Raw genomic sequence first — 52,103 nt, 5'->3', positions numbered from 1 at the left:
GTGACGCCGAACCGGCCGGAGGCGACCTGCTTAATCGCCGAGCGACGTGGGTTGTCGGTGCCGAGCTTGAGCGGCTTGGCGTCGAGGCGGTTGAAGCGGTCGGGGTCTTCGCCGCCCTCGCCGGAGTTGGACTTCCCGCCGAGGTGGTTCATCGCCTTGGCGAGCGTTTCGTGGGCCTCGGTCGAGATGGAGCCGAGGCTCATCGCGCCGGTAACGAACCGCTTGACGATCTCCTTGGCCGGCTCAACTTCGTCGATGTCGATCAGCCCGTTGGCCGGCGTGAACTCCATCAGGCCGCGAAGGGTCGCCCGGCGTTTGGATTCGTCGTTGATGATCTTGGAGAACTTGCCGAACGCCTTCTGACTTTCGAGCCGAACGGCCTTTTGAAGGGTCGACACGGACGATGGGTTCCATGCGTGGTACTCACCGTCACGCCGCCACTGGTAGAAGCCGCCGGCGTCGAGGACTTCGGCTTTCTCCACTTCGATCGGCGGGAACGCGCGGCGATGTCGGGCGAGGGATTCGTCGGCGATCGTCGCGAGGTCGACGCCGCCGATGCGGCTGGCGGTGCCGGTGAAGTACTTGCTGATCACGTCCGGCCCGATGCCGATGGCTTCGAAGATCTGCGCGCCGCGGTAGGACTGGACGGTGCTAATGCCCATTTTGGACGCGACCTTGAGGATCGCCTTGCCGGCGGCCTTGACGTAGTTCTTCTCGGCACGGTTCACCGACATCTCGGCCGGCAGAAGGTTCTCGGCGTGCAGGTCACGGATGGTGGCCAGCGCGAGGTATGGGTTGATCGCGCCCGCCCCGTAGCCGAGCAGGCAGCAGAAATGGTGCCCCTCACGTGCCTCGCCGGTCTCGATGATCAGGCCGGCCTGGGTGCGCGTGCCGCACCGGATGAGGTGGTGATGTACGGCGGCCGTCGCGAGCATCGATGGGATCGCGGCGTGCTGCGGACCGACGCCGCGATCCGAGAGAATCAGAATCGTCGTGCCGTCCTCGACCGCATCGGCGGCCTGGCGGCAGAGGTCATCAACGGCCTGCTCCAGCGACTTCTCGTGGAAGTCGTAGAGCATCGAAATCGTCGTCGCCTTGAAGCCGGGCTGATCGAGGGCGGCGAGCTTGGCAAGTTCCTCGTCCCGCAAGATCGGCGTCGGTAGCTTCACCAATCGGGCGTGTTTCGGCGTCTCGTCGAGGAGGTTTCGCTCCCGGCCGATCCAGGTGAACAACGACGTCACCAGCTCCTCGCGGATCGCGTCCAGCGGCGGGTTGGTCACCTGCGCGAACAGCTGCTTGAAGTAGTTGAACAGCAACTGCGGCTTGTCCGACAGACATGCCAACGGCGTATCCGCGCCCATCGAGCCGACGGCTTCCGCCCCGGTCGCGGCCATCGGATACATGAGCATCCGCAGGTCTTCGTTGGTGTAGCCGAAGGCGTGTTGCTGGTGCAGCAACGACCGTTCCTCGACCGGCTCGCGCTGAGCCTCGCCAAGGCTGTCGAGTTCGAGCATGTGCTCGTCGACCCAGTTGCGCCACGGGCGCTTCTCGACAAGTTGGTGCTTGACCTCCTCGTCGTCGATGATGCGTTTCTCTTCGGTGAAGTCGCACAACAGCATGCGGCCTGGCTGGAGGCGCCACTTGCGCCGCACGTTCTCCGGCTCGACGGAAATCGCCCCGGCCTCAGAGCCCATGATCAGCACGTCGTCATGCGTGATGTAGTAACGCGCCGGTCTGAGGCCGTTGCGGTCGAGGACGGCACCGATCTGTTCGCCGTTGCAGAACGCGATGCCGGCCGGGCCGTCCCACGGCTCCATCTGCATCGCGTGGTACTCGTAAAACGCCTTGAGGTCGGCGTCCATGTGCTGGTGGTTCTGCCACGCCTCGGGCACCATCATCAGCACGCACTGGGCGAGGCTTCGACCGCCGTTGACGCTGAGGAATTGCAGCGCGTTGTCGAGGGTCGCCGAGTCGGAGACGGTCTCGGAGACGATCGGGAAGAGCTTGTCGAGCTCGTCGCCGAACTTGTCGGACTGGAGGGTGCCGTAGCGTGAGGCCATCCAGTTCTTGTTGCCGCGGATCGTGTTGATCTCGCCGTTGTGGGCCACATAACGGAACGGCTGGGCCAGCCGCCACGACGGGAACGTGTTCGTCGAGAAACGCGAGTGGACCACGGCAAACGGGCTGACGAACTCCGGGTCGTTGAGGTCCGGGTAGTAGGCCCGCAGCTGGTTGGCCGTGAGCATGCCCTTGTAGACCATGCGGTTGGAGCTGAGCAGGCAGATGTAGAACGCCTTCTTGGTCGTCTCCGGCCACTCGCTGCCGAACTCGACCTTGTTCTCGACCTGCTGGCGGACCAGGTAGAGCCGGCGGTTGAAGTCCTTCTTGTTGTAGAAGCGATCGTTGGCCGCGACGAATGCCTGGCGAATGCGTGGCTCGGCGGCCTTGGCGCTGGGGCCGATGTGGACGTTGTTGGTCGGCACGTCACGCCAGCCGATGACCGACATGTCGTACTGCCGGCAGATGTCGGTGAAGAGCTTTTCGATGTTTCGCCGCTGCACCATGTCGAGCGGGAGGAACATCATCGAGACGGCGTACTGCCCCGGCTGCGGAAGTTTGAAGCCGAGCTCGCCGGCCTTGCGGCGGAAAAACTTGTCCGGCGTCGCCACCATGATCCCGGCCCCGTCGCCGGTGTTCGGCTCACATCCGCACGCCCCGCGGTGCTCCATGTTTTCGAGCATGTCCAAGCCGCGCAGCACGATGGCGTTACTCGCCTCGCCCTTCATGTGACAGAGAAAGCCAAAGCCACAATTGTCCCGCTCGCACTGCGGGAGATACAAACCTTCGGGGCGTGGATAGTCGAGCATGGGCGGTTCTTGAATGGCTCCTTAGGAATATGGAGGCGGGCCCACATCATAGCGGACGCCGACAGGAAAGTCGGTCATGCGGTGTTTTCACTTTGTTGAGCCATCGGACAAGGCTTCAGATGAAATGACCGACGATCGCCGCAACGGACTTGGCCGCGTCGGTGCCCCGCAGGTTGTCGACGATTCGGGCGAACCCGGCTCGTTGATGTTCACGTGCCGCCTCGTCGTCCAGCAAGCTTCGAAGTGCGGACGTCGTCGGGGCGGTGTCGCCGTACCACGGGATGAACTCCGGGATCAGATGTTCGTCGCCGTTGTGGAGCAAGTTGACCAGCGTGAAGGTCCGGGTCTTGATCAACCGCTTGCCGATTGTGTGCCAAAGGAGCGGGTTGCCGACGTACACGGCGATCATCGGCACACCCAACGCGGCGGTGTGAAGCGTCGCGGTGCCGGAGACGGTCAATGCGGCGGTGCAGCCGGTGACGGTCGCCTCGAAGTCCGTACCCAGTTCCGGCGTGTTGAGCGCGTCACGGAACGTCTTGCCTGGTAACGTGTTCGACCGCTTGTCGAGGGCCGATTCGATCATCGGCCGGGTGGCATCGGTCGCCGGGAAGACGAAACGCCGGCCGGCCTGATTCGAGGTGATCGCCGTTGCGACCTCGAGGATTCGCGGGAGGTTTCTTCGCACGGTCGACGGCCGGCTTCCGGGTAGCAAGGCGACAGCACCGTCCCCGGTCGCTGGGAGTTCGGCGGGCAGACCATGGCGTTCGTCAAACAGCGGATGCCCGACGAACGTGGCATCCACCCCGCGTTCCCTGAACCATTCCTGCTCGAACGGAAGGATACACGCGACCTTGTCGGCGACTCGCGCGAGACGCTTGACCCGCCCTTCCCGACTCGCCCAAGCCTGGGGGGCAACGTAATAAACCACCGGAATACCGCGCTCCTTTGCCGCGGCGGCGAAGTGCTTGTTCATCATCCACGAGTCGCAGCAAACATGGCACGCCGGCTTCTGGTCGTCCCAGCGATGCTTTTGCTCCGCGAGATACTTGCCGACTTCACGCGTCCGCAGGAACGCCGAGAAACCCATCTGGGCGTTGGTGACCGAATCGCTCCAGACGTCGGCCGCAGCAGCGAGTGCCGGGCCGCCGATCCCCGACGCGGTCACGCCCTGCGCACCCAACACCGACGCCAGATCGGCAAGGTACCGATCGGCCGACGGTTCGGCACAGCTCATTGTGACATGCGACATCCGTGTCCACGTTAGGACACACGTTCAGGCGACCTGCCGGAAGCGCCCAAGTGGAATGGGAGTCAACTCGTTCGTGCACCCCACCGCCGTAACCAAAACCGACCAGATTCGACCGATTGTCCCAGCCTTTCGACGCCTTGCACCTTGGCGATTGGCCACGGCGAAAGTAGATTCAGGCGTCTTCTAATCCAGAGGGGTCGCATGCCGAAGTTTGCTCACTTGCCACTGATAGTTTGTCTGGTCTTCGGATTCGTGTCGGATGCGCGGGCACAGGTCGTCGTCGGCGAGCCGGCACCGCCGCTGCAGTTCGAGGCGTTTCGCACCAAGCAGCAGGTCGACCTTCGGCGGCTGCACGGCAATGTCGTGATCGTTCATTTCTTCCACGGCCTCGACGCGTCCACCCGACGCGAAATGCCGAGACTCCTCGAAGTTCGCAACCGATACGCCCGTCATGGCGTGGTGATGCTCGGCGTGAGCCTCGACAACAACCAGGCGGCGGTCGTCGGATTTGCCGACACGTTCGACGCGAACTGGTCGATCTTTTACGCGATGCGTGGCCGGCTCGACGACTACCGGGTTGCGTGGGATGTCCATTTCGGACCGCGTGTCGTCGTCGTGGGCGCCGATGGCCTGGTCACGTTCAACGGGGATATCGCTCGGCTGGAAGACGCCGTGGTGAAGGCGCTGGGCGAAGCGGGCGTGCAGGGTTTCGAGACGATGACGGCGGAAGGACTTGCCGCCGAGCTCGCGGTCATCACCAAGCTGTTCGACGATCGGAAGTTCGGCGATGCGTTACGTCGGCTTACAGCGATCCCCGCGTCGGCGGTCGATGACGGTTCGCCGAGCGCACCGGTCTATGCGGAACTGGTCGAGCGAGCTCGGCAGTTCGGAAGCACGGCGTTCGCCGAGGCGGATGCGTTGCTGGAAGCCGGTGACGCACTGGCCGCACTCGGCCACCTCCAACGCATCGCCAACGAGTTGGCCGACACCGGTTTCGACCAGCAGGCCCGTGACCGCATCGAAGAACTCCGACGAGACCCCGCCGTGCGCAAGGCACTGGCCGCCGCCGAGCGGCGTGACGGCGCGACCAAGGCTTTGGAGATGGCGCGCATGCTGGAGGATCGGGGCAACGTTGACGCGGCGATCGCGCGGTACCGATCCATCGTCCGGCTCTTTGCCGACCTGCCCGAAGCCGAAACGGCCAAACAAGCCCTCGAACGCCTTGGCGCCAAGACCGACCGTGGCCCGGCCGACCCGTCGCTCAAGAAAGCCGAGAGGCTCTACCGGCTCGCCGAGAGCTACCGCGCCGCTGGCAAAGCCGAAACCGCGCGGGCCAAGTACGAAGAGGTCATCGAGAACTACCCGGACACGTTCTGGGCAAAGCAAGCGCGAAAGGCGCTCCAGGAACTCGAGTAAATCAGCCGGCGCTCGTCGGTGGATTCTTCGGCCAATCAGCGGCGTCACGGATGCGTTCGATCTGTCGGCGGGTGTAGCGTTTGCCGCTGTTCATGCCGGGGCAAGTTTTGTGGCTGAGCCGGTCCCACGCCTTCTCGCTGTCGATGTTCTCGGGCCAGAACGGCCAGGTCCGGCACTGCAGCGGGCGCGCTTCGTAGATGCCGCATCCCCGCTTACCGCCCGGCTCGCCGGTGAGGAAGATGCAGTCGTACTTGCCGAAGCCGACCTTGCGTTCCTTGAGCGAGAGCTTCCCGTTGATCGTGCGGCAGTACTTGCGCACCGTCACCTCTCGGCTGAGCCCGAGATGCTCGGCCAGACGCGTCACTTCCTCGTCACTGATCCACACGAATCCCGAAGGCCCCGTGCAGCAGTTGCCGCACTGGGTGCAGGTGAAGGACAGACCTTTTTCGTACCAGACGGGCAGTTCCACGAACGACGGTAGGCGAGTTAGAAGAACTCGCCGCCGCAGCTGAACGTGCCTTGGTCGTTCTCCCGGCAGCTGGCGACGCGGAGTCGGCAGGACAGGCGGAGGCTGCCGCCGGCGACGACGATCCAGTGGACGCTGCCGCGTTTGAAGCAGTGGTCGGCGGTGAAGCCGACGCCGTGGAGGCTGATGTCCTGCACGCGGACTTGGACGCCGTTATGCCGCCGGGCGAGCCGTAGCCGGTGGCGGGGCTGAGCCAGGCGGGGACGTTCTGCTGGCCGCGCGGACTGCGTCGGCGGTCCTCGGTGAGCGTCTCGGCGTTTTGAACGGTGGGCATCGTCTCCGGCATAGCCTCGTCATCGGCCCCACGCGGGGCGGACTTAACCCGGAACGATCCATGAAATCCCCCTCACCGTCACAACGCGAAACGCCCGGCCCCGGGCAGGAATCCGTCTGGGACTACCCACGCCCACCCCGCCTCGAACCGGTCGGCAAACCGGTCCGCGTGGAGCTCAACGGCGTCGAGATCGCGCGGACCGACGCGGGGCTTCGGATCCTCGAAACCAGCCACCCGCCGACGGTGTACATCCCCCCGACCGACATCGCGGACGACGTGACCTCCGTGAACGATCACGGCTCGTTCTGCGAATGGAAAGGCCGGGCCGGTTACGTCGACGTTCATGCCGACGGACAGATCGTGGAAAACGCCGGCTGGTTCTACCCGGCCCCGGTCAAGGCCTACGCCGACCTGCGCGACTTCATCGCGTTCTATCCCAGCAAGGTCAAGTGCTACATCGGCGACGAACCGGTCAAGGCCCAGGAAGGCGACTTCTACGGCGGCTGGATCACCGACAACCTCGTCGGCCCGTTCAAAGGCGGGCCGGGCACTTGGGGTTGGTAACCCCCGCCCCCTACCATCTGGCATGGCACTTACCTGGCAACAGCCGCTGCCGGCCGTGTATCGGGAGCTTTCCGATCCGGAACTTCGCGTCCGCATTCAGATGGCCAAGGACGAGCTTGGTTCTCGCCTCGCGATCCTCGGCCACCACTACCAGCAGGACAGCGTCATCGAGTTCGCCGACCATCGTGGCGACTCGTTCGAGCTTTCCCGCTACGCCGCCGACCTCGAAGGCGTGGAGCACGTGATCTTCTGCGGCGTGCATTTCATGGCCGAGACGGCCGACATCCTCACCGACGAGAGCGTCACGGTACACCTGCCCGACCTGGGTGCCGGCTGCTCGATGGCCGACATGGCCGACATCGACCAGACCGAGGAGGCGTGGGAACAACTCGAAGAAGTCTGCGGCGATTCGTTGATCGTGCCGGTGACGTACATGAACAGCTCCGCCGCAATCAAGAGCTTCGTCGGCGAACATGGCGGCGCGGTCTGCACTTCGTCCAACGCCCGCGAAGTGCTCGAATGGGCCTTGGCCCAAGGCGACGGCGAACAGGACGTGAAAGTGTTGTTCTTCCCCGACCAACACCTCGGCCGCAACACGGCCTATGCGATGGGTCACGCCCTGGACGAGATGGTGCTCTGGGACCCGCGCAAGCCGCTGGGCGGCAACGAGTCCGACACGCTCTGCAAGGCGCGGTTCATCCTGTGGAAAGGCCACTGCTCGGTGCACGCGCTCTTCCGTCCCGAGCATGTCGATCAGGCCCGCGAGCAGCACCCGGACATCAACGTCATCGTTCACCCCGAGTGCAAGTGGGAGGTCGTGCAGAAGGCCGACATGGCCGGCAGCACGGCGTACATCGTCAAGATCATCGAAGAAGCGGAGCCGGGCACGGCCTGGTCCATCGGCACGGAAGTCCACCTCGTCAACCGGCTCAAACACGAGCACCCGGACAAGGAGATTTACGTCCTCTCCGACTGCCAGTGCCTTTGCACGACGATGTACCGCGTGGACCTGCCGCACCTTTGCTGGTGCTTGGAACAGATCGCTGCCGGCGACCCGGTCAACGAAATCCGCGTCGACGCCAAGACCCGCAAGTGGTCCACCGTTGCCCTGGAGCGCATGCTCGCTATCCGTGGCACCGGCAACCCCGTCGGCAAGGACCAGCCGCGTGCGGAGACGGTGGACTAAGTGCCTCAACGCAGTCTTCAAGAAGGCCGGGACTACGAAATCGACGAGCGCGGCTACCTCGTGTTCACCGCGCTCTACCTCCTCGAGCGCGGCGAGTGCTGCGGCAGTGGGTGCAAAAACTGCCCGTTCAACTACCGCAACGTGTCCGAGCCACAGAAAACGAAGCTACAGGCAACTCGAAAACTCGGCGAACGCGCGACGGGCAAATGACCCGTTACACTGCTTGCCATGAAGCTTGCCTTCCTCGGTGCCGGCAACATGGCCGAAGCGATCTTTCGCGGCTTGCCCGACGGCCACGAGATCGTCGCGGCCGATCTTTCGGCCGAGCGGCGCGAGGTGTTCGAGTTGCTCGGTGCGACGGTGTGCGATGACCTCGCGTCGCATCTGGAGGACGTCGATGTCTTGGTCCTGTCGCTCAAGCCACAGGTCGCGCCGGAGGTGATCCCGAAGCTCGCGGGGATCGGGCACGCGTTGGTGGTGTCGATCATGGCCGGCGTGACCAGCGCGACGATCGAGGGCTGGCTCGGCAAGGATCGGCGCGTGGTGCGGGTCATGCCCAACACGCCGATGCTCGTGGGCCATGGCGCGTGCGGGATCGCACCGGGAACATGCGCGACCGCCGATGATCTCGCCACCACGCGCGGCCTGTTCGAGTCGTCGTGCAAGGTCGTGGAAGTCCGCGCCGACCAGATGGATGCGGTCACGGCGGTGAGCGGCTCGGGACCGGCGTATGTGTTTTTCCTCGCCGAGCAGATGATCGCCGCGGGCAAGGCCGTCGGACTCAGCCGCGAGGACGCCGACGTGCTCGTCCGACAGACGATCGCCGGAGCCGCTGCCATGCTCGACGAGGGGAACGACCCGGAAGAGTTGCGTCGGCAGGTCACCAGCCCCAACGGCACGACCGCCGCCGCGATCGCCGTCTTCGACGACGCGGACCTGCCGGGCATCGTCCGCCAAGCGGTCACCGCCGCCCACGACCGTGGCCGTGAGCTTTCGGGCTGACGATCGAATCCTGCCAATATTCGGCCCGGCTTGAACTTCCCCAGCGGACAAGGGATACCGTACGCCCATGTCCGACACAGGCGACGCCGTCCCAATGCAGGAGCAACGACAGGGTCCGATCAGCATCGTGGAGATCCAGGCCGGTTCGCTCATGGACCCGCCCGTTCTCGAGGCGATCAAGGATCGGCTCCTGCACCTGATCGACGATCAGGATCGCCGGAAGATGGTGCTCAACTTCGAGCGAGTGGAGTACATCTCCTCGCAGATGATCGGCGTGCTGCTGGCCGTTCGGCAACGGTGCGAGTCTTTGCCCGGCGGCCAGTTGGTTCTCTGCGGCGTCGGCAAGAATCTCCTCGAGCTGCTCAAGCTCATGAAGCTGCACAAGCTGCTGACGATCAAAAAGTCCCAGCGCGAAGCGGTCGCGTTCCTCGGCGGCTGACCGGATGCCGGGCAAATCGCCGATCAACAACGAAGATGCCCAAGATCACCGCCAAAGTCGCCGAGTCCAAAGCCGGGCCGGCGTGTGTCGTCACGTTCGGCAACCCCAAGCTCGTCGATGCCGACGTCATCGCCGAGGTTGGCAAACGCCTGACCAGCCTGCTCGACGAGAAAATGCAGCGACGGATCGTGCTCGACTTCGAAGGCGTCACCTCCGTCAGCAGCGCGATGATGGGCGAACTCATCCGCCTGCACGCCAAGCTCAAAACCGTACCCGGCGGCAAGATCGTCCTGTGCAACTTCGACGACCGCATGGCCAAGCTGCTGAAAATGACCAAGCTCGACAAGGTTCTCACCATTGCCGATGACACCGACGCGGCGTTGGCCAAGTTCAAATGAGCAGCGCCGCCCCCAACGATGAGCCGAACGGGTTCGGCCCGCACTTGCGCCGAACCTTTCTCGCCGGCCTGTTCGCGGTCGCGCCGATCGCGGTGACCGTGTACCTGATCTACCTCGGCGAGACGCAGACCCGAATCATCACCGAAAAGCTCTTTGGCCGGTACATCCCGGTCCTGGGCGCGGTGCTCATCATCATCGGCGTTTACCTCGCGGGCCTGTTCGTGACCAACGTCATCGGCAAGTGGTTCGTCGGCCTACTCGACAAGTGCCTCGACCGCGTGCCGCTGCTCCGCGAGGCGTACCGCGCGTGGAAGCAGGTCAGTTTCGCCACCGGCGGCGGTGAAGGCATGTACGCCAAGGTCGTGCTCGCCCCGGCGCAGGACGGCAAACAGCGCGTGATGGCTTTCACCGACGGCGTGCCACTCCCGGCCGACGATGGCGAGGATTACATCTGTGTCTTCGTGCCCAACACGCCCAACCCGGTCGTCGGACAGCTCCGTTTCGTGCCGGCGGCCCAGATCATTCACGTCGACATCAGTGTGGAGGATGCGTTCAAGACGCTTATCAGCACGGGCAACTTCCTCCCGCCGCTCACGAGTGGATCGGCTGATCGTTGATGAGGCGAACCTGCGAGCCAGGTTCACTCGTAGTTGATCGGGCCACTCCCCGCGGACCGTCCCAGCAGGACCGCGGCGACTCCGAGCAACACCGCCGCAATGGCTACGACGACAAGCACCCGGGCCTTGTCGATGAGCGTGAGTTCCTCGGGCAACAGCAACCACGCATACCCACCGAACAGCGTCGCCACCGCAGCGGCAAAGCAAACCAGGAAGAGATTCGCCACGACCGACGGACGATCCCCGTCCGGTAATTCCGGCCGACTTGGCTCGCCACCTTCGGAAAGTCGCCGCAACACGGATCGATGGTAGGTCGGACGAAAGTTTTTCGTGATTCGATTGCAGATCGCCGGCGTAAGTGCCGATGACCCGAAGTGCGCCCGAGATGTTTCGCCAAGCCGCCGAATCGGCGGCGGGTGGCTTTCGTCGCGCGACCTCGTGGAAGGACCCCGCCACTTTCGTCCCGTACGGAGACCCGCATGAGCCTCGCACAGTCCGTCGAAACCCCTCACACCTCACCGGCCGAACCCCCACACGTTGTCGCCGCCTGGGAGCGCTACCGCTCGCACCGGGATACCGCGGCGCTCGAAATTCTCGTCGCCCACTACGAGCCGTTGGTTCGCAAATGTGCGCGGCGTTTGGCGAAGCGGCTTCCCGACACGGTCGACATCGGCGACCTGATCGGTGCCGGCCATCTCGGACTGCTCATCGCCATCGAGCGGTACCGCAGTGATCGGTCAACTTCGTTCGCGACCTTTAGCGGCAGTCACATTCACGGCGCGATGATCGACGAAACCCGCCGGCAGGATCACCTGCCGCGCAGCCGACGCAACCGGCTCAAGCGCTTCGAGGACGTCGTCGAACGGTTCAAGCAAACGCACCACAGACCGCCCACGCAAAAGGAAGCGGCACAGATGTTCGACGGCCCGCCCCCCGTCGCCCCGCGGATGGTCCATTTCGACGCCGGCACCGAGGACCAACCCACGGGGCCTCTCGAGCCGACCGACGACCGCGAACCGTCGCCGCTACGCGCGGCCTACCGAAATCTCATCATCGAGTCGCTCAACACCGGCTTGTCCAAACGCGAACGGCTCATCCTTCTGTTACACACCCACGAGGGGATGAGCATGGCTGAAATCGGTTTGGCGATCGGCATCAGCGAGTCGCGCGTCAGCCAGCTCCGCAAGTCGGTGATGGCCCGCTTGCAGGACCGCTTCGGCAAAGACGGACATCGACTCGTCGCTTGAACAAACTTACGCCAGCAACGTTGCGAGCACGCCCTTCTGGGCGTGCAGCCGATTGTGGGCCTGGGCGAACGCCAGGCAACGTTCGGACTCCATCACGTCGTCGCTTATCTCCAATCCGCGGTATGCCGGCAGACAGTGCAGAACGATCGCCGCAGCGGGCGCTTTGTCGAGCAACGCGGCATCGACGCAGAAGTCGCCGAACTCCGAAACACGCTGAGCCTTCTCAGCTTCCTGACCCATGCTCACCCAGGTGTCGGTGTAGATCACGTCGGCTTCGCGCACCGCTTCGACCGGGTCGTGTGTCGACATGAACCCGACCGCCTCGGTGGCCAGTTCGTACCCCGGCGGCGTCGCGCAAATGAACCGCATGCCGAACGCGTGGCACGCGTTGGCCAGGGACCGCGCGACGTTGTTGCCGTCGCCGATGTAAGCCAGCGTCAGCCCGTCAAGCTTGCCGAAGTGCTCGCGCACGGTGAGCAAGTCGGCCAGCGCTTGGCACGGGTGGTTGTAGTCGGTCAGACCGTTGATGACCGGCACGGTTGAGTACTGGGCGAGTTCCTTGAGGGTGTCGTGTGCGAAGAGCCGAGCCATGATGCCGTCGACCATCCCCGTGAGGACGCGGGCAACATCCCTGGCCGGTTCACGCTTGCCCAGGCCGATCTCGTCGGGGCGGATGTTGAGCGCGTGCCCGCCGAGCTGAAGCATGCCCGTCTCGAAGCTCACCCGTGTGCGTAGCGACGGCTTCTCGAACACCATGGCCAACGTCTTGCCATGCAGCAGATCGGGTTCGTTGCGTGCCTTGAGCGCGACCGCCCGATCGAGAACGGCGTGCAGCCAATCCGGCTCGTGGTGGTTGATGTCGAGGAAGTGGGTCATGGGTGTGGGTTCCTACAACGTGATCTGCGTACCGATGCCTGCTTCGGTGTAGATCTCCAACAACAGTGCGTGCGGGATGCGGCCGTCGATGATGTGGGCTTTCTTCACCCCGCCACGCAACGCCGCCTCGCAGGCCTCGACCTTGGGCAGCATGCCGCGGCTGATCGTGCCGTCCTGTTTCAATTTCTCGATCTCTGTGAGCGTCAGGCTGCTGATGACCGAGGAGGGATCGTCGGGGTCGGTGCGAATGCCGTGGGTGTCGGATACGCAAACGAACTTCTCGGCATTCATGGTTGCGGCGACCGCGCCGGCAGCCGTGTCGGCATTGACGTTGAGCGAACCACCGCCCGGATCACGGGCCACGCTCGCCACCACGGGAATCGAGTCGGCCCTCACGAGCAGTTCCAGCAGTCGGCTGTTGACCTGCGTGACTTCCCCGACGAAGCCGATGTCGATCCGCCGGCCGCCCTCTCCGGGGAGAAAAATCTTCTCCGCCTGCAGCACCGGCGACGAGAGCGAGTGCAGCCCCATCGCTTCGACGCCTTGGGCGTTCATGAACTTCACGAGCTGGGCATTCACCACGTTGCACAGGACATGTTCGACGATGGCGAGCGTTCGGTCGTCGGTGTACCGCCTGCCCTGCACCATCTGCGGCTCGAGTCCGGCTTCGGCCATCGCGGCGTTGATCGCCTTGCCCCCGCCATGCACCACGATCGGTCGTAGGCCGACGTAGTTCATGAACACCACGTCGGTGAGGATCGCCGCGAGTTGTGCATCATCGTCGAGCACGCTGCCGCCGACCTTCACGACGATGGTCTTTTCGTGAAAACGCTGGATGTACCCGAGCGCCTCGACAAGGGCCTTGGCTTTCTGCTGGGCGTTGTTGATCGCGTCGTCCAAGCGAAAGCGTAGGCCCGCTCGAGACAGCCGGGCGTGATCGGACCCGCACGTTTGGTATGCTCTCGCCATGCTCAGCCTTAGCGGATTCACCGATGAGATCGATCCGGACCTAGACCAGCAGATTCGCGTCGCCCAGCAGTGCGGTCTGTCTGCCATCGAGTTTCGAAGCGTCGACAATACCAATATCCTCGCCCTGTCCCATGCGCAACAAGCCGAGGCGAAACAGAAACTCGACGACGCCGGTCTCGCGGTCGTGAGTATCGGCAGCCCCTGCGGCAAACGTCCGATCGACACCGCCGAGCACGAATTGCTCGATCAGTTCCAAAAGGCGATCGACCGGGCCGTGTTCTTCGAAGCGCCGCTCATCCGCGTGTTCAGCTTTTACCCGGTCGGCGGCGAAAGAGCCGGCCCGATCGAGCCGGTGCGGGACCGTGCGATCGAGCTATTGGCCAAACAAGCTGAGATGCTCGAAGCGACCGACATCACGATGGTTCACGAGAACGAGAAAGGCATTTACGGTGACATCGGCCGGCGGTGTCTCGAGTTGATGGAAGGCGTGGATTCACCAAAGCTGCAAAGCGCGTTCGACTTCGCGAACTTCGTTCAGTGCGGCGAGAAGCCGCGCGAGAACTGGATCGGACTTGAACCCTACACCATACACATCCACGTCAAAGACGCGAAGATGGGCAGCGGAGAAGTCGTCGCCGCCGGTGAGGGTGACGGCGACATCGCGGCCATCCTCAAAGACGCGTACGACACCGGTTACCGCGGCTATGTTTCGATGGAGCCGCACTTGAAAGTTGCCGGCCATTCGCACGGCGAAAGCGGCCCCGACAAGTTCATCTACGCTGTCGAGAAGCTGCGTGAGTTGTGCGCGTCGATCGACGTCCCGCTTGAGGGGGCGTGACCAATGGCCGTGACGCTGGGCAGACCTTCGGTCGCGTTCGCGCTGCTACCGGGTGACCGGAGTCCGGTGGTCGAGCCGCTTCCGCCGATTGATCCGCTCGATCCTGCGGCGATCGACCAACTCCTCGACCGTGGCATCGTCGGTGACCGCGTGGGCTGCCCAAAGCTCGTCGAACAACTCACCGCGCTGAAAACCACCACGGTCGATCGCGTCATCGTCAATCTCATCCCGGCCTTCCCCGTGCAGACGCCCGCGCTGTCGTTGGCATGGTGCGCGGACAACGTCGCGCTCATGGCGACGGGGCTGAAGTTCCTGCGGAAGCTATGCAAAGTCTCGAAATGCACGATCGCGACGGACAACCCGGCCGGTGGCGCGCTCGCCGGGCCGGTGCGCCGGGCCGGAAGGGTCCGCCCCCTGCGACCGAGCTTCCCGCAGGGTGACCCGCACGTGCTGATCTATACCCTGACCGGGCGCAAGCTGCCTGTCGGGGCGTTGCCCATCAAACGATCGGTGATGATCGTCGATGCAGCCGCAGTCATCGCCATCGCCGACGCGGCCGAGGGACGCCGACAGACGCACGTTCCGATCCAGATCGACGGCCGGCTCATCCGTGTGCCGGTAGGCACGCCGCTCGGAGCGTTGTCCGACACCCCGATGCTTGCTGGCGATCTGCCACGCAACCTCGTCGCTGACTTGGATCATCCGATCGGCAGAGGCGAGTTGGTTTTTCGATCGCCACCGACACCGCCTCGGCCGGCCGATGTTTGCATCCGGTGTGGATGGTGCCTCGACGCATGCCCGGCGCATATTCACCCCGTCGGCCTCGGCGAAGCGGCTCAACTCGAAGACAAGGCGCTTGCCACCAAGTTCGGCATCGAGCACTGCATCGAATGTGGCAACTGCGAGGCCGTATGTCCTTCACGCCTGCCCCTGCTCGAAGCGATCCGCTCCTTGCGGTAGCGTGAATCCATCGTGTCGTATCGCTTGCCGCACATCCTCGCCGTTTCCCTCCCGCTGATCGGCGGCGTAGTGATGTTTGGTTGGCGGGGCGCGGGCGTGATCGCGCTCGTCCTCGGTGCGGGCCTGGTGACGTCGGTACTGCTGTGTAAGGTCGGCCGACGCGGGCGACACTTGCAGACGACCGATGTGGTCTGGGCGTTGCTCGCCGTCTGCCTGCTGTTACCGGCGGCGCTTGCCAGTGCTGCCGGGCTGCCGTGGGCGATCGGCATCGGCGCGCTCGTCACACTGGCGGTGTGGGGCTTTGGTGGGCCGGCGACATCGAGGGTGCCGATCCCCGCGGTGGCCGTGCTGCTCGTCGGGATCGTCCAGCCGAGCCGGCTTGAGCAGCCGGCCGTACTCGGGGCCGAACGCCCGATGGTCGGTGACGTGCTTGTATTCGAGACGACGACCCCGCCAGAACGGCCGTGGTACCGCCGGGAGATGGGCACCATCGCTTTCGAGCCGCCGGCCGTTGCCCTCCAAAAACACACGATGGGCATCGTCGACCCGGACCTGCTGCTGCGCGACGCGCTTCCGCCGTTCGCGGACGTGGTGCTCGGAGCGACGCCCACCGCGCTAGGAGGAAGCGCGCTCCTCACGCTCGCGGCGTTATTGTTGCTGGCCAAGACCAATCGCTTCGACGCGTTGCTGCCGATGCTGGCGCTGTGCGTTGCGTATGTCATGCTGATGGCGTTGCCGCATGCGGGCAACGGCTGGGGCTTGTTCGCGTCCTTTGGCGACGGCTGGCTGGCCGGACTGACGTTCGTGCATTACCAACTGCTCAGCGGACCGTTTCTGGTCACCGTGGCATTGCTGGCGGCGATGCCGGGTATCCGGCCGATGTCGCTACAGGGACGCATCGTCTTCGCCACGATCCTCGGCACGCTGTCGGCGGTCTTGCAGGTGTACCTGAGCACGTCGCTCGGGCCGCTGATCGCGCTGTGCGGCGTGGCGTTGCTCACGCCGGTTCTCGACCGCCACGCACTACCGCGACCGCTACTGTGAACACCCATGTCTGTACCAACGCGTAGGCAACGGCTGGCCATCCTCGGTGTCACCGGATCGATCGGTCAATCCACGCTCGATGTCGTCCGCGCGTTGCCCGACCGCCTCGAAGTCGCCGCCGTCACGGCTCACACGGACGCGGAGGGACTCTCGGCGGTTCGCGCGGAGTTCTCGCCCCGCGTCGCGGCATTGACCAGCGATTCACCCGACGCACTTGTCGAGATCGCCGGCCGTGACGATATCGACACGGTCGTTCATGCCGTTGTTGGCGCGGCGGGCGTCCATGCGGCCCACGCGGCCGTCGCATCCGGCAAGCGGCTTGCACTGGCGAACAAGGAATCGCTCGTTGTTGCCGGCTCGGTACTTATGCCGCTGGCCGAGAAGACCGGCGCGCGGATCGTGCCGATCGACTCCGAGCACTCGGCCATCTGGCAGGCCATGCTTGCCGGGAAAAGCGCCGACGTCGATCGCGTGATCCTCACCGCATCGGGCGGACCGTTCCGGACGTGGCCGGCCGATCGCATTCGCGAAGCAACGCTGGATGACGCACTCAACCATCCCACTTGGGACATGGGTGCCAAGGTCACGATCGACTCGGCGACGTTGTTCAACAAGGCGTTGGAGTTCATCGAAGCCGTCGTCCTCTTCGGCCTGCGGCCCGACCAAGTTCAGGTCGTCGTGCATCCGCAGAGCATCATCCACAGCATGGTCGAGTTCGCCGACGGCAACGTGCTGGCCCAGCTCTCACCGCCGGACATGCGGACGCCGATCCAATACGCCCTGCTTCATCCGGACCGCCCCGCGGGTCCGGCGCGGCGGTTCGATTGGACGCAGCCGATGAATCTCACGTTCGAGCCACCGGACGAAGAGCGCTTTCCGGCCTTGCGGCTGGCGCGTGAAGCGGCGACGGCTGGTGGGGCTATGCCGGCGGTGCTGAATGCCGCGAACGAGGAGGCGGTGTCGGCTTTCCGGACTGGCCGGCTTGGGTTCGTGGAAATTGCCCAGGTCGTGGGCCGTACGATGTTGGATTGGCAGACGCCGGTTCAGGACGAGCCGAGTCTGGACGAATTGCTCAATGCAGACGGCCATGCACGGGTTCTTGCCCGCAACCACATTGCCAGCGGCGCATTCGGATAAAGCCACCCCATGGATATCATCAACCTCCTCAATCTGTTGCTGCTGGGCTTCGGCTTCGGCTTTGTTATCTTTTGGCACGAGCTGGGGCACTTTCTGGCGGCCAAGCTCACGGGAGTCAAGGTCGAGCAGTTCGCCGTCGGGTTTGGACAGGCGTTGGTCTGCTACCGCAAGGGGCTCGGCCTGCGGGTCGGCGGCACGCACAAAGAATATCTCGAACGCGCCAAGGCGGCCATCGCCGATGACGGCGGCAACCCCGCCACGGCCGGCACCGCCGAACTCGACGCCGCCGCGGCGAAGATCGGCCTCTCCGAAACTGAGTACCGGCTCAACTGGCTGCCCCTGGGCGGCTACGTCAAGATGCTCGGCCAAGAGGACCTGGACCCCAACGCCACCAGCACCGACCCGCGCTCCTACAACAAAGCCACCGTCCCCCGCCGGATGTTCATCATCTCCGCGGGCGTGATCATGAACATCATCCTCGCGGGGATTCTGTTCGGCGTGCTGTTCACGATCGGCTTCAACTCGCCGCCGCCAGTGGTCGGTTCCGTGCAGCCGGGCTCGGGTGCCCAGAAGGCCGGCATCGAAGTCGGCGATCGCATGATCAGCTTCGACGGCTCGATTCTGCACGACTTCACCAAAGTCTCGCTCACCGTCCCGCTGGCCGACGTCGGCGAGGAAGTGCCGCTGGTGATCGAGCGGGATGGTGAGCGGATGACGTTGATGGTCGAGCCGCTGCCGGCCGCGGAACTCAACGACGCGTTGCAGCTTGGCGTCGGTCCCCCGCCGGCGCTGCGTGGACCCAAGCCGGTCGCCGGCATGGACGAAGTGCCGTCGATCTTCCGGCCGCTCAAGCCGTTGGAGTCGATCACCGCGATCGAGGGCACACCGGTCGAGGCCGACGATTTCGCCGTGCTCGACGCGGCCATCCAGAACGCCAAGGGCAAGCCGGTCACGGTCACGGTGGTGAGCCCCGAAGGTGAACAGCGCACGGCCCAGATCGCCTCGACGTTCACGACGCCGTTCGGTGCGGACTTCATGCCGAACTTCGCGGGGATGCAGCCCCGGGTGGGCGTCCGCGCCCAGGCCGGCGATCCGGAAGACCTGCCGATCGTGCTCGAGCCGAACGACACGATCGTCAGCCTGACCCGCACCGGCGGCACCGACCGACTCGAGCATCCCGACTTCGAACAGTTCCGCGAGTTCCTCAACATCATCGGCGACGCCGGTGCGACCCTCGACGTCGTCGTCTCGCGCGGTGGTGAGCTGATAACGATCGCCGACGTCTCGCCGGTCAAGGTCGGCAGCGGGCAGTACGGGTTGAACTTCAACCCGATGGTCGACGCCACCGCCGCGGTGGTGGCCGGCGTTGAGGAAGACTCGCTCGCCGCGACGGCGGGGATTTCCGCCGGGGCTGAGATCGTCGCGGTCAACGGCACGGCGGTCGCCAACTGGTTCGACGTCGACGCCGCGATCAAGGGCGCCGAAGCCGACGCGGAAATGGTCTTCATCACCGCCGAGGGCGAAACCTTCACCGTCACGCCGACCGCCGATCAACTCGCCGCCGCCCAGATCAATCGCTACGCCCCGCTCGCGGCGTTCGATGAGCTCAAACAACCACGCAAAGCCGACAACGTCGGACAGGCCATGTGGTGGGGTGTGACCGAGACCAAGGACATGGTCACGAAGTTCTACCTGACCCTCCGCCAGATCTTCCGCGGCGGACTCTCGCCCAAGAACCTCCAAGGCCCGGTCGGCATCCTTCACACCGGCACGATTCTCTCCGGCAAAGGCACGGACTGGATGATCTGGTTCCTCGCGGTCATCAGCGCCAACCTCGCGGTGGTGAACTTTCTCCCGCTGCCCATCCTCGACGGCGGGCACATGGTCTTCCTCGCCTACGAAGGCGCGACCGGCAAACGGCCGAGCGAAAAGTTCCACATCGCCACGCAGTTCGCCGGGCTCGCGCTCATCGCGGCATTGTTCCTGTTCGTCACCTTCAATGACATCGTCCGGCTCGTGACCTGGTGATGCCGTTCACGCTCGCGCAGTTCGTGAAGCTCCGGCCGTTTGCGTGGCATCTGACAGCGCGTTCGAACCTTCCGCTGATCCAACGGTCGCGTACGTTGGTCTCCGCCGAGCGACTCGCGGGACCCTCGACGATGCTGCGCGAACCGCGTCGCGACGTCATGCCAGTTAAGCATGACGGGCAGACCGTCTTGCTTCGCGACCAGAAACCGCTTCGAGCGGAGCAGACGATCTTCGAGGGTGGCTGGGGTATCGATGATCTGCTCGCGGCCGTGAATGGCCACGTATTCTTTTGGCCAGGCAACGCGGACGCTCCGATTGCCATGGGACGTAACCACTTCCGTTGCTACGCCGGCGACGTGGCGTTGCGTGTGCCGATGCCGGCCCTGCTCGCGGCCAACGGCGAGCCGAAGTTCTGCGCCTTCAACAGCGGCGCCCCGTCCGCACGCGCCCGCAGCCGCCGAGGACCGACGACCTTCGCCACGGCTCATGCATTCGAGAGAACCGCCGGCGCGGTGAAGGAGCTCGTGTTCGAGCACACGGCAACACTGCCCACCTTCGAAATCATCGACTCGACCCCGGCCTGAAAATCGAACGCCCACGCCTTCAGGCGTGGGTCGGCGGCGATGTCGACATCGCAAGATCGACACCAAGCGCACCATGCAACGCCGCAACCAATGCGTCCATGCCCGCTCCCGTCGTTGCCGAGACCGCGAGCTCCCCGCCATCGACAGCGACAAGATCAGCTTTGTTCATCACACGCACATCGCAGTCGGGCCACGACTCGGTCGTTGTCGGATCATGAACGGCAACGACAAGGTCCGCCAACTCGACGGTGGTTCGACTCCACTCGATCGCCTCGGCCTCGATCGCGTCGTCGGTGGTTCGCCGCCCAGGCGTGTCGGTGAGGATCATCGGCACGCCACCTACGTCGGCGAGTTCCTCGACCCAGTCGCGCGTCGTGCCCGGCATGTCGGCGGTGATGAACCGGTCGCGGCCGAGCAGGCGGTTGGCAAGCGTGCTCTTGCCGACGTTCGGCGGCCCGATCAGGGCAACCCGCGCGGGAAATGCCATGCGTTGCAGCGTGTTCTCGAGCGGCAGGCCGCGTTCGAGTAGAAGCCGAACGCCGCGCTCCGTCTTCATCATCGGCAGCCAATCTTCGACGGTCGTTCGTTCGATCTCAGCTCGCTCAAACTCCATCGCCTCGGCAAGTTCCACGGCCCGTCGCACGATCCACGGCCCGCCGTGAACGTGCAGTTCGAGCGTCGACTCATCCCGTAGCAAGACGAGTGGATCGTCAACCACATCCTCGCCATCCACAAGCAACCGATGCGCGGGAAACCGAGGCATGAGCCCAGCGAATGCCCGGACCCGACCCGAGAATTCGCTCCGCTCATCCTTCGGCTTCAGGTGCTTCTCAACGAAACGATTCACGTCACCGCGTAACTCGACCACCGCAATCCCCGCTGCTCCCGGCGGGGTCAGCACTCGCACTGAACCACTGTCGCTGTGCGACTCACGTCCCATGCTTGATGTGGTGCTCGGTGTAGCAGTGGGCGATGCCGTAATGGAGCAAATCCGGCGAGACGGCGTGGATCATCTCCCATCCGTCGAAGAGCAACTTCGCATCCCCGCCGGTGGCGACGATGTCCGGCCAGTTGCCCAGGTGGTGGGCGTAGTTCTCCGCACAATGCTGCACGAGTCCGCGGATGCCGTGGAAGACGCCGTGGCGGATGGCCTCCTCGGTGTCGGTGCCGACCGGGCCGTCGGGGACTTTGAACTCGACGTCGGGCAGTTGCGCCGCCGCCTGTTCCATCGCGACCAGTTGCATCGCGATCCCCGGCGCGATCGCGCCGCCGAGGAAGTTGCCCTCGTCGTCGCACACGTCGACGGTGACCGCCGTGCCCGCATCGACAACGCAGCAAGCCTTGCCCATTTGCTCGTACGCGGCGGCCATCGCGAGGATGCGATCGACGCCGGTCTTGCCCGGCTCGGCCATCTTCACATTGGCGGGCAAGTCCAGGTCCTGCCCGCACCACTGGACACGCTTGCCCGTCGCCTTCTTGGTCGCGTACTCCACGCCTTCCAGCAGCATCGGATCGACGCAGCACCCGGCGATCTCTGCCTCGGCCTGCTGCGACGCGTCGAAGTGCCGCCACGCCTCGCCGATCATCCCCGCCCAATCGTCACGCTGAAGATGAGGCACACGCCGCGAGTAAACGAGTTCGCCACCCCGGAACACACCGATGCCGAGCCGCGTGTTGCCGATGTCGAGCGTGAGGAGGTGGATGTCCATGGAACAAGCGTCAGTAGCTCCCAAGGGACTCGAACCCTTACTCCTTTCGGAACTCGATTTTGAATCGAGCGCGTCTGCCAATTCCGCCAGGGAGCCGGTCGAGAGACAGGTTAGGCGAGTTGACCGGGCATGGTCCACGGGCTAGGTTCGTCGCGTGCAACAAATGAGCGGCCTGCTTCTGATCGACCTTCTCCTCGGCCTTACCGCCGCGGGACGTGGTGTCGATCGGGCTTGAGCAGCCGACCGATTCAGACCAACGCCCCGCGAACGCCGATGAGCTTCGCGGGGCTTTTCTTTTGCCTTCACCCGACACGCCATGAGCACCGAACCCGACCACGTCAGAATCTTCGACACGACCCTGCGCGACGGCGAGCAGTCGCCGGGCGCGACGCTCACGTTCGACGAAAAGCTCCAAATCGCGCGGACGCTGGAAAACATGGGCGTCGACGTGATCGAGGCGGGCTTTCCGATCAGCTCGGACGGCGACTTCGCCAGCGTCAAGGCGATCGCCGAGGCCTCTTCGACCACAACCATCTGCGGTTTGGCCCGAAGCGTCCCCGGCGACATCGACCGTGCCGGCGAAGCCATCAAGCCCGCCCCACACGGCCGCATCCATGTCTTCTGCGCCACGAGCAAAATCCACCGCGAGCACAAGCTCCGCAAGGGCACCGACGACATCCTCGCGCTCGTCGAGAAGAGCGTGAAGCAGGCGCTCAACCACACCGACGACGTCGAGTTCAGCCCCGAGGACACGACGCGGACGGAGTTCGATTTTCTGCGTGACGTGGTGAAGGTCGCGATCGACGCTGGCGCGACGACGATCAACCTGCCGGACACGACCGGCTACAGCTACCCGGACGAGTACGCCGCGATCTTCGCGAACATTCGCAAGGCTCTGTCGGTCATCGACGAGCGCGGGATCATCCTCTCGACGCACTGCCACAACGATCTGGGCATGGCCGTGGCCAACTCGCTCGCTGCCGTCGAGGCCGGTGCGCGGCAGGTCGAGTGCACGCTCAACGGCATCGGCGAACGGGCCGGCAACGCCGCGCTTGAGGAGATCGTCATGGCACTGCGAACCCGAGCCGACCACTTCGGCATCGACACGAAGATCAACGCGAAAAAGATTTACCAAGCCAGCCGGCAGGTCAGCATGTACACCGGTCTCGACGTCCAACGCAACAAGGCCATCGTCGGCCAGAACGCCTTCGCCCACGAGTCCGGCATCCACCAGGACGGCGTGCTCAAGCACCGCGAGACGTATGAGATCATGAACCCGACCGACGTCGGCGTGCCGACCAGCGCGCTGGTCCTCGGCAAGCACAGCGGCCGCGCCGCGTTTCGTGATCGACTGCACGAGTTTGGCATGGTGCTCAGCGACGATCAGGTCGAGGCGGCGTTCACCGCGTTCAAGAAGCTCGCCGACAAGAAAAAGGAGGTCTACGACGAGGACATCGAGGCCATCGTCGATGACGTGCTCGAGAACGACGCGTCGGCCGGTCGATGGAAGATCACGCGCATGCAGGTCACCGCCGGCAGCGACACGGTCACGCCCACCGCGACCGTCGAGATGCAGAACCCCGACGGCGAGACAATCCAGGACGCCGCCATCGGCGACGGCCCGGTCGACGCGATCTACTCCGCCGTCATGCGGATCGTCGGACGCCAGTTCATGCTCCGGGATTACCGCATCCGCGCCGTTACCGGCGGCAAAGACGCGCAGGGTGAGGTCCACGTCGAACTCCGCGACACCGAGGGCCACTCCGCCGGTGGACGCGGCCTCAGCACGGACATCCTCGAAGCTTCCGCGTTCGCCTACGTCGCCGCGGTCAACCGCCTGAGCAATCCCACGCACAAGCAAGTCACGCAGATGAGCGGGGTGTGAGCAGCGTGTCGGCGTGGTAGGTGATGATCAGATCGGCACCGGCTCGCTTGAGCGCGAGCAAGCTCTCATCCCGTACGCCGGTCTCGTCGACCCAGCCCGCCGCCCCGCCGGCTTTGTGCATCGCGTACTCGGCGCTGGTTTGGTACGCCACCACTGGCACATCCACCGACGCCCGGACCGCCGCGATCACGTCGAGGTATGGCCCGCCCGGCTTGACCATCACGAGGTCCGCGCCTTGTGCGACATCTTCCAGCGCTTCCGCGACGGCCTCATCAACGCCGCGGGCCGGGTCCATTTGGTAAGACTTTCGATCGCCATGTCCCGGCGTACTGTCGGCCGCGTCACGGAACGGTCCGTAGAACGCGCCGGCATACTTCACCGCGTAAGACAGGATTGCCGTTGACTTGTGCCCTGCCGCATCAAGACCGGCACGAATCGCCGCGACCATCCCGTCCATGCAACCGCTGGGCGCGATCCAATCCGCACCCGCCTCGGCGTGACTCACCGCCTGCAATGCGAGTCCGTGCAACGTCGCGTCATTGTCGACCTGCCCGCCGAGGACAGGTCCGCAATGGCCGTGGTCGGTGTACTCACAGAAACACAGGTCGGTCATCGCGATCATCGGATTGCCACGCCGCTTGGTCTCGCGGACGAGTTGACACACGATGTTGTCGCCGTGGAGCGCGACACTCCCCTCGGCATCCTTCAGCCTCGTATCAACCACGCCGAACGCGAGGTAGGCTTTGGCGCCATGCTTCGCGAGTTCGTCGAGATGGTCGGCCGCCTCGATGACGGTTCGCCGCCAAACGCCGGGCATGCTCGACACTTCCTGGGACGCGCCATCGGTCACGAACACCGGTACGATCAAGTCGTCGGCCGTAACCCCATGTCGTCGCAGGAGCGAACGTGTCGTTGCCGACTTGCGAAGCCGGCGCGGACGATGACGCAGGTTGGCGATCACGTCGTTCACGGCATCACGGACATCGTCGGTCGACATGCGTGCATCGTATCGCCGCCGACGTATGCTGGCGGTGATGGCGTCGCGTGCCGCAGTGAGTTTCATCATCGGCCGCGCCGGCAGCGGTAAGACGCATTGGTGCTTTGACCGAATCACCGAGCTTCTCCGCGCCGATCCGCTGGGACCGCCGGTGTGGCTGGTGACTTTGCGACAAGCCACGTTGGAAACGAGCCGGGCGTTCATGTTGCACAGCCGATTGCCGGCTGTGAGCCGGCTGCGCGTCGTGAGCTTCGACCGCATGAGTGACGAGATCCTTGCCGAGTGCGGCGGCAACGCACTGCCCCAACTCACCGCCACCGGACGCCGACTGCTCGTTTCGCACATCCTGCGGACGCAGGTTCACGAGTTGACTTTCTTCGCCCCGGTCGCGACGCGGCCAGGCACCGCCGAAGAAATCTGCGGCCTGCTCGATGAACTCGACCGTGCGGGCCAAACCGTCGATGATCTGGCAGAGATCGTGTGGACATCCGACGAACCCGCGTTGGCCGACCCGCGGACCCGCAACAAGACGAACGACTTGGTCACGATCGGCCGAGCGTACAAAGCCGCGCTCGCCGGGCGGATCGAGCCGCGTGTTCGGCAACAAGCCGTGCTTGACGCGTTGCCGACCTGCACCCTCGTGGACCGGTGCCATGTGTTCGTCGATGGCTTCTGGGACTTCGACTTGCCGGACCGTCGACTCCTCGCCGGTCTCGCCGATCGGGCGACCGCGATCCACGTCACGGCCACCATCGACCCAACCACGCCGAAACAGCCTCCCATCTTCGAACGCACCGGCACGTCGTTCGATCAGGTCCGTCGTACACTCGATCCGGACACGAAGGCTGACGTGATTCGGCTCACAACCCAGCGCCGCTGGGACGGCCCAAGGCGAAACCTCGCCCAACTCGCCGAGCGCTGGGCCAATGGCGACGGACCGCCAACGGGTCACCGTGGCATTCGGTTCATCGAAGCACCGGATGTGCGGTCCGAGGTACGCGCGGTCGCCGGCGAGATTCGCGTCGCACTCGATTCGGGATTGCGACAAAGGGACTGCATGGTCCTCGTCCGCGACATGGAAAGCTACGCGACACCGCTGCGCGAAGTGTTCGACGAGTTCGGCTTGGTGCTTTTCGCCGACGAGCGTCGACCCGCGCGTCACATGCCGCTGGTGCGGATGGTCCGGGCGCTGTTGCGTGTCGCGGCGGAGGGATATCCGCACGACGCGGTTGTCGGCATGATCGGCACGGGTCTCGCGGGGATGTCGATCGACGATGCCGAGCGGCTCGAACGGTTCGTCAGCTTGCACCGACTCCGCGGTACCTCCGCATGGACCGATCCGGCACCGTGGTCGTTCCGACGACGGCCACATCGCAATGATGACGAGACGCCGAACGAGCTGCTGCCCGACGAGTCACCGCGAATGGACGCATTGCGCCGAAGGTTGGTCGCCGATATCGCACCGCTGCGCATCTTGCTCGAACGAAGCTCGTTCCATATTGAGGATGCCGTCGCGACACTTTTCAGGACCGCCACCGAACTCGGTGTTGCGACCACGCTCGCCACCCAGATCGATGCATGCAGGGCGGCGGGTGACGAGGAACACGCGGCGGAGATCGAGCAGGTTTGGCAGTCGTTCACCGACATGCTCGACCAGTTCCACGCGCTGCTCGGTAACGACGAGACGACGCCCGATGACTTCGTCGCCGACATGTTCGCGGCCCTTGACGATCTCGATCTCGCCATCGCCCCGCCGACCGTGGACGCGGTACTCGTCGGCGAAGTCGAACGTGTCCGGACGGGTGACAAGCCGTTCGTCGCGGTGCTCGGCTTGTCCGATGGCATCTTCCCGGCTGTACCGAGCGAGCCGGTGCTGTTGGGCGATGCGCAACGTCGCGCGCTGACCCGACACGACCTGCAACTCCAGCGGGACAGCGAACGTCGGTTGCTCGATGAGCGCTTCCTGATGCACCACGCGCTGACCCGCGCGTCCGATCAGCTCTTGCTCACCCGGCCAGTGAGAAGTCGCACGGCGCCGCTCGCGCCGAGTGTTTTCTGGTCCGAACTGCAAGCCGGCATCGCCAACGCCGAGACTCAGCCCGGCGCGTATCACTCCTTGACAATCAACGATCTGGCCGCCCAAGTGACGAGTTGGGCCCACGGTGAGCATGACGACCAACGGATGGGCGACCTGTACGCCGCGCTCCGCGCTGAACGAGCGACCAACCACACGATCATCGATGCTGCTTGGCGCGCGCTGCGCTATGAAAACGTGCCGGAACTCCCCGTTGGATTAGCCGAATCTATGTTTGGCAAGACGTTCACCGGCAGTATCTCCCGGCTCGAGTCCCGCGGCCGGTGCGGGTTCAAGCATTTTGCCGAGTACGGCCTCCAGCTCGCCGAGGAAGAGTCCGACCAACTCACCGTTCAGGACGTTGGCACCCTGTTTCACGCGGCGGCCGAGCGGGTCGTCGGCGAACTCATCGAGCGCGACTTCGACTTTGGCGGCTCGGAACCGGACGGCCTCGACGGGATGATCGGTGCGGCGATCGAAGAACTGACCGGCAAACTTCGCGGCCGAATCTGGATGAGCCCGGGGCGGAGTCGCTACGAACGCGAACGGCTCCAAGCCGAACTCGGTCGCACCGTGCGTCACCAACTTGCATTCCTACGGCACGGTGACTTTGCACCGACCGCGGTCGAGGTGCGCTTCGGTGAAGACGCGGAATGGCCAGCGCCGTCGGGCGATGGCTGGCAACTGCGCGGCCGCATCGACCGCATCGACCGCACGCCCGACGGCTTCGCGTCCATCATCGACTACAAGACCTCGGCGAAGATGTTCCGCGCGGCCGATCTCGACGACGGCGTCGGCGTGCAGCTGCCGGCCTATCTGCTCGCGGCCTCAGCGGCAGGTTTCCGGCCGGCCGGCGCGTTCTTTGTACCGCTGCGTCAGGCACTGAAATCGGTCAAGCATCCGTCCGACATCGAAGAGCGTCCGACGGGTCCAAAGCCGCGCGGCGTGTTCGACGCTGAGCTCATACGCCGATTCGATCGAGACGCGGACAACAAAAGCACGGTGCTCCAATACGAACGCACGCAGTCCGGCAAGATCGCGGCCCGATCGCCCGATCCTCTGGACGGTGACTCACTTGGCAAACTTCTCATGATCGCGAACCGCCGCATATCCGCACTCGCCGCCCGAGCGACGTCCGGAGACATCCGCGCCCGCCCGTGGCGGCGTGGCACGCAATCCGCCTGTGCCCACTGCACGCTCAAAAGTGTCTGCCGACACGAACCACGCCGCAACGGCTACGAGTACAGCGACAACCGCACGCTCGCCGACTTGCTCGCGGAGGTCGACGATGGCTGACTACGCCGGTGTCTCCCTGACCGATGCGCAGCACGATGCCGTCACGGCCACCGGGCAGGACATCCTGGTCAGCGCGGCCGCCGGTAGCGGCAAGACCCGCGTTCTCTCGGCCCGGGCAGTGTACCTCATGGCCGACGCACCCGAGCCGTGCGACGCGGCTGATCTGCTGGTGGTCACGTTCACCCGCAAGGCCGCTACCGAGATGCGTGGCCGGATCGCCGACGTTCTCGATCAACGCGCCACCACCGCCGAGGGTGAACTCCACACTCGTCTACAGCGTCAGCGGATGCTCCTCGGTCGTGCACAGATTGGCACGGTACATAGCTTTTGCCAGGCGCTACTCCGGAGACATTTCGAAGCGGCTCGCCTCGATCCGAACTTTGTCGTGCTCGAGGACGACGCCGCGTTTCTCATGCGGCGACGGGTGATGGGCGAGGTGCTCAACCGTTGGTTCGACGAATCACGGGGCGATTTTTACAAACTCGTCGAGTCGTACGGCGGTTCGTCCGACGGGGGTATCGCGTCGACGCTGCTCCGACTGCATGGGTTACTCGCGAGCATGCCCGATCCGTCGCGATGGCGTGAGCGAGCACTCGCTCAAATCGAGGGCGACGATTTCATCCACACCGTCGCCGGGATGATCGCTGCAACGCTCGACCCGCAACGTGGGGCCCTGTTTGAACATGCCGAACAGTTCGCCCGTCTCGACGCGGCCGGCGAGCTGCCCAAAAACTTCGCGGCATACGTTACGGATTTCGCCGAGACGATCGCCCAGCTCCACGACATGGCCGACGCCGGCCAGCTCGACGAGGCACGCAGCACCTTCGAGGCCTGGCAAAAGCGCTGGCGGAGCATTCCGGCGATAAAAGCCGACCACCCGCACAAGCAGAGGCGTGATGCGTTCGCGGCGCTGCGTGACCGGATCGTCAAGGACGACACGTTCAACGAACTGTTGCGATTTTCAAACGCGGATTGGTCCGATTCGCTCAAACGCATCCGGCCTTTCGCGCCGTTACTGATGGAGCTGCTCGCCGATTTCCAGGCGTGTTTCGAACGCGAAAAACGCCTGATCCGCGCCGTCGATTTCAACGACTTGGAAGCCCTTTCGCTGCGGCTACTCCGCGAAAATCTCGATGTAGCCGAGCGCGAGCAGTCGCGGATTCGTCACGTGCTCGTTGATGAAGCGCAGGACCTGAACCCGTTGCAGGACGAGCTCCTCCGCGCCATCGCACCGCCGGGACGGTCGTTCTTCGTCGGTGACACAAAGCAGAGCATCTACCGCTTTCGACTGGCTGACGTCACGCTCTTTGCCGGGCGAGAGTCGGCGTTTGAGCGGGGCGAAGGCGGACGGCTGATTCGACTGTCACGCAACTACCGCAGCAGCGGCCGGCTACTCGGGTCGATCAACGACATCTTCGGCACACTGATGCGGGGCGGGCCGAGCGAGATCGACTACGCCGCCGGGCATCGCCTCGAACCGGGCCGGTCGCTTCCCGTGACCGAAGCGCCGGCGATCGAGGTGAACGTACTACCGGCTGTTGCCGCGACCGATGAGGACGAGCAGCCCACCGAGTCCGACGAGCGGGAGGCCTTGTTCATCGCCCGCCGTCTACGCGCCATGATTGGCAAAGAGCAGATCACCGCAAACAACGAGGTCACCACGCTTCGCCCCGGACACTGCGCGGTCCTGCTGCGAACGGCCAAGCACCAGGCCGAAATCGTGTCGCGTGTCCTGCGGCGATTCGGCATCCCGGTACAGGCCGATGTCACGACGGGTTTCTTCGATGCCTTGGAGATCCGGGACGTCTTGTCCGTCCTCGAGACGATCGCGAACGGTCGGCAGGATATCCCGCTCGCCGCCGCGGTGCGTTCGCCGCTGCTGGCCATCGAAGATGCGACGGCCCTGCTTGCCAATATCAGGCTGGCCGCGCCTGACGGTACCCCCATGCTGTTTCACGAGGCGTTGGCGTTCGCGGCCGACCGGGACGACGCGCTGGGCGAACAACTCCGACGCGAGGTCCGCGAGCCCTTGCGGCGGTTCCGCGCCCTGTTCGGTCGGCTACCCGTGGGCGATGCACTCTGGGCCTTGCTCACGCAGGAAACGCAGTATCTCACCTGGTGCCGATCGCTCGACGACGGCCGGCAGCGCGAAGCGAACGTGCTCGAACTGCTCGATCGCGCCCGGCGTCATGACGCGACCGACGGCGGCGGACTTGCGGCCTGGCTCCGCTCGCTCTCGATCCTCCGGGCCGAGTCCGAGCTCGGCCAGCCTGACGATCTTCGCCCCGCCGGTGACGCGGTGCGCGTGATGAGCGTGCATGCGTCGAAGGGATTGGAGTTTCCCGTGGTGTTTCTGCCGCAGATGGGCCGGGCGTTCAACGAATCGGACCTCAACGCCAACGTTTTGTTCGACCGCGACGCGGGGATCGGATTGCGCGCGGTCGATCTCGACCGGAAGGCACACTGGCCGTCGGCATCCTCGGTGGTCGTACGCGATGCGTTGCGGAAGCGCGGCCGGGCCGAGGAGATGCGGGTGCTGTACGTTGCCCTGACGCGTGCGGAGCAGCACGTCATCGCGATCGGTTCGGAGCGTGCCGCGAAGACCAGCCCAACCCCGGTAGAACCGATGAGCGCTCGCACACCGCTGGCCTGGCTACGTCACACGGCAAACATCACTGGAGCGATCGGCTTCAACACGCACGAGCCGGACGACCAGCATCTCTGGGCCGACGAACGGCCGGACAAGGCGGCGACGGGCCGACTTGCCAAAGTCGCCCGCTTCGCGGACCTCGGCGGAAACCCCGAACAAGGTCAATCGACCGTACAGCGCGCCCTTCAAGCGCCAACCGCGCTCGACCTCCCGCAAGCGACCAGCGTCACCGGACTGTCGCGTCTCGAGAAGCGCGAATTGGTTGGTCTGCTGCCCGAGCAGGAAGTAGCCGCTCAACCCCTACCGCTGCGCTCGTCGCTGTTCGTCGAGAACACCGCGACGGCCGGTGAGGTCGGCAGTGCGACGCACACGTTGCTCGACCATCTCGACTACCGCCGGGCGGGCTCGGTCGAAGACGTTGCTGAGCAAGCGGATGCATTGGTGGATCGTGGCTACCTGCAACCGATGGCACGCGCCGCACTGGATCTGCCGAGTGTGGTATGGATGGCGACCGGTCCGGTCGGTGATGCGGTGCGCGGGTCGGACGACGTTCGGCGAGAACTGCCGTTCATGCGACTGCTGCCGGATGCACACCTTCTCGGACGCGGGCATCGGGTCGACGCCGATCGGCCATTGCTGCGTGGCCGACTCGATTTGGCGATCGCGCGGAACCGGCAATGGACGCTTGTCGATTTCAAGACGGACAAACGTGTCGCCGACGACCTCGACACATACGACACGCAACTGGGCTTGTATGCGGACATGCTGACCGAACTGACCGGCATGCCCGTGATACAGCGGTTGCTGGTGTTCCTGACACCGCGGCAGGTGGTGTCGTTGTGAAGCCGCGCTGTACGCCGTACCTGATGCTCGCACCCTTTGCATGCTTGTTGGGCGCGTGGGTGGTTTGGCCATTGCTCGGCTCGGCGGCTTCAGGACTTCGGCCGACGCTGATCGGCCAACTCGCAACCGACCGCATCTTCTGGGGGGCGCTAGCCAACACGGCGCTAATCACCGCAGCCCTGTTGGTGATTCAGCTACCACTCGGGCTCGGGCTGGCGTTGTTGCTTGATCGACGCGACGTGTTCGGACGGGGTTTCCTGAGACTCGCGTACTTTTCGACACACCTTGTCGGGGCCGTGTTTGCCGCCGTCATCTTCGCGGTGTTGTTCGGTGGAAAACGTGCGCCGGCGAACGCGATGCTGGGTTGGATCAACATCGGTCCGATCGGGTTTCTCACCGACCCGGCATGGGCACTGCCGACGCTGCTGCTTGCCGCCGTCTGGATCGGCGTCGGGTTCACCGCGATCTTCTTGCTTGCGGCGTTGCGTAATGTGGACGCCACCCTGCTCGATGCCGCAGCGCTCGACGGCGCGGGTGCAACCCGAAGGCTTTGGCATGTCATCCTGCCAGGCATCCGGCCCGCGTTGCTCTTGCTCGTCGTCGCCAGCAGCGTGTGGGGGTTGCAGTTGTTCGAGCTGCCGTTCCTGCTCTTCAACGGCCCGGGGCCCGGCTATCGCGGACTGACCGTCGTCATGTACCTGTACCGCGTCGGCTTCGAAGACGGCCAACTCGGCTACGCGTCGACGATCGGTTGGGTCCTGCTGGTGCTCTGCGGCTCGCTCGCGTTGGTGCAGATTCGTTTGCTGAGGGAGCAGCCGTGAAGCGTGTGTTGGCGAACGCGGTTATGTGGGGTGGCGTCGTGGTGATGCTCGCGCCGATCGCCTGGGTGTTGCTGGCGTCGCTGCGGGTTGGAGCGGATGTGTTCGACGGCGGGCCGTTGACGCTGGCGAACTATGCCGAGCTGGCCGGATCGCCGCTGCTATTGCGGCAGATCGGCAACGGGCTCCTGCTTGCGGGGGGCGGGACCGCACTTGCGTTGGTTGTCTGTTCGCTTGCCGGGTATGCGCTGGCGAAGCTGCGGTTCGCGGGTCGCACGGCGTTCGTCGTGGCCTGCGTCGCGGTGCTCTTGCTGCCGGCGATGGCGCTGCTGCCGGCGGTCTTCGGCACGGCGGTCTGGCTGGGGCTGTTCGACACGCACGCCGCGGTCATCCTTCCCCACGCGGCGGCCGCCTTCGGCGCTTTGCTTTACCGACAGGCGATGCTCAGTGTGCCTGACGAGACGCTCGACGCCGCCCGGCTCGACGGCTGCTCGGAGTGGCGGACGTGGTGGTCGATCGCGCTGCCACAGGTCGCGCCGGTGTCGGCGTTGTTCGTGTTGCTGTCGTTTCTCGCGCTCTGGAACAGCTATCTCTGGCCGCAGGTGGTGCTGGCCAGCGAGGCGAAACAGCCGTTGGCGGTCGCACTCGCGAACATGGCCGCGTCGCCGCAGTACCAGACGAACTACGGGCTGCTGATGGCGGCGACCGTGGTCGGGCTCGTCCCGCCGGCGGTCGTGTTCGTCGTGTGTGCGCAAGCTTGGGATCGCGGATGAACGCCCACGCCTTCAGGCGTGGGTCAGGGCATGGTCGGACGTCGCTGGTGACCCACCGCTGAAGCCGTGGGCTTTCTTGGCAAAGAGCGTGAGTCCCTTTGCCTTTTCAACGGTCACATCCACGAGCGAATGCTTCAACGACGGGTCGCCGTCGAAGACGACGATGTGATCGCCGCGGGTTCGGGCGACGAGTTGGACGGCGTCGGTCTGCTTGCGGAAGCCGGCACCGAGCTCGACGCCGTTGTTCTGCCGCTTGCTGACGAGCTTACTCTCGCCCTCAACGTAGACCTCGAGGGTTTGGCCGACCAGCGCTTGATGCACTTCGTCGGCGACCTCCTGTTGGACCGCGAGCAGTTCGTTGTTGCGGCGTTTCTTCGTCGCGTCGTCGATGTCGTCGGCAAAGCGATCGATCGCGACGGTGCCGGGGCGTGGGCTGTACTTGAAGATGAAGCTGTTCTTGAACCGCGCCCGGCGGATCACGTCTTTGCACGTCTGGAACTCATCTTCGGTTTCGGTCGGGAAGCCGACGATGAAGTCCGACGCGACGGCGACGTCGGGCATGTACGCGTAAGCCCGGTCGATGAAGTCGTAGTACTGCTCGATCGTGTAGCCACGGTTCATCGCCTTGAGCACGCGGTTGTCACCGTGCTGGGCGGGGACGTGCAAGTAGCGACAGATGCGTTCGCAGTCGCGCATCGCCTGAAGGGCTTCGTCGGTGAAGTCGCGCGGGTAGCTGGTGACGAACCGAAGCCGTGGCAGGTGCGGGACGGCTTCGTGGATCTCGTAGAGCAGGTCGGCGAACGTCGTCGTCCGCCCATCGCCGTGGTCGAATGCGTAGTGGTTGATCGTCTGGCCGAGCAGCGTGACTTCAATGCTGCCGGCGTCGGCGAGCTTCTTCACCTCATCGATGATGTTGCTCGGCGGGCGGTGGACCTCGGGGCCGCGCGTGTAGGGGACGACGCAGTAGGTGCAGAACTTGTTGCAGCCGCGGGTGATGCGGACGTAGGACTGCTTCACGTCGTCGCCGGGCGAGACGGCGCGGGAGAGATCGAGTAGTTCGAGGTTGTCTTCAGCGGCGGCCTTGGTCGAAGAGCGCCGGACGTTCGCCCCCATCAACGCCGTCTGGCGGCCAGATGCATCCGTGACGAAGTGGTTGTCGATCATCGCCGGCAGCTTGTCGAGCTCGCCGGGACCGCAGAGCAGATCGACGTGGGGAAACTTGCGGTAGATATCGGTCCCGTCGCGCTCGGCCATGCAGCCCATGACACCAACGAGCTGGTCGGTCTGCTTCATCTCCCCGAGCCGTGACCACACTTTTTGCTCGGCCCGCTCCCGCACCGAACACGTGTTGTAGAGCACCACGTCCGCCGACTCGCGATCGCTGGTCGTCTCGTACCCCCGCGCAAGCAACTGCCCCATGACCAGCTCTGAATCGAGCACGTTCATCTGACAGCCGAAGGTTTCAAGGTAGACTTTGCGAGACATGGGTGAAGTTCGTGAAAGCGACCATGGTAGGCCATCGACGCCGCAGTTCACTTCTGAGTTCGATACCGGCTTGGCTTTTGGGTCAACTTCGGACATCCTTTTGGCATGTCCGCACTGCCCAATGTTTCGGCCCCGAAGCACTTCGGCCATGCACGCAACGTGCCGGGCGCGACGTTCGGGCCGCGGCGCTTGCGGGACTATGAAATTGTCTGGATGACCGACGGGTCGGCGACGTATCGGTTTGACGATCAGTCGGTCGATGTCGCAGAGGGCGCGGTGGTGCTTTGTCGGTCGGGTTGGCGAGACGAGTTCCTCTGGGACGCGCGTCGACCGAGCCGGCATGTATTCGTTCACTTCGACATTCTGCGTACGCCGAGATCGGTGATGACGGGCTGGCCGGTCGTCGTCGAGCCCAAGCCGGGCGACCTGCTGCGGACGTGTTTGCAGCACCTGCTCGCATGGCGTGGCCGGGGCGATGACGCGCTGCGTCGGCAAGTGTTGCGGACGATGCTCGGTTCGTTCGTTGCGGGCGAAACGGACGTGACCGTGCCACCGCGCGACGACCTTCCGGATGCGGTACGAGCGGCGCTGGCACACATTGCGATCACCCTTCGCAACGATCTATCGGCCGGGGTTACACTGGATGAATTGGCCGAGGTCGCCTGCGTCACACGCGAGCATCTTTGCCGACTCTTCACCCAAAGCGTGGGTCACGCTCCTGCGGCGGTCGTCCGTCTGTGGCGACTTGATCGCGCTTCCGACCTTCTCGTGCGCAGCAACGACTCGGTCCGCCAGATCGCCGAGACGGTCGGCTTCGCAAGTCCGTATCACTTCTCGCGGCGTTTCTCCGAGGCCTTCGGCATGTCGCCGACTGCCCTGCGCCAGTCCGTCCGGGCCGGCAATACGCCACCGTTGCCGCGCCTGTTGCACGTCTTTCGCGTGGGGCGTGAAGATCAATAATGGGCATGGAATCGGCAACGCGGTTCATGGCACACACACGCTGCTGGTGCGACAGTTTGCGCATGACCTCCACGCCTTCCCAGCCGGCGCTCAGGCCCGAGTCGGTCGAGCAATATCTCCACGGTGACTACGACCGCTACCCCGTCACCGCCGACGAATATCGCCACTACCGCCAGTGGGGCTTCCTCGTCGTGCGCGGACTTGTGCCAGCCGACGACATCGCCGAACTCGACGAGCACACCCAAGCCCTCATGCGAGGCGAACTTCCCGAGCAGTCGGACGTCGAGGAGTTTGACCCGAGCAAGGCGTATGACAGCCCCGAAGAACTCGAGCGGGCCAAGCAGCGCGGTGAGTATGGCACGAGCCGCAAGCTTACCAAGCCGCCGGCCGACCTCTCGCCCGACGAGAAGGCACAGTTCTTTCTACGGATACACATGCTTCATCGTCAGGTCGCACTTCACGAGAAGTGCCTTTTGCATCCGAGGCTACTCGACGTGGTCGAGACGCTGATCGGTCCGGACGTGTCGGCGCTGCAATCGATGCTGTTCCTCAAGCCGCCGGGCAAACCTGGTCAGGGCTGGCACCAGGACGCGTTCTACATCCCGACGTTCCCCGACACGCTCGTCGGTGCCTGGATCGCGATCGACGACGTGGACGAATACAACGGCGCGTTGTGGATGGCCAAAGGCAGCGCGAGCGAACCGGTGTATCCGCCCTGCCCCGGTAACGACGCCCACGCAGCACAGCCGGTCTACGGCTTCGGCGACACGCAGCTCTCGGACGTCCACTACATCCGCGGCGCCAGCGAGCCCGACGATCGCAACACGCTCACGCCGATCGCTGAGAAGTACGACCGCGTGCTGCTCCGCATGAAGCGTGGCGACGTGGCGTTCTTCAACGGCCATGTCCTGCACCAATCGCGCGACAACGTGACGACCGACCGCTATCGCCGGGCGTTCGTCGGGCACTACGCCAACGCGCGATCGTTCACGCAATGGGGCCACGACGAGGAAGGCAACGCCCCGCGTGATCCCGTGACCGGGGGCACCAATGCGAGCCACATCCTCGCTCGCGGCAACACGCACCTGCCGTTTGCCAAACCGCGCTTCGGAACACCATGCGCCGCGTTGCTGAGTGCCGAACAACGCAGGGGCAGCAGCGAGTTCATCGCCCGCGTCATGGCCGAACACGGCGACGGGCTGATGGGTTGCGGCATCGCGGACCCGAACGTCGTCGATGACTAATCGCTCACGGACCCACCCACTCCCGCGGACTGCTCCCGGTGAGTTGGCGGACGACACGGAAGCACTGCGCGTAACTGCCAAAGCCCGCCTCATATGCCGCCGCCGTGTACTTTCGACCGCGACGCACGGCAGTCGCGAATCGGCGGACCCGCTCACGATTGCGTAGTTCGGTGATCGACTGACCAAGCTCGGCTTTGATCAGTCGACTCAGATGAGATCGGCTCACCGCAACGGCATCCGCGAGCGCATCGGCGTCGAGTTCGGGTCGGCGTGCGATCAGCCGCGCCGCTTTGACAACGGCCGGACTGAGAACGCCCACCGCCGCTGTCGGTGACCCGGCGCGAAAGGCACTCCACGCGTCGACCAACGCCCAACGCAATCCCGCATCGTGACCGGCGCGATCGTCTTTCGGTCCGGTCAACAGCCGCCGAAGCACCGGATGCAATCTACGGATACTCGTCAACGACACCTGCCGCACCTCCGGCACCGATGGCGGTGACGTTTCCCACCCCTGCCATTGCCGTCGTGGGCCTCGGGCAAGTGAACGCACCATCGACGGACGTGCAACCATGATCCACATCCGAAAGTCGGTGGAACGCCTGAGAAGAATGTGAACCTGACTCGGTAACAACCAGATCATCGACCCGGAACGCAGGTGAGTTCGCTGGTCGGCGACGATGTACTCACCCGTGCCGCGCTCGACCAGGCACATCTCCCACTCCCGGTGTCGGTGAGCCTCACGCATTGGGTTAGCGACATGGCGGGCGTCATGCAGCCACACACGGCCGGCCTCGCGATCGGGCACCACGTGAGAGAGTTTCGCCTCGGGCATGCTGATGAGCATATCACCAAATGCAATCAACTTACGCCATGACGCGATGTCGCCACGCATCGGGGTGTTAGTGTGATTCGCGCCATTAACCGAGGAGACTTCGATGACATCAACCACCACGCCAAGAGTTCTCGCCTCTGACATGCCGTTCGTTTCGTCCGACACCATCGCGTACGGATCGACGCAAGAAGAGCGAGACTACCTCTTTGATTTGCAGGGCTTCACCATCGTGAAGAACTGCCTGACTTCGAACCAACTGCAAGAGATCAACGGCTGGGTCGACGAGAACATGCGGGATGACCTGCAACCGGGCGAGTGGATCGGTGACGTTCAGGTACACACCTACGGGTCGAAGGACGGTGTGAACTTCCAGAACATCGTCGAAGCCGGCCCGGTCTTTTGGAATCTTCTCACCAACCCGGCGTACTTCGAGGACGTCAAGCGATACATCTGCAGCGAGATGCATCACATCGCCGTCGACGAGCTGTTTCTGAACGTGCGCCGCACCGGCGGCTTCATTCCGATCCACAGCGGCGGCACCAACACCCGCTTCACGAGCCGCTTCCGAAACCAGGCGGGCCGATGGGCCGTTGGTCAGATCAACGTGCTCATGGCTCTCACCGACATCGGTCACGGTGATGGGCCGACCACGGTCGTCCCATGTAGCCACAAGGCGATGGAGGATCATCCGCAGTTGGCCAACGCGTGGGATAAGGACAACCCCGTGAGTGGTGCCACGGCGCTGGGCATGGTCGAGGTGCATCTCAAAGCCGGCGAGGCGTTGATGTTCACCGACGGCATGTCTCACGGCTCGATGCCGCGCACCAGCGACGGCGAGCGACGCGTGATGATCTACCGTTACAGCCCTCACCTCCTCGCCAAACGGTTCGGCTACCTCCCGAGCAAACGGCTCATGGAAGCGGTCGGCCCCGAGGTCACCAAGATGCTCGTCGGGATCGAGCCGCGCGTCCGCCCGGGCCGGACGATCGAAGCCGGCGAGTTCGACGGGCTCGGGTACCACACCTGATCAAACTTGCACGACTCGTGCGGGAGTCGTTAGGGTCGGCGCATGCCGCTCGCGCAGGTGGATAGTTACGTGCTCACGGGGATCGACGCGCTGCGGTGCGAGGTCGAGGTCGATGTCTCACACCGGGGTAACGAGAAGCAAGTCATCACCGGGTTGCCGCAGGCGGCGGTGCGGGAGTCGATCGAACGCATCCGCCGCGCGATCAACAACAGCGGCCATCCGTTCCACGCCCACCGGCTGCTCATTCACTTGGCACCGGCGAGTGTCAAGAAGGACGGTCCGGCGCTCGACCTGCCCATCGCGGTCGGCTTGCTGAGAACGACCGGAAGCATTCACGGCGACCGACACTGCGACTACCTCATTGCCGGTGAGCTCGCGCTCGACGGTCGGCTGCGTCCGATCCGCGGCGGTCTGGCAATGGCGATGCTCGCGGCCGAACTCGGCAAGGCCGGCGTCATCCTGCCGATCGACAACGTCCGCGAGGCGTCCATCGTCGAAGGCATTGACGTCATCGGCGTCGGACACTTGCAACAGGCGGTCGGCTTTCTCAACGGCCAGGACCTGATCGAGCCGTTCAACGGCGAAGTTGAAGTGGAGGCCAAGCCGAACCGTCACCCGATCGACTTCGCCGACGTGAAGGGTCAGGAGTCGGTCAAGCGGGCGTTGACGATCGCGTGTGCCGGGAGTCACAACGTGCTGCTCATCGGCCCGCCGGGTACGGGCAAGTCGATGCTCTCCAAGCGCATCCCAACGATCCTGCCGCCGCTCACGCGGGCCGAGTCGTTGGAGACGACGCGCATCTACTCGGCAACCGGCCTGCTCGACCACGGCGTCGCGCTGCTCACCGAACGCCCGGTACGTACGCCCCACCATTCCGCCACCGCGCAAGCCCTCGTCGGCGGCGGCTCGATCCCACGACCGGGCGAATGCTCGCTCGCCCACCACGGCGTGCTCTTCCTCGACGAGCTGCCCGAGTTCTCACGCAGCGTGCTCGAGATGCTTCGGCAACCCATGGAGGATGGCGTCGTCACGATCGCCCGTGTCCACGGCAGCCAGCGTTTCCCGGCGGAGTTCATGCTCGTCGCCGCGATGAACCCGAGCCAGGACGGCCACGGTAAGGACGCCAAGTCGGCCGCGAAGTACATGGATCGACTCTCGGGCCCGTTGCTCGACCGCATCGACATCCACGTCGAGGTCCCCGCCGTCCCGCACGAGGAACTCGCCAAACGCAAGCCCGGCACCGACAGCGCGACCATGCGTGAAAACGTCCAACGTGTCCGCGATGTGCAGGCGCAGCGTCAGGGCGACCTGCCCAACGCTCGTCTCACCGGCCGACAGCTCGACGAACTCGCCCCGCTCGACGACACGGCCGCACTGATGCTCAAACAAGCGATGGACGACATGGGCCTCAGCGCCCGCGCCTACGACAAGGTCCGCCGCGTCGCCCGCACCATCGCCGACGTCGACGGCAACCAGGACGTCACCGCCGACCACATCGCCGAAGCCGTTCAGTTTCGGCTCCTGGACAGGAGATTCTAATGCGTGACCGCTTTCCGCCCGGCATTTCCGAGAAGCTCGGCTACTACGTTTACCTGTACATCGACCCACGCGACGGCAGGCCGTTTTACGTCGGGCATGGAAAGGGACATCGAGCTTTCCAGCACCTTGCCGACACATCAGAAACGGAGAAGGTTGCGCGGATCGCGGCCATTCGTAACGAAGGACTCGAGCCGAGGATCGATCTACTCAAATGGGGAATCAATCGTGATCAAGCAAGACTTATCGAGGCCACGACCATCGACGCGATAGGGCTCAGGCAGCTAACAAACCAAGTTAGCGGAAACGCTTCCGATGGTGTTCGCCGCATCGCGGTCGAGGACTTGATTCCCGCCCTCGATGGGAACGAGGCCATATTCGATGAGCCGGCCGTTCTGTTCAAAATTCCACGCGTTTACGACCCGGACATGTCGCCCATCGAATTATACGACGCCACTCGCGCTGCATGGCGGATGAACCCGGATAAGCACGAAATCCGTTACGCGATGGCGGTCTTCGGCAACGTGATCCGCGAGGTGTATCGCGTGGTCGATTGGTTTCCCGCCGGATCGACGATGCAAGAGCTTCGCCGTGATTTCGATACAAGCGACGGGCGTGTCGAGTTCGTTGGACGTCTGGCCGACGAAGACGTGCGACGACGTTTTCGCGGCAAGACAATCCCACAAGAGTACATCGGCGGCCAAAGCCCCTACCGCTACGTCGGCGGTGCTTGATACCTGCGAGTTGACCGGACGGGCTCTGCTACTCGAGCACTTCGGCTCGCAGCCCAATCGACTCGGCGTCGGCGAGGATGGCGTCGATTACTCTGTCCTCGGCGGGCTTGAGTTTGTCGTGCTTGCGCAGGTGGTCAAACGTGCGGCGCATGCCGTCGGCGAGGGTGATGGTCGGGCGGAACTCGGGGACGCCGGCCATTGCCTTGGCACTGCTATACGCCCCGTGAAACGCAGTGATTTCCTTCAGCAGACCGAAACGCTCGGGGCTGTGTTTGAGCACGAGTTGCGTCGGCACATGCACCGCATGCACCGGCTTGCCCAGGACTTCGCCGGCGATGCGGTAATAGTCGTTCCAGGTCAGCATCACATCACGCGTGGCGTTGTAGCACTGGCCGAAGGTTTTCTCATTCCCGACGGCATGGGCGAAAAGTGCACCGACGTCGTCGCGGTGGGTGCTGACCCAGAGGCCCAGCCCGTCGCCGGCGATCGGGACGGGCATGCCCTGTTCGATGCGACGCCAGGTCGGCGGGTCGCCTTCGAACTGATCGATCATGCCGCCGCCCTCGCCGTAGGTGTGGCTCGGCCGGATGACGGTCACCGCGATGTCGCCGGGGTTGTCGAGTAGCGCCCGCTCAGCTGCAAGCTTGTTCTTGCCGTAATCGCTGATCGGTTCCTGCGGGAACGTCTCATCAATCAGCACGCCGGCCGGCACCTTCACGCCGTAGGTGCACACGGTACTGCAAAAGATGAGCTGCGACGCGCCGACGTGTTTCGCCAGATTCAGTCCGCCCTGGGCCTGTTCGACGTTGAACGCGATCATGTCGATCACGGCGTCGAAACGTTGCCCGTCGAACGCCGCGAGCATGCCGGCTTGATTGTTGCGATCACCGTGGACTTGCACAACATCGTCGCCGAGCGGGGTGTCGTCCTTCGCCGAGGACTTGCCGCGGTTGAAGCAGACGATCTCCGCGTCGCGATTGTGGAGGTGCTTGATGATGCCAACCGAGATCAGGCCCGTACCGCCGATGATGAGGACTCGCATGCGACACAGCGTAACGTCCCACGATGCCGAAGCGCGACCCGACGCTCGAACTGCTCAACGGCCTGCGTCATGCGGACGACGCCGTGGTGACGAAAGCGCTCGGGCACAAGGCGAACTTCGTCGTGGCCAAGGCCGCAGGGATTGTGGCCGAGCGGGAGTTGTCGGCGGAGTCGGCGCTGGTCGCCGCGCTGGAGAATTGGCTGGATCGTCCGCCCGGCGAGGACAAGGGCTGCGAGGCCAAACACGCGTTGGTCGAGGCGCTCAACCGTCTCGGCACGACCGCGACCGACGTGCTACACCGCGCGGCCCGATGTGTTCAGCTCGAACCTGTCGGTCTTGTGTTTGACCCATCCATCCCTGACATGGTGACCGAACCGATCGACGCGGCCGCGAATATGCGCGGCGTTGCGGTGCTCGCTTTAGCGGCTGCTGGCGATGCCGACGTGTTGCCACTGATGGTGGACTATCTTTTCGACCGACCGAAGTTTCCGCAGATCGACGTTCCCGGTGTGCGCATCTCTTCGGCACGTGGGCTCGGGCTGACCGGACAAGACTCGGCGGCGTTGGTGCTGCGGGCCAAGCTGAAGGCCGACACCGATGTTGAGGAAGTGATCGCCGAGTCGGCGACGGCATTGTGCATGCTTCGACCACGCTGGCTCGAGACGTTCGTCCGGCCATGGATCGCCGAACAGCCGAGCGAAACGCTGCAACTGACCGGACTCGCGGTCGCGGAGTTGCGACCGCCCAATGCGTTCGAGGTTCTTGGGTGGTTATGGGAGCGGCTCCGTCACGAGCGCGGCGGCGCGGAGCTACTCACGGCCTTCGCGTTGCTCCGCTCCGAGCCCGCGACGGATTTCTTGCTCGGGCTGATCCGAGAAGGTGAGTTTCGAAGCGAGGCCAAGGCCGCGCTAACCCCGTGGATGGAGATTGGCGATCTTCGTGAGCGTGTTCGCGAGGCGGAGCGTGGTTGAGGAGATGGGTTCCGTTGTCCGCCCGTCGACGTTACTCACCAACTCCCACCGCCGCCCCCGCCGAATCCGCCGCCGGAGAAGCCACCGCCGGAACTGAAGCCGCTGGTGCCGCCGCCGGCCCCGCTGCTGGCCGGACGTGCGGTCATGCTCGTTCCCATCTGCGACACGCCACGCCCGAAGTCGCTCAGAAACAAGCCGGGCACGAAACCGTCGCGATGGCCCCGATACCAATCCGGCTCCTGCGTGAGCAACCCCTCGAACTGCTCGGCCCATTGATCCTCAACGCCGAGCACCATCGCGAACGGCAGCAACCGGCCGAAGAGGGTCGGGTCGTCCTTCTGCACATCGGCAAGCCGATCCCGCTCGACATCCACCAGAAACCGCCGGAACCCGCGGCACTCGCGCAACATCTTTGACCCTTCCAACGTTCGCGCGGGCATCGCCTTCGCCAGCATCATGATCGGCAGCGATGCCAGGCCGACACCTATCAGCCATGGAAATGTGGCCCACTGGTTGGCCAGCGACAAGAAACAGAAGACGAGCGCACCGGTGATCATGAGAACACCGATGCCGCGAAAGGAGTTGCGGACCTGATCGGGATTGCCGGTAAAGAAACCGCGCTCGGTCATGCGGACGTAGAGACCGTCGCGAATCCGGCCGAAGTCCTTGTAGAACTTTCCTTTGATTTGCTTGAGTTTGACGGTCTTGCGGTGCTTTTTGAACAGCGCATTGAGCAGGTCTTCTTCGTGCGGCAGAAGCGGCCGGTCCTTGTCGCACTTTTTGCCGAGGCGAACGAACGTCCATGAGCCCTTGTTGAGCCCGACCCAGCCGCTCTCGTTGGTGTCCTGTTCGATGCGGATGTAGCCACGGACGGCGAGGTCGATCACGGTGGCGATGATGTCGTGGGTGTGGCACACCTCGTCGATGAGGATGCCGACTTCGGCCGGCGTCATGTCGGCCGGCGGATCCCACTCGACCGGGACCGCGTCGTTGGCCCCTTCGTCTCGGCCGCGCACCAGCCACAACGCGAGCATTCCGCCCACGCTCAGGATGGGCAGTACGACCGCCGGCCACCAGTCGCTCAGCCACCAACCCAGCGCCGTCACCCAAGTGGCCTGTGCGACCGAGCCCTCGGGCAACTCGGCAAGAATCGTGAGCCCCTCGTTTCCGCGAAGGTTGTCCGCCGTGAAGACCAGCGCGTCGTCGATGACCTCGACCGAACCGCCCCGTGTCTCTCCCAACACTCCGAGAAACGAGTCGGTCTTCACCGAACCCGGGTCAACGCCCTCGGGCATCCGGAGTGTCGCGGTCACCTGCTCGATCGGAAACGGCCACTCATCGCCGGTCGCGTTCCAGTAGACCTCCGGCTTGCCGTCGAAGAAGTTGATCGCCCGGCGGGCCGTGTAGTTGATGACGTAGATGTGCTCGCCCGTGACGAAAACGTCCGGGTCACCGATCCGAATGGACAGAACACCGCTCGAGCGCGTGATCTTCGCCCGGCGAGACTTGCCCTCGGCGTCGGTCACTTCGACGTCGACGAGCTTGACGGTGTGACGCTCGTAGCGGTACGGGATGTTTCGGAAAATGCCGCGTCGCTGGTTGGTGCCGAAGTCCATCGTGATGGTCTCGGAGACTCGGAGCGTCGCGGGATCGATCGGTGTGAGTTCGACGTCAAACTGCCGGATGACCTCGGCGTCGGACTCGCGCGCCGTCTGCGCATGAGCCATGCCAGCCGGGATCAACATCAGAAACATCACGATTCGCACAATCGGTTTCACGATGTCATCATCCGCGCATGCTCGTGCTGGGCAACATCCTGTTGATCGGACTGCCGCTGATTCCGTTCGCGCTGCTGGGCGTGTGGATCGCCTGGACGTACAACGGGCTTGTCCGACGTCGGCAGTTCGTGAAAGAGGCGTGGAGCGCGATCGACACGGAACTGCAACGCCGACACGATTTGGTGCCGAACTTGGTCGAAACGGTCAAAGGACACGCCGCTCACGAGTCCGGCTTGTTCGAGGCCGTCGCGACATTGCGAAACCGAGCCGCCGCCGATCGGGCAGGTTCCGCCGACGCATCGCAACAAGCCGTGGATGAGCAGGAACTGACCGTCGCAGTGGGCAAGCTCATCACGGTCGCCGAGGCGTACCCGGACCTGAAGGCGTCCGACCGCTTTGCCGACCTCCAACGCGAGTTGTCCGAAACGGAGACACGCATCAGCAAGGCACGCCGTTTCTACAACGCGAACGTCGAAAAACTCAACACCGCCGTCGCGTCGGTGCCGACGAACGTCGTCGCTGGCGTGTTCGGATTCAGGAAAGCGGCCTATTTCGAGGCCGAGGATCGCTCGACGCCACATGTGGATTTTGGTGACCGGTCGTAAGGGTCGGGCGCGCTAGGATTCGACGCCGTCATGCTCCTCGAACTCCTCAAAGCCAAGATTCACCGTGCGACCGTCACATTCACCGACGTCGATTACCCCGGCAGCATCACGATCGACCAAAACCTTCTTGACGCGGCCGGGATGTTGGTGAATGAAAAGGTGTTGATCGCGGACTGTGACAACGGCGAGCGGTTCGAGACGTACATCATCCCCGGGCCGCGTGGCGAGGGTACCATCGGGGTGAACGGGGCTGCCGCCCGGCTGAGCGGGATCGGCCACAAGGTCATCATCCTTGCGTTCGTGCAGGTCACGCCCGACGAGGCCCAGACCCACGAGAGCAAGGTTGTGCTAGTGGACGAGAAAAATCAGGCCACAAAGGTGTTGGCTCACGCCAGTTCATCTGCAGGATAAGGGCACGCGCCGTCCGATAGATCGGGAGTATGCAGTTGACACATTCCGCCGCACCCATCATGCGAAACGTGGAGGACAGTTCTGCGGAAGCGCTGAACAATCCCGACCTTCGCGCGCGGAACCAGCAACGCCGCCATGCTCACCATGCCGCGGCGAAACGGCCCGACGACGCAGACCTCAACACGCCGCAATGGCAACGCGAGTCGGCCACCCATGTACCGTTGGCCGCCCGTAAGATGCTCAAGGCCATCCGTGCCTACCAGCACCACGCGAGCCGAAGCGGGCCGATCAACCGTCTCCGCCGGATGTCGGCCAACCTCCGCCATCGCATTTGGTCGCACCTGTGCCGGGCACATGTCCCATTGAACACGAGCGTTGGCGGCGGTTTGCTACTGCTACACCCCGACGGCGTGGTCATCCACCCCGACAGCGTCATCGGCCCCAACTGCACCATTCTCCAACAGGTCACCATCGGCAACGGGGCCGACGGTGAAGGTTGTCCGACGCTTGGCGCGGGCGTTGATGTGGGTGCCGGTGCGAAGGTGCTTGGCAAGATCACCGTTGGTGCGGGCGCAAAGATCGGCGCCAATGCCGTCGTCGTCAAAGATGTCCCCGCCGGCTACACCGCCGTTGGCATCCCGGCTCGAAACCTTCCGCCCAAGCATCTGCGCGACGCCGAAACGAACGAACCTCGGCCGCGTTTGACCTACACCACGTCCCCGGCGGTACCCGCCCCGACCGACCCGGTCACGACAGAGAGCAACTAGCAACCCACCATGGCAACCAAGTCGGCTTCACGGAAGAAGAGTTCCCGCGTCAACGAGACCGCCGAGAGCATGTCCGCGCGGCAGAAGGAAATCGCGGTTAGCGAGTTCTTCGCGAAAAACCGCCACCTGCTCGGCTTCGACAACCCACGCAAGGCGCTGCTCACCACGATCAAGGAGGCGGTCGACAACTCGCTCGACGCCTGCGAGGAAGCGGGCATCCTGCCGACGCTGCACGTGAAGATTCTGGCCGTCGACTCCAACGGCAAGCACGTGCCCACGCCGAACATGACGAACCATGCCCGGTTCATCGTGAGCGTTCGCGACAACGGGCCGGGCATCGTCAAGCACCAGATTCCCAACGTGTTCGGCCGGTTGCTTTACGGCTCGAAGTTTCACCGCCTGCGAATGTCGCGTGGCCAGCAAGGCATTGGCATCTCCGCGGCAGGCATGTATGGCCTGCTCACGACCGGGCAGCCGGTGCAGATCTTCTCCAAGACCAGCCCGCGCGCGAAAGCCCATCGCTTCCTACTCGCGATCGACACGCAGAAGAACCGCCCCGACATCACCGCCGACGAGACGCTCGACGAATGGACCGACGGTGAGGAAACCGTCCGCCAAGGCACGTCCGTCGCGATCACGCTCGAGGGCCGGTTCCAACGCGGCCGGGCGAGTGTCGATGCGTACCTCGAGCAAACCGCCATCGCCAACCCGCACGCCGAGATCATCTGGACCGCGCCCGACGGCGAGGTCCGCCACTTCCGCCGCGAGGTCGAAGAAGTCCCCGACAGCCCCGACGAGATCAAGCCCCACCCCTACGGCGTCGAGCTCGGCGTGCTCATGCGGATGCTCAAGGAGACAGAGCAAAAACACCTCGGCCCGTTCCTGCAAAAAGAGTTCTCACGCGTCTCGCCCAAGGTCGCCAAGGAGATCGTCGACAAGGCCAACAAGCTCACGAAGGCGACCATCTCGTCGCAGTCGTACACAAGCACCTTCGACCACGGCCAGACCGAGGCGGTTCACAAGGCGATACAGGACACCAAGATTCAGAACCCGCCGACCGACTGCCTCGTGCCCATCGGCGACCGGCAAATCCTCAAGGGCCTGCTCAAGGAAACCAAGGCCGAGTTCTATACGGCGTACACCCGCGAGCCGGCCGTCTACCGGGGCAATCCGTTCCAGATCGAGATCGGCATCGCATTCGGCGGCGACCTGCCGCGCGAGGAGCAAGCCCGCGTCTTCCGCTTCGCCAACCGCGTGCCGCTGCTCTACCAACCCTCGGCCTGCTCGATCAGCAAGGCGATCCAGGCGACCAACTGGCGCAACTACGGCCTGACCCAGCCGCGCAGCGGCATGCCCGAGGGGCCGCTGATCGTCTTCGTTCACATGGCGTCGGTGTGGGTGCCGTTCACGAGCGAGTCGAAGGAGGCGATCGCCGACTACGACGAGATCCGCAAGGAGGTCACGCTCGGCCTCAAGGAGTGCGGACGTAAGCTCAATACCTACATCCGCCGCAAGCAACGCATCGCCCGCGAAGGACAACGCCGTGACGTCTTCAAGAAGTACATCGGCGAAGTCGTCAAAGCCTGTGGCACCATGACCAAAGTCGACGAAAAGAAGCTCTACGACCAACTGGCCGCCGTCGCCCGCAGCAAGACCGAGACCGCCGACGTGATCCTCGACGAGGACGGCAAGCGTGTGAAGGTCGACCCGGACAAGCCGGACCCGAACACGCCCGGCCCCAACGGCGCCGGCGGTCGCCTCGCTCGGGACGAAAGCGTCATCGTCGTCGAAGCCAACGCCAAGCAACCCGACGCCGACGACGCCGCGAGCGAAGACCCCGAGCTTTTCGATCAGGCCGCGTAACGGACTCCACGCATGCCCACCAAGACCAAGAAGAACGACACCGCGAAGAAGCTCGAGCAGATGGCCAAGCAGGTCATCTCCCACGCCCGTGCCGGTGAGGACCCGAACTTCGCCATCCCGACGCGTTCGCTGTCCAACGCGAACTACGACCGCAAGAAGCGCATCATCACCATGGGCGACGCGGCCCAGCAGCGCAACTTCTTCGACCTGAGCAAGGCCAAGAAGTTCATGCAGACCATGCTCATCGCCAGCGGGTGCAAGGAGCTTGCCGAGCAGGGCAAGACGACCTCCATCCGTGACATGTACTACCACTGCAAGCACACGATCGAGGGCACCAAGGAGAACACCTTCGACGGTCAGGACGAGTCCGACCCAATCATCGAAGACCTCGAAGTCACGATCGACGCGCTGCGTGAAGAGCTCGGCTTGTACGCGGAAAACAAGGGCTCGATGGTCGGACCGATGACCATCGTCGACGCCGGCGACACGATCGACCTGACCCGCATGGGTAGCGGCGGCTGGGCCGTCCCCTCGATCGTCGAGGCCAACACGATCCAGTTCAAGAAGTGTACCGCCGACTTCATCCTGCTCATCGAAAAAGGCGCGGTCTGGGGTCGGTTCAACCAGGACCGGTTCTGGGAAAAGCACAACTGCATGATCATCCACGGCGGCGGCCAGCCGCCCCGCGGCGTGCGTCGGCTCGTCTACCGCATGCACAACGAGCTCAAGAAGGGTCGCAACAAGCTGCCCGTCTACGTTCTGGCCGACAACGACCCGTGGGGCTACTACATCTACTCCGTCGTCAAGCAGGGCTCGATCAACCTGGCGTTCGAGTCCCAGCGCATGGCGATTCCCGACGCCCGCTTCATCGGCATGAGCGCCTTCGACCGTGAACGCTTCGGCTTCGACAACGTCATCGCGCTCAACGGCAAGGACACGACCCGCCTCAAGGAGATCGCCGCCTACCCCTGGTTCGCCGGCAAAAAGGACTGGCAACGCGAGATCAAAAAGATGATCGACTCCGGCGTCAAGATGGAACTCGAAACCGCCAGCAGCAAAGACTTCAGCTTCATCACCGAGCAGTACCTGCCCGAGAAGCTCAAGAAGAAGCAATGGCTGGATTGATTGGGGCCGGGTATGTCACTTCGACCGGCAACGGGTGACGCTTTTCGAGCACGGCTTCGTAGACCTCCATCAGCCGTGTGTAGCACGCGTCGGCGGTGCCGATCGCCTCGAACTTTCGGCGGGCGGCCTTGCCCATCTCGATCAACTTCGCGCGGTCGCCGAGCACTTCGTCCATGATCCGCGCGAGCGTGTCGACGTCGCCCGGTTCGAAGAGCCGGCCGTTGACGCCGTCGTCGATGACGGTCGGCATCGCGCCGAGGTTCGACGCGATCACCGGCCGGCCGCAAGCAAGCGCTTCGAGGATCGTCATCGGCTGGCCCTCGTACCACGTCGACGTGACGACCGTCGCCGCGGCGTCCTTGAACGCGGGGATTATTTTGTCGTGCTCGAGTCGGCCGAGGTAGTTGATGCGGTCGTTGGTCTTGGCGGCCTGCTCGACGAGTTCCGCACACGGGCCGCTACCGGCGATGGTCAGCCTGCCGCCCATCCTTGCCGCCGCCGCGAGGAGAATGTCGATCCCCTTTTCCTCCGCCAAGCGGCCGATGAAAAACAGCCCTTCGCCGGGCGGGCCCTGATCACCGGGGTCGGTCTTGACGAAGTTGTTTTTCAGCAGCAGGCGCTCCTTCGGAACGCCGCCGCGACTGATGAGGTCGCGAGCACTCTGGGTGTGAACAAGGTAAGCGTCGACGCTTTTGCGCCACGTGCCGATGGTCCGGTGCAAAGCGTTGACCGCCGCCACGGTGGCAGTCGCACCTCGGCTGCCGCGATAGCACTTGTGCTTGAGGCCCGGCAGCGCGAGCCGCTTGCCGACACAATCCTCGCAAACGCCGCCGTCCCGCCAGAGCGTGCCACGCGGACAAACCAGCCGGAAGTTGTGCAGCGACAACACGACGCCCGCGCCGGCATCCTTCGCCGCTCGCAGAGCAGCCGGCGACAGGCGGATGTGCGTGTTGTGGAAGTGGACGATGTCGACCCCGTCGCCGATCGCTGCGCGTAACTGCTTACGACCGTTGTTGCTCCAAAGAGCCATGCCGAGCTTGCTCAGGGCGGTCAGCCCGTCGATGTCGTCGTTGCTGAGCGTGAGTTCGCGGATATCGTGACCGCGTGAGCGCAGCAAGTCGGCTTCGGCGGCGGCGATGACGTCTTCGCCGCCGAACTGTTGATAGCGGGTGTGTGCGACGAGAATCCGCATGGGCCGAAAACATACCCCGCAACCGCCGGGATGTCGCCCTTGTTCCGTTGAACGGCACCGGTCCGAGAGATAGTCTCCGGCCATGAGCAATGTTCTCGTCGCCGGCGGTGCCGGTTATATCGGTTCGCACACCGTCAAGGCCCTGCAGTCCGCCGGCCATAGCCCGGTGATCTACGACAATGCCGGCCGCGGACACAGGACCGTCGCCGACATCCTCGGTTGCCCGGCGGTCTTCGCCGACCTCGACGACACCGATGCACTGACCACCGCGTTGCGGGAACATTCGATCGACACGGTCATGCACTTCGCGGCCTTTGCGTATGTCGGCGAATCGGTGCATGAGCCGCTGATGTACTACCACAACAACGTCGCCACGACCGTCAATGTCCTCGAAGCGATGCGTGAGGTCGGCGTGAATCGGTTCGTGTTTTCCAGCACCTGCGCCGTCTATGGCGATCCCGACGAAGTGCCGATCACCGAGGATGAGAAGAAGGCACCCGTCTCGCCCTACGGCCGCAGCAAGTGGCACGTCGAGGAAATCCTCGCCGACCTGGCCGCGTCCGACGAGAAATTCAAGTACGCCGCCTTGCGCTACTTCAACGCCTCCGGCTGTGACCCCGAAGGCAGACTTGGCGAAGACCACGATCCCGAGACCCACCTGATCCCCGTCGTGCTCCGCGGCGGGTGGCCCATTTTAGGAACCTGGGATAAGGTTAGTTCGTGCGTTTTCGGGTATCCACAAAATACGAGAGGTTAAAAAAGGAGAGAATTTTAGGAACCCTGACACATATCAAAAACCATCTTCCAAACATCAAAATGATCTACATCAAACAACAAGAAGGGCAAACCCAAACCAATCATTTTAAAATGATCGCAAAATGATTTTTAGGCATATCACTTTGCATTTACCATAAACCCTACCCAAAACGCAAAATCAAAATGATCCGCGCATCCACAAACATCCACAAAAATCCACAGCTCGCGCTACAGCCCATTTGACCTCGCGCTCTCGCGCGTTTGTGGATCTATTGGTATTTTGATGGTGCCAATGGAATCTCCCGTGTGACATATTGACCTTCGTTACCGTTACGTTATCGGTGTGCACTCGGCCGTTTTGTGCCGGCGACGGCAAGATCCGCCCGACTGACGGCGACTGTGATTTTGCAGGGATTGCACGCGCGTAGGCCGACGTCTGCTGTTCCTCCTGTCGATGTCGTCGTAGTGTGTGTGCGTGTGTGGGTGTGGTGTGTAAGTTTTTTTTCCTT

At 64.1% G+C, this 52,103-nt stretch carries 47 protein-coding genes and 1 tRNA gene; 32 read left to right on the top strand and 16 right to left on the bottom strand.

The window, feature by feature from the left end; genetic code table 11:
* Nucleotides 1-2,867 (bottom strand): glutamate synthase central domain-containing protein (locus AAGD32_08985; protein ID MEM8874381.1); only part of this gene is annotated, 2,867 nt, incomplete at its 3' end.
* A gap of 115 nt (nt 2,868-2,982) precedes the next feature.
* Nucleotides 2,983-4,116, bottom strand: a complete 1,134-nt coding sequence (locus tag AAGD32_08980) for a hypothetical protein (GenBank protein MEM8874380.1) — start codon at nt 4,114-4,116, stop codon at nt 2,983-2,985.
* A gap of 219 nt (nt 4,117-4,335) precedes the next feature.
* Here AAGD32_08980 and AAGD32_08975 point away from each other — a divergent pair, with 219 nt between their 5' ends.
* Complete coding sequence (locus AAGD32_08975; GenBank protein MEM8874379.1) at nt 4,336-5,532, top strand: tetratricopeptide repeat protein; 1,197 nt, start codon at nt 4,336-4,338, stop codon at nt 5,530-5,532.
* Between the two features lies 1 nt (nt 5,533).
* Here AAGD32_08975 and AAGD32_08970 read toward each other — a convergent pair whose 3' ends face one another.
* Nucleotides 5,534-6,001 (bottom strand): YkgJ family cysteine cluster protein, encoded by a 468-nt coding sequence (locus AAGD32_08970; protein MEM8874378.1) that lies wholly within the window; start codon nt 5,999-6,001, stop codon nt 5,534-5,536.
* Nucleotides 6,002-6,018: 17 nt separating this feature from the next.
* Nucleotides 6,019-6,255, bottom strand: a complete 237-nt coding sequence (locus tag AAGD32_08965) for a PilZ domain-containing protein (protein MEM8874377.1) — start codon at nt 6,253-6,255, stop codon at nt 6,019-6,021.
* Between the two features lie 137 nt (nt 6,256-6,392).
* Between AAGD32_08965 and AAGD32_08960 the strand changes: the two genes are divergently transcribed.
* From AAGD32_08960 to AAGD32_08930, 7 genes are all read left to right on the top strand, one after another.
* A complete protein-coding gene (locus tag AAGD32_08960) occupies nt 6,393-6,896 on the top strand; it encodes a DUF427 domain-containing protein (GenBank protein ID MEM8874376.1) in 504 nt (167 codons plus the stop codon).
* Between the two features lie 22 nt (nt 6,897-6,918).
* A complete protein-coding gene (gene nadA / locus AAGD32_08955; GenBank protein ID MEM8874375.1) occupies nt 6,919-8,082 on the top strand; it encodes a quinolinate synthase NadA in 1,164 nt (387 codons plus the stop codon).
* Nucleotides 8,083-8,292, top strand: coding sequence for a DUF5522 domain-containing protein (locus AAGD32_08950; GenBank protein MEM8874374.1), 210 nt, complete (start codon nt 8,083-8,085; stop codon nt 8,290-8,292).
* An 18-nt stretch (nt 8,293-8,310) separates the two neighbouring features.
* The gene (gene proC / locus AAGD32_08945) at nt 8,311-9,084 is read left to right on the top strand and encodes a pyrroline-5-carboxylate reductase (protein MEM8874373.1); all 774 of its coding nucleotides are present in this window, start codon (nt 8,311-8,313) and stop codon (nt 9,082-9,084) included.
* Nucleotides 9,085-9,151: 67 nt separating this feature from the next.
* Nucleotides 9,152-9,523 (top strand): STAS domain-containing protein, encoded by a 372-nt coding sequence (locus tag AAGD32_08940; GenBank protein ID MEM8874372.1) that lies wholly within the window; start codon nt 9,152-9,154, stop codon nt 9,521-9,523.
* Between the two features lie 35 nt (nt 9,524-9,558).
* On the top strand, nt 9,559-9,921 hold the full coding sequence (locus tag AAGD32_08935; GenBank protein ID MEM8874371.1) for an STAS domain-containing protein: 363 nt from the start codon (nt 9,559-9,561) through the stop codon (nt 9,919-9,921).
* Nucleotides 9,918-10,538: a DUF502 domain-containing protein gene (locus tag AAGD32_08930; protein ID MEM8874370.1), complete on the top strand. Its 621-nt coding sequence runs from the start codon at nt 9,918-9,920 to the stop codon at nt 10,536-10,538. Before AAGD32_08935 ends, AAGD32_08930 begins: the two co-directional genes overlap by 4 nt.
* Before the next feature lie 23 nt (nt 10,539-10,561).
* Here AAGD32_08930 and AAGD32_08925 read toward each other — a convergent pair whose 3' ends face one another.
* The gene (locus AAGD32_08925; GenBank protein MEM8874369.1) at nt 10,562-10,837 is read right to left on the bottom strand and encodes a hypothetical protein; all 276 of its coding nucleotides are present in this window, start codon (nt 10,835-10,837) and stop codon (nt 10,562-10,564) included.
* Nucleotides 10,838-11,017: 180 nt separating this feature from the next.
* On the opposite strand from AAGD32_08925, the gene AAGD32_08920 reads away from it, so the two are divergent.
* Complete coding sequence (locus AAGD32_08920; protein MEM8874368.1) at nt 11,018-11,785, top strand: sigma-70 family RNA polymerase sigma factor; 768 nt, start codon at nt 11,018-11,020, stop codon at nt 11,783-11,785.
* 6 nt (nt 11,786-11,791) lie between these two features.
* Here AAGD32_08920 and argF read toward each other — a convergent pair whose 3' ends face one another.
* Nucleotides 11,792-12,661 (bottom strand): ornithine carbamoyltransferase, encoded by an 870-nt coding sequence (gene argF / locus AAGD32_08915; protein MEM8874367.1) that lies wholly within the window; start codon nt 12,659-12,661, stop codon nt 11,792-11,794.
* A 12-nt stretch (nt 12,662-12,673) separates the two neighbouring features.
* A complete protein-coding gene (gene argB / locus AAGD32_08910; GenBank protein ID MEM8874366.1) occupies nt 12,674-13,549 on the bottom strand; it encodes an acetylglutamate kinase in 876 nt (291 codons plus the stop codon).
* Nucleotides 13,550-13,628: 79 nt separating this feature from the next.
* On the opposite strand from argB, the gene AAGD32_08905 reads away from it, so the two are divergent.
* From AAGD32_08905 to AAGD32_08880, 6 genes are read left to right on the top strand one after another with little or no spacing between them, the layout of a single operon-like run.
* On the top strand, nt 13,629-14,468 hold the full coding sequence (locus tag AAGD32_08905; GenBank protein ID MEM8874365.1) for a sugar phosphate isomerase/epimerase family protein: 840 nt from the start codon (nt 13,629-13,631) through the stop codon (nt 14,466-14,468).
* Nucleotides 14,469-14,471: 3 nt separating this feature from the next.
* Entirely contained in the window at nt 14,472-15,428 is a 957-nt protein-coding gene (locus tag AAGD32_08900) for a 4Fe-4S dicluster domain-containing protein (GenBank protein MEM8874364.1), read from the top strand.
* 12 nt (nt 15,429-15,440) lie between these two features.
* Entirely contained in the window at nt 15,441-16,472 is a 1,032-nt protein-coding gene (locus tag AAGD32_08895; protein ID MEM8874363.1) for an RnfABCDGE type electron transport complex subunit D, read from the top strand.
* 6 nt (nt 16,473-16,478) lie between these two features.
* On the top strand, nt 16,479-17,609 hold the full coding sequence (dxr, locus tag AAGD32_08890; GenBank protein ID MEM8874362.1) for a 1-deoxy-D-xylulose-5-phosphate reductoisomerase: 1,131 nt from the start codon (nt 16,479-16,481) through the stop codon (nt 17,607-17,609).
* A gap of 9 nt (nt 17,610-17,618) precedes the next feature.
* Nucleotides 17,619-19,637, top strand: a complete 2,019-nt coding sequence (locus AAGD32_08885; GenBank protein MEM8874361.1) for a site-2 protease family protein — start codon at nt 17,619-17,621, stop codon at nt 19,635-19,637.
* A complete protein-coding gene (locus AAGD32_08880) occupies nt 19,637-20,221 on the top strand; it encodes a hypothetical protein (protein MEM8874360.1) in 585 nt (194 codons plus the stop codon). The genes AAGD32_08885 and AAGD32_08880 overlap by 1 nt, the downstream gene beginning before the upstream one ends.
* Before the next feature lie 19 nt (nt 20,222-20,240).
* Here AAGD32_08880 and AAGD32_08875 read toward each other — a convergent pair whose 3' ends face one another.
* From AAGD32_08875 to AAGD32_08865, 3 genes are all read right to left on the bottom strand, one after another.
* Complete coding sequence (locus AAGD32_08875) at nt 20,241-20,984, bottom strand: GTPase (GenBank protein ID MEM8874359.1); 744 nt, start codon at nt 20,982-20,984, stop codon at nt 20,241-20,243.
* A gap of 166 nt (nt 20,985-21,150) precedes the next feature.
* Nucleotides 21,151-21,930 (bottom strand): type III pantothenate kinase, encoded by a 780-nt coding sequence (locus tag AAGD32_08870; protein ID MEM8874358.1) that lies wholly within the window; start codon nt 21,928-21,930, stop codon nt 21,151-21,153.
* Between the two features lie 14 nt (nt 21,931-21,944).
* Nucleotides 21,945-22,026: transfer RNA gene (locus AAGD32_08865), tRNA-Leu, on the bottom strand.
* 220 nt (nt 22,027-22,246) lie between these two features.
* Here AAGD32_08865 and AAGD32_08860 point away from each other — a divergent pair.
* Nucleotides 22,247-23,815: a 2-isopropylmalate synthase gene (locus tag AAGD32_08860; protein ID MEM8874357.1), complete on the top strand. Its 1,569-nt coding sequence runs from the start codon at nt 22,247-22,249 to the stop codon at nt 23,813-23,815.
* Here the strand turns inward: AAGD32_08860 and hemB are convergent.
* A complete protein-coding gene (hemB, locus tag AAGD32_08855) occupies nt 23,793-24,812 on the bottom strand; it encodes a porphobilinogen synthase (protein MEM8874356.1) in 1,020 nt (339 codons plus the stop codon). The genes AAGD32_08860 and hemB overlap by 23 nt on opposite strands.
* 37 nt (nt 24,813-24,849) lie before the next feature.
* On the opposite strand from hemB, the gene AAGD32_08850 reads away from it, so the two are divergent.
* From AAGD32_08850 to AAGD32_08835, 4 genes are read left to right on the top strand one after another with little or no spacing between them, the layout of a single operon-like run.
* Nucleotides 24,850-28,182, top strand: coding sequence for a PD-(D/E)XK nuclease family protein (locus AAGD32_08850; protein ID MEM8874355.1), 3,333 nt, complete (start codon nt 24,850-24,852; stop codon nt 28,180-28,182).
* Nucleotides 28,175-31,675 carry a UvrD-helicase domain-containing protein gene (locus AAGD32_08845; GenBank protein MEM8874354.1) on the top strand — a complete coding sequence of 1,167 codons (3,501 nt, stop codon included), beginning with the start codon at nt 28,175-28,177 and terminating at the stop codon, nt 31,673-31,675. The genes AAGD32_08850 and AAGD32_08845 overlap by 8 nt, the downstream gene beginning before the upstream one ends.
* 23 nt (nt 31,676-31,698) lie before the next feature.
* Entirely contained in the window at nt 31,699-32,496 is a 798-nt protein-coding gene (locus AAGD32_08840; protein MEM8874353.1) for a sugar ABC transporter permease, read from the top strand.
* Nucleotides 32,493-33,266 (top strand): carbohydrate ABC transporter permease, encoded by a 774-nt coding sequence (locus AAGD32_08835; GenBank protein MEM8874352.1) that lies wholly within the window; start codon nt 32,493-32,495, stop codon nt 33,264-33,266. Before AAGD32_08840 ends, AAGD32_08835 begins: the two co-directional genes overlap by 4 nt.
* A 12-nt stretch (nt 33,267-33,278) precedes the next feature.
* On the opposite strand, the gene miaB is transcribed toward AAGD32_08835, so the two are convergent.
* Entirely contained in the window at nt 33,279-34,751 is a 1,473-nt protein-coding gene (gene miaB, locus AAGD32_08830; protein MEM8874351.1) for a tRNA (N6-isopentenyl adenosine(37)-C2)-methylthiotransferase MiaB, read from the bottom strand.
* 105 nt (nt 34,752-34,856) lie between these two features.
* Between miaB and AAGD32_08825 the strand changes: the two genes are divergently transcribed.
* Together AAGD32_08825 and AAGD32_08820 are read left to right on the top strand one after the other, a co-directional pair.
* Entirely contained in the window at nt 34,857-35,711 is an 855-nt protein-coding gene (locus tag AAGD32_08825; protein ID MEM8874350.1) for a helix-turn-helix transcriptional regulator, read from the top strand.
* 62 nt (nt 35,712-35,773) lie between these two features.
* The gene (locus tag AAGD32_08820; GenBank protein MEM8874349.1) at nt 35,774-36,955 is read left to right on the top strand and encodes a phytanoyl-CoA dioxygenase family protein; all 1,182 of its coding nucleotides are present in this window, start codon (nt 35,774-35,776) and stop codon (nt 36,953-36,955) included.
* Between the two features lie 4 nt (nt 36,956-36,959).
* Here AAGD32_08820 and AAGD32_08815 read toward each other — a convergent pair whose 3' ends face one another.
* Nucleotides 36,960-37,787 carry a helix-turn-helix transcriptional regulator gene (locus tag AAGD32_08815; GenBank protein MEM8874348.1) on the bottom strand — a complete coding sequence of 276 codons (828 nt, stop codon included), beginning with the start codon at nt 37,785-37,787 and terminating at the stop codon, nt 36,960-36,962.
* 103 nt (nt 37,788-37,890) lie between these two features.
* On the opposite strand from AAGD32_08815, the gene AAGD32_08810 reads away from it, so the two are divergent.
* Genes AAGD32_08810 through AAGD32_08800 form a run of 3 tightly spaced genes read left to right on the top strand, consistent with a single transcriptional unit; the run spans nt 37,891 to nt 41,084 of the window.
* Nucleotides 37,891-38,814 carry a phytanoyl-CoA dioxygenase family protein gene (locus tag AAGD32_08810; protein MEM8874347.1) on the top strand — a complete coding sequence of 308 codons (924 nt, stop codon included), beginning with the start codon at nt 37,891-37,893 and terminating at the stop codon, nt 38,812-38,814.
* A gap of 42 nt (nt 38,815-38,856) precedes the next feature.
* A complete protein-coding gene (locus tag AAGD32_08805; protein MEM8874346.1) occupies nt 38,857-40,353 on the top strand; it encodes a YifB family Mg chelatase-like AAA ATPase in 1,497 nt (498 codons plus the stop codon).
* Nucleotides 40,353-41,084, top strand: coding sequence for a hypothetical protein (locus AAGD32_08800; GenBank protein MEM8874345.1), 732 nt, complete (start codon nt 40,353-40,355; stop codon nt 41,082-41,084). The genes AAGD32_08805 and AAGD32_08800 overlap by 1 nt, the downstream gene beginning before the upstream one ends.
* Before the next feature lie 28 nt (nt 41,085-41,112).
* On the opposite strand, the gene AAGD32_08795 is transcribed toward AAGD32_08800, so the two are convergent.
* The gene (locus AAGD32_08795; GenBank protein MEM8874344.1) at nt 41,113-42,126 is read right to left on the bottom strand and encodes an NAD-dependent epimerase/dehydratase family protein; all 1,014 of its coding nucleotides are present in this window, start codon (nt 42,124-42,126) and stop codon (nt 41,113-41,115) included.
* Between the two features lie 23 nt (nt 42,127-42,149).
* Between AAGD32_08795 and AAGD32_08790 the strand changes: the two genes are divergently transcribed.
* A complete protein-coding gene (locus tag AAGD32_08790) occupies nt 42,150-43,097 on the top strand; it encodes a hypothetical protein (protein MEM8874343.1) in 948 nt (315 codons plus the stop codon).
* Nucleotides 43,098-43,132: 35 nt separating this feature from the next.
* Here AAGD32_08790 and AAGD32_08785 read toward each other — a convergent pair whose 3' ends face one another.
* Nucleotides 43,133-44,851, bottom strand: coding sequence for a DUF2207 domain-containing protein (locus AAGD32_08785; protein MEM8874342.1), 1,719 nt, complete (start codon nt 44,849-44,851; stop codon nt 43,133-43,135).
* Nucleotides 44,852-44,892: 41 nt separating this feature from the next.
* Here AAGD32_08785 and AAGD32_08780 point away from each other — a divergent pair, with 41 nt between their 5' ends.
* The 5 genes from AAGD32_08780 to AAGD32_08760 all read left to right on the top strand — a co-directional run bounded on the left by AAGD32_08780 (nt 44,893) and on the right by AAGD32_08760 (nt 49,646).
* Nucleotides 44,893-45,480, top strand: coding sequence for a LemA family protein (locus tag AAGD32_08780; GenBank protein ID MEM8874341.1), 588 nt, complete (start codon nt 44,893-44,895; stop codon nt 45,478-45,480).
* A gap of 30 nt (nt 45,481-45,510) precedes the next feature.
* Nucleotides 45,511-45,891, top strand: coding sequence for an aspartate 1-decarboxylase (gene panD, locus AAGD32_08775; protein ID MEM8874340.1), 381 nt, complete (start codon nt 45,511-45,513; stop codon nt 45,889-45,891).
* Between the two features lie 68 nt (nt 45,892-45,959).
* Entirely contained in the window at nt 45,960-46,658 is a 699-nt protein-coding gene (locus tag AAGD32_08770; protein ID MEM8874339.1) for a hypothetical protein, read from the top strand.
* Between the two features lie 9 nt (nt 46,659-46,667).
* Nucleotides 46,668-48,521 (top strand): DNA topoisomerase VI subunit B, encoded by a 1,854-nt coding sequence (locus AAGD32_08765; GenBank protein MEM8874338.1) that lies wholly within the window; start codon nt 46,668-46,670, stop codon nt 48,519-48,521.
* A 12-nt stretch (nt 48,522-48,533) separates the two neighbouring features.
* Complete coding sequence (locus tag AAGD32_08760) at nt 48,534-49,646, top strand: DNA topoisomerase IV subunit A (protein MEM8874337.1); 1,113 nt, start codon at nt 48,534-48,536, stop codon at nt 49,644-49,646.
* Here AAGD32_08760 and AAGD32_08755 read toward each other — a convergent pair.
* On the bottom strand, nt 49,621-50,838 hold the full coding sequence (locus AAGD32_08755; protein MEM8874336.1) for a glycosyltransferase family 4 protein: 1,218 nt from the start codon (nt 50,836-50,838) through the stop codon (nt 49,621-49,623). The genes AAGD32_08760 and AAGD32_08755 overlap by 26 nt on opposite strands.
* 82 nt (nt 50,839-50,920) lie before the next feature.
* Here AAGD32_08755 and AAGD32_08750 point away from each other — a divergent pair, with 82 nt between their 5' ends.
* On the top strand, nt 50,921-51,595 hold the full coding sequence (locus AAGD32_08750) for an NAD-dependent epimerase/dehydratase family protein (protein ID MEM8874335.1): 675 nt from the start codon (nt 50,921-50,923) through the stop codon (nt 51,593-51,595).
* Nucleotides 51,596-52,103 lie beyond the last annotated feature (508 nt).

The sequence above is a fragment of the Planctomycetota bacterium genome, assembly GCA_039182125.1.
Lineage (GTDB): Bacteria > Planctomycetota > Phycisphaerae > Tepidisphaerales > Tepidisphaeraceae > JBCDCH01.
Note: the sequence above shows the minus strand (reverse complement) of the source record. Positions and strands in the feature narration are given on the sequence as shown.

Excerpts from the sequence above, each read along its gene's own strand:
- AAGD32_08980 (MEM8874380.1), bottom strand. The coding sequence starts at position 4,116 with ATGTCGCATGTCACAATGAGCTGTGCCGAACCGTCGGCCGATCGGTAC.
- AAGD32_08960 (MEM8874376.1), top strand. The coding sequence starts at position 6,393 with ATGAAATCCCCCTCACCGTCACAACGCGAAACGCCCGGCCCCGGGCAG.
- nadA (MEM8874375.1), top strand. The coding sequence starts at position 6,919 with ATGGCACTTACCTGGCAACAGCCGCTGCCGGCCGTGTATCGGGAGCTT.
- proC (MEM8874373.1), top strand. The coding sequence starts at position 8,311 with ATGAAGCTTGCCTTCCTCGGTGCCGGCAACATGGCCGAAGCGATCTTT.
- AAGD32_08940 (MEM8874372.1), top strand. The coding sequence starts at position 9,152 with ATGTCCGACACAGGCGACGCCGTCCCAATGCAGGAGCAACGACAGGGT.
- AAGD32_08935 (MEM8874371.1), top strand. The coding sequence starts at position 9,559 with ATGCCCAAGATCACCGCCAAAGTCGCCGAGTCCAAAGCCGGGCCGGCG.
- AAGD32_08930 (MEM8874370.1), top strand. The coding sequence starts at position 9,918 with ATGAGCAGCGCCGCCCCCAACGATGAGCCGAACGGGTTCGGCCCGCAC.
- AAGD32_08920 (MEM8874368.1), top strand. The coding sequence starts at position 11,018 with ATGAGCCTCGCACAGTCCGTCGAAACCCCTCACACCTCACCGGCCGAA.
- argF (MEM8874367.1), bottom strand. The coding sequence starts at position 12,661 with ATGACCCACTTCCTCGACATCAACCACCACGAGCCGGATTGGCTGCAC.
- AAGD32_08905 (MEM8874365.1), top strand. The coding sequence starts at position 13,629 with ATGCTCAGCCTTAGCGGATTCACCGATGAGATCGATCCGGACCTAGAC.
- AAGD32_08900 (MEM8874364.1), top strand. The coding sequence starts at position 14,472 with ATGGCCGTGACGCTGGGCAGACCTTCGGTCGCGTTCGCGCTGCTACCG.
- dxr (MEM8874362.1), top strand. The coding sequence starts at position 16,479 with ATGTCTGTACCAACGCGTAGGCAACGGCTGGCCATCCTCGGTGTCACC.
- AAGD32_08885 (MEM8874361.1), top strand. The coding sequence starts at position 17,619 with ATGGATATCATCAACCTCCTCAATCTGTTGCTGCTGGGCTTCGGCTTC.
- AAGD32_08880 (MEM8874360.1), top strand. The coding sequence starts at position 19,637 with ATGCCGTTCACGCTCGCGCAGTTCGTGAAGCTCCGGCCGTTTGCGTGG.
- AAGD32_08875 (MEM8874359.1), bottom strand. The coding sequence starts at position 20,984 with ATGCCTCGGTTTCCCGCGCATCGGTTGCTTGTGGATGGCGAGGATGTG.
- AAGD32_08870 (MEM8874358.1), bottom strand. The coding sequence starts at position 21,930 with ATGGACATCCACCTCCTCACGCTCGACATCGGCAACACGCGGCTCGGC.
- AAGD32_08860 (MEM8874357.1), top strand. The coding sequence starts at position 22,247 with ATGAGCACCGAACCCGACCACGTCAGAATCTTCGACACGACCCTGCGC.
- hemB (MEM8874356.1), bottom strand. The coding sequence starts at position 24,812 with ATGTCGACCGACGATGTCCGTGATGCCGTGAACGACGTGATCGCCAAC.
- AAGD32_08850 (MEM8874355.1), top strand. The coding sequence starts at position 24,850 with ATGGCGTCGCGTGCCGCAGTGAGTTTCATCATCGGCCGCGCCGGCAGC.
- AAGD32_08845 (MEM8874354.1), top strand. The coding sequence starts at position 28,175 with ATGGCTGACTACGCCGGTGTCTCCCTGACCGATGCGCAGCACGATGCC.
- AAGD32_08840 (MEM8874353.1), top strand. The coding sequence starts at position 31,699 with ATGCTCGCACCCTTTGCATGCTTGTTGGGCGCGTGGGTGGTTTGGCCA.
- miaB (MEM8874351.1), bottom strand. The coding sequence starts at position 34,751 with ATGTCTCGCAAAGTCTACCTTGAAACCTTCGGCTGTCAGATGAACGTG.
- AAGD32_08825 (MEM8874350.1), top strand. The coding sequence starts at position 34,857 with ATGTCCGCACTGCCCAATGTTTCGGCCCCGAAGCACTTCGGCCATGCA.
- AAGD32_08820 (MEM8874349.1), top strand. The coding sequence starts at position 35,774 with ATGACCTCCACGCCTTCCCAGCCGGCGCTCAGGCCCGAGTCGGTCGAG.
- AAGD32_08815 (MEM8874348.1), bottom strand. The coding sequence starts at position 37,787 with ATGCCCGAGGCGAAACTCTCTCACGTGGTGCCCGATCGCGAGGCCGGC.
- AAGD32_08810 (MEM8874347.1), top strand. The coding sequence starts at position 37,891 with ATGACATCAACCACCACGCCAAGAGTTCTCGCCTCTGACATGCCGTTC.
- AAGD32_08805 (MEM8874346.1), top strand. The coding sequence starts at position 38,857 with ATGCCGCTCGCGCAGGTGGATAGTTACGTGCTCACGGGGATCGACGCG.
- AAGD32_08800 (MEM8874345.1), top strand. The coding sequence starts at position 40,353 with ATGCGTGACCGCTTTCCGCCCGGCATTTCCGAGAAGCTCGGCTACTAC.
- AAGD32_08795 (MEM8874344.1), bottom strand. The coding sequence starts at position 42,126 with ATGCGAGTCCTCATCATCGGCGGTACGGGCCTGATCTCGGTTGGCATC.
- AAGD32_08790 (MEM8874343.1), top strand. The coding sequence starts at position 42,150 with ATGCCGAAGCGCGACCCGACGCTCGAACTGCTCAACGGCCTGCGTCAT.
- AAGD32_08785 (MEM8874342.1), bottom strand. The coding sequence starts at position 44,851 with ATGTTTCTGATGTTGATCCCGGCTGGCATGGCTCATGCGCAGACGGCG.
- AAGD32_08780 (MEM8874341.1), top strand. The coding sequence starts at position 44,893 with ATGCTCGTGCTGGGCAACATCCTGTTGATCGGACTGCCGCTGATTCCG.
- panD (MEM8874340.1), top strand. The coding sequence starts at position 45,511 with ATGCTCCTCGAACTCCTCAAAGCCAAGATTCACCGTGCGACCGTCACA.
- AAGD32_08765 (MEM8874338.1), top strand. The coding sequence starts at position 46,668 with ATGGCAACCAAGTCGGCTTCACGGAAGAAGAGTTCCCGCGTCAACGAG.
- AAGD32_08760 (MEM8874337.1), top strand. The coding sequence starts at position 48,534 with ATGCCCACCAAGACCAAGAAGAACGACACCGCGAAGAAGCTCGAGCAG.
- AAGD32_08755 (MEM8874336.1), bottom strand. The coding sequence starts at position 50,838 with ATGCGGATTCTCGTCGCACACACCCGCTATCAACAGTTCGGCGGCGAA.
- AAGD32_08750 (MEM8874335.1), top strand. The coding sequence starts at position 50,921 with ATGAGCAATGTTCTCGTCGCCGGCGGTGCCGGTTATATCGGTTCGCAC.